Origin of the sequence: Flavobacterium hydrophilum (genome assembly GCF_003202405.1) — a bacterium.
Lineage (GTDB): Bacteria > Bacteroidota > Bacteroidia > Flavobacteriales > Flavobacteriaceae > Flavobacterium > Flavobacterium hydrophilum.
Window position 1 is genome coordinate 2,076,030 of the sequence record NZ_QJHL01000001.1, and the last position, 57,671, is coordinate 2,133,700.

General features: G+C 34.9%; 42 protein-coding genes (2 of these 42 cut by a window edge). 13 read left to right on the top strand and 29 right to left on the bottom strand.

Features of this window, described 5'->3' with window-relative positions:
• The 4 genes in view from DMB68_RS08020 to DMB68_RS08035 are tightly spaced (at most 7 nt apart) and all read left to right on the top strand, a layout consistent with a single transcriptional unit that may run on beyond the window.
• Positions 1 to 51 carry the 3' portion of a phosphatidate cytidylyltransferase gene (locus tag DMB68_RS08020; protein WP_110346083.1) on the top strand. Its footprint begins 840 nt before the window's first position, so the window shows 51 of its 891 coding nt (coding positions 841-891); the start codon falls outside the window, past its left edge; the stop codon is at positions 49 to 51.
• Positions 41 to 694 (top strand): phosphatidylserine decarboxylase family protein, encoded by a 654-nt coding sequence (locus tag DMB68_RS08025; protein ID WP_110346084.1) that lies wholly within the window; start codon positions 41 to 43, stop codon positions 692 to 694. The genes DMB68_RS08020 and DMB68_RS08025 overlap by 11 nt, the downstream gene beginning before the upstream one ends.
• Positions 694 to 963 (top strand): acyl-CoA-binding protein, encoded by a 270-nt coding sequence (locus DMB68_RS08030; protein ID WP_110346085.1) that lies wholly within the window; start codon positions 694 to 696, stop codon positions 961 to 963. The genes DMB68_RS08025 and DMB68_RS08030 overlap by 1 nt, the downstream gene beginning before the upstream one ends.
• A gap of 7 nt (positions 964 to 970) precedes the next feature.
• Positions 971 to 1,753, top strand: a complete 783-nt coding sequence (locus DMB68_RS08035) for a superoxide dismutase (protein ID WP_110346086.1) — start codon at positions 971 to 973, stop codon at positions 1,751 to 1,753.
• Between the two features lie 75 nt (positions 1,754 to 1,828).
• Here the strand turns inward: DMB68_RS08035 and glmM are convergent, their stop codons facing one another.
• On the bottom strand, positions 1,829 to 3,217 hold the full coding sequence (gene glmM, locus DMB68_RS08040; RefSeq protein ID WP_110346087.1) for a phosphoglucosamine mutase: 1,389 nt from the start codon (positions 3,215 to 3,217) through the stop codon (positions 1,829 to 1,831).
• A gap of 207 nt (positions 3,218 to 3,424) precedes the next feature.
• On the opposite strand from glmM, the gene DMB68_RS08045 reads away from it, so the two are divergent.
• The 5 genes from DMB68_RS08045 to DMB68_RS08065 all read left to right on the top strand — a co-directional run bounded on the left by DMB68_RS08045 (position 3,425) and on the right by DMB68_RS08065 (position 12,326).
• On the top strand, positions 3,425 to 4,009 hold the full coding sequence (locus tag DMB68_RS08045; RefSeq protein WP_110346394.1) for an acyl carrier protein phosphodiesterase: 585 nt from the start codon (positions 3,425 to 3,427) through the stop codon (positions 4,007 to 4,009).
• A gap of 18 nt (positions 4,010 to 4,027) precedes the next feature.
• On the top strand, positions 4,028 to 5,710 hold the full coding sequence (ggt, locus tag DMB68_RS08050) for a gamma-glutamyltransferase (RefSeq protein WP_110346088.1): 1,683 nt from the start codon (positions 4,028 to 4,030) through the stop codon (positions 5,708 to 5,710).
• 85 nt (positions 5,711 to 5,795) lie between these two features.
• Positions 5,796 to 7,580, top strand: coding sequence for a chloride channel protein (locus tag DMB68_RS08055; RefSeq protein ID WP_110346089.1), 1,785 nt, complete (start codon positions 5,796 to 5,798; stop codon positions 7,578 to 7,580).
• 128 nt (positions 7,581 to 7,708) lie between these two features.
• Entirely contained in the window at positions 7,709 to 10,540 is a 2,832-nt protein-coding gene (uvrA, locus tag DMB68_RS08060) for an excinuclease ABC subunit UvrA (RefSeq protein ID WP_110346090.1), read from the top strand.
• A 565-nt stretch (positions 10,541 to 11,105) separates the two neighbouring features.
• Positions 11,106 to 12,326 carry a tRNA modification GTPase gene (locus DMB68_RS08065; protein ID WP_110346091.1) on the top strand — a complete coding sequence of 407 codons (1,221 nt, stop codon included), beginning with the start codon at positions 11,106 to 11,108 and terminating at the stop codon, positions 12,324 to 12,326.
• 88 nt (positions 12,327 to 12,414) lie between these two features.
• Here DMB68_RS08065 and DMB68_RS08070 read toward each other — a convergent pair whose 3' ends face one another.
• Positions 12,415 to 12,720, bottom strand: a complete 306-nt coding sequence (locus tag DMB68_RS08070) for a hypothetical protein (protein ID WP_110346092.1) — start codon at positions 12,718 to 12,720, stop codon at positions 12,415 to 12,417.
• A 218-nt stretch (positions 12,721 to 12,938) separates the two neighbouring features.
• Between DMB68_RS08070 and DMB68_RS08075 the strand changes: the two genes are divergently transcribed.
• Entirely contained in the window at positions 12,939 to 13,577 is a 639-nt protein-coding gene (locus DMB68_RS08075) for a DNA-3-methyladenine glycosylase (RefSeq protein ID WP_110346093.1), read from the top strand.
• Here the strand turns inward: DMB68_RS08075 and DMB68_RS08080 are convergent.
• From DMB68_RS08080 to DMB68_RS08090, 3 genes are all read right to left on the bottom strand, one after another.
• Positions 13,567 to 13,962, bottom strand: coding sequence for a hypothetical protein (locus DMB68_RS08080; protein WP_124019405.1), 396 nt, complete (start codon positions 13,960 to 13,962; stop codon positions 13,567 to 13,569). The two genes, DMB68_RS08075 and DMB68_RS08080, sit on opposite strands and share 11 nt — an antisense overlap.
• A 274-nt stretch (positions 13,963 to 14,236) precedes the next feature.
• A complete protein-coding gene (locus DMB68_RS08085; RefSeq protein ID WP_110346095.1) occupies positions 14,237 to 15,625 on the bottom strand; it encodes a serine hydrolase in 1,389 nt (462 codons plus the stop codon).
• Between the two features lie 331 nt (positions 15,626 to 15,956).
• Complete coding sequence (locus tag DMB68_RS08090; RefSeq protein WP_110346096.1) at positions 15,957 to 16,592, bottom strand: hypothetical protein; 636 nt, start codon at positions 16,590 to 16,592, stop codon at positions 15,957 to 15,959.
• Positions 16,593 to 16,725: 133 nt separating this feature from the next.
• Here DMB68_RS08090 and DMB68_RS23625 point away from each other — a divergent pair, with 133 nt between their 5' ends.
• The gene (locus DMB68_RS23625) at positions 16,726 to 17,145 is read left to right on the top strand and encodes a transposase (protein ID WP_231131609.1); all 420 of its coding nucleotides are present in this window, start codon (positions 16,726 to 16,728) and stop codon (positions 17,143 to 17,145) included.
• A 104-nt stretch (positions 17,146 to 17,249) separates the two neighbouring features.
• Entirely contained in the window at positions 17,250 to 18,266 is a 1,017-nt protein-coding gene (locus DMB68_RS23630; protein ID WP_231131627.1) for a transposase, read from the top strand.
• 227 nt (positions 18,267 to 18,493) lie between these two features.
• Here DMB68_RS23630 and DMB68_RS08100 read toward each other — a convergent pair whose 3' ends face one another.
• The 23 genes from DMB68_RS08100 to DMB68_RS08210 all read right to left on the bottom strand — a co-directional run bounded on the left by DMB68_RS08100 (position 18,494) and on the right by DMB68_RS08210 (position 55,158).
• Entirely contained in the window at positions 18,494 to 19,174 is a 681-nt protein-coding gene (locus DMB68_RS08100; protein WP_110346097.1) for a hypothetical protein, read from the bottom strand.
• 178 nt (positions 19,175 to 19,352) lie between these two features.
• Positions 19,353 to 20,354 carry a YaaC family protein gene (locus DMB68_RS08105; RefSeq protein ID WP_110346098.1) on the bottom strand — a complete coding sequence of 334 codons (1,002 nt, stop codon included), beginning with the start codon at positions 20,352 to 20,354 and terminating at the stop codon, positions 19,353 to 19,355.
• A 174-nt stretch (positions 20,355 to 20,528) separates the two neighbouring features.
• Complete coding sequence (locus DMB68_RS08110; protein WP_110346099.1) at positions 20,529 to 21,608, bottom strand: hypothetical protein; 1,080 nt, start codon at positions 21,606 to 21,608, stop codon at positions 20,529 to 20,531.
• 300 nt (positions 21,609 to 21,908) lie between these two features.
• Positions 21,909 to 22,382, bottom strand: coding sequence for a hypothetical protein (locus DMB68_RS08115; protein ID WP_124019406.1), 474 nt, complete (start codon positions 22,380 to 22,382; stop codon positions 21,909 to 21,911).
• Between the two features lie 231 nt (positions 22,383 to 22,613).
• Positions 22,614 to 23,018: a barstar family protein gene (locus DMB68_RS08120; RefSeq protein ID WP_110346101.1), complete on the bottom strand. Its 405-nt coding sequence runs from the start codon at positions 23,016 to 23,018 to the stop codon at positions 22,614 to 22,616.
• Positions 23,019 to 23,167: 149 nt separating this feature from the next.
• Positions 23,168 to 23,710 carry an STM3941 family protein gene (locus DMB68_RS08125; protein ID WP_110346102.1) on the bottom strand — a complete coding sequence of 181 codons (543 nt, stop codon included), beginning with the start codon at positions 23,708 to 23,710 and terminating at the stop codon, positions 23,168 to 23,170.
• Positions 23,711 to 23,899: 189 nt separating this feature from the next.
• Positions 23,900 to 24,334: a leucine-rich repeat domain-containing protein gene (locus tag DMB68_RS08130; protein ID WP_110346103.1), complete on the bottom strand. Its 435-nt coding sequence runs from the start codon at positions 24,332 to 24,334 to the stop codon at positions 23,900 to 23,902.
• 497 nt (positions 24,335 to 24,831) lie between these two features.
• A complete protein-coding gene (locus tag DMB68_RS08140; RefSeq protein WP_110346105.1) occupies positions 24,832 to 25,236 on the bottom strand; it encodes a barstar family protein in 405 nt (134 codons plus the stop codon).
• 179 nt (positions 25,237 to 25,415) lie between these two features.
• Positions 25,416 to 25,970 (bottom strand): DUF6985 domain-containing protein, encoded by a 555-nt coding sequence (locus DMB68_RS08145; protein WP_110346106.1) that lies wholly within the window; start codon positions 25,968 to 25,970, stop codon positions 25,416 to 25,418.
• Positions 25,971 to 26,090: 120 nt separating this feature from the next.
• The gene (locus DMB68_RS23730) at positions 26,091 to 26,225 is read right to left on the bottom strand and encodes a hypothetical protein (RefSeq protein ID WP_262510113.1); all 135 of its coding nucleotides are present in this window, start codon (positions 26,223 to 26,225) and stop codon (positions 26,091 to 26,093) included.
• Positions 26,226 to 27,280: 1,055 nt separating this feature from the next.
• Positions 27,281 to 28,282, bottom strand: coding sequence for an IS110 family RNA-guided transposase (locus DMB68_RS08150; protein WP_110346107.1), 1,002 nt, complete (start codon positions 28,280 to 28,282; stop codon positions 27,281 to 27,283).
• Between the two features lie 383 nt (positions 28,283 to 28,665).
• A complete protein-coding gene (locus DMB68_RS08155; protein ID WP_110346108.1) occupies positions 28,666 to 30,597 on the bottom strand; it encodes a family 43 glycosylhydrolase in 1,932 nt (643 codons plus the stop codon).
• Between the two features lie 39 nt (positions 30,598 to 30,636).
• Positions 30,637 to 33,210 carry an alpha-L-arabinofuranosidase C-terminal domain-containing protein gene (locus tag DMB68_RS08160; RefSeq protein ID WP_110346109.1) on the bottom strand — a complete coding sequence of 858 codons (2,574 nt, stop codon included), beginning with the start codon at positions 33,208 to 33,210 and terminating at the stop codon, positions 30,637 to 30,639.
• 2 nt (positions 33,211 to 33,212) lie between these two features.
• Positions 33,213 to 34,580 carry a glycoside hydrolase family 27 protein gene (locus tag DMB68_RS08165; RefSeq protein WP_110346110.1) on the bottom strand — a complete coding sequence of 456 codons (1,368 nt, stop codon included), beginning with the start codon at positions 34,578 to 34,580 and terminating at the stop codon, positions 33,213 to 33,215.
• A 130-nt stretch (positions 34,581 to 34,710) separates the two neighbouring features.
• Positions 34,711 to 37,131, bottom strand: a complete 2,421-nt coding sequence (locus DMB68_RS08170; protein ID WP_110346111.1) for a sugar-binding domain-containing protein — start codon at positions 37,129 to 37,131, stop codon at positions 34,711 to 34,713.
• An 83-nt stretch (positions 37,132 to 37,214) separates the two neighbouring features.
• The gene (locus tag DMB68_RS08175) at positions 37,215 to 38,801 is read right to left on the bottom strand and encodes a glycoside hydrolase (protein ID WP_110346112.1); all 1,587 of its coding nucleotides are present in this window, start codon (positions 38,799 to 38,801) and stop codon (positions 37,215 to 37,217) included.
• Positions 38,802 to 38,999: 198 nt separating this feature from the next.
• The gene (locus DMB68_RS08180; protein ID WP_110346113.1) at positions 39,000 to 40,637 is read right to left on the bottom strand and encodes a glycoside hydrolase; all 1,638 of its coding nucleotides are present in this window, start codon (positions 40,635 to 40,637) and stop codon (positions 39,000 to 39,002) included.
• A gap of 1 nt (position 40,638) precedes the next feature.
• On the bottom strand, positions 40,639 to 42,240 hold the full coding sequence (locus DMB68_RS08185) for a RagB/SusD family nutrient uptake outer membrane protein (RefSeq protein ID WP_110346114.1): 1,602 nt from the start codon (positions 42,238 to 42,240) through the stop codon (positions 40,639 to 40,641).
• A 12-nt stretch (positions 42,241 to 42,252) separates the two neighbouring features.
• Positions 42,253 to 45,285 carry a SusC/RagA family TonB-linked outer membrane protein gene (locus DMB68_RS08190; RefSeq protein ID WP_110346115.1) on the bottom strand — a complete coding sequence of 1,011 codons (3,033 nt, stop codon included), beginning with the start codon at positions 45,283 to 45,285 and terminating at the stop codon, positions 42,253 to 42,255.
• Positions 45,286 to 45,330: 45 nt separating this feature from the next.
• Positions 45,331 to 46,728 (bottom strand): hypothetical protein, encoded by a 1,398-nt coding sequence (locus DMB68_RS08195; RefSeq protein ID WP_110346116.1) that lies wholly within the window; start codon positions 46,726 to 46,728, stop codon positions 45,331 to 45,333.
• Between the two features lie 655 nt (positions 46,729 to 47,383).
• Positions 47,384 to 50,176 (bottom strand): sugar-binding domain-containing protein, encoded by a 2,793-nt coding sequence (locus DMB68_RS08200; RefSeq protein WP_231131611.1) that lies wholly within the window; start codon positions 50,174 to 50,176, stop codon positions 47,384 to 47,386.
• A gap of 219 nt (positions 50,177 to 50,395) precedes the next feature.
• A complete protein-coding gene (locus DMB68_RS08205; protein ID WP_110346117.1) occupies positions 50,396 to 53,767 on the bottom strand; it encodes a DUF5107 domain-containing protein in 3,372 nt (1,123 codons plus the stop codon).
• 14 nt (positions 53,768 to 53,781) lie between these two features.
• Positions 53,782 to 55,158, bottom strand: a complete 1,377-nt coding sequence (locus DMB68_RS08210) for a sugar porter family MFS transporter (RefSeq protein ID WP_110346118.1) — start codon at positions 55,156 to 55,158, stop codon at positions 53,782 to 53,784.
• 344 nt (positions 55,159 to 55,502) lie between these two features.
• Between DMB68_RS08210 and DMB68_RS08215 the strand changes: the two genes are divergently transcribed.
• Positions 55,503 to 56,387, top strand: coding sequence for an AraC family transcriptional regulator (locus tag DMB68_RS08215; protein WP_110346119.1), 885 nt, complete (start codon positions 55,503 to 55,505; stop codon positions 56,385 to 56,387).
• 75 nt (positions 56,388 to 56,462) lie between these two features.
• Here DMB68_RS08215 and DMB68_RS08220 read toward each other — a convergent pair whose 3' ends face one another.
• A protein-coding gene (locus tag DMB68_RS08220) for a hybrid sensor histidine kinase/response regulator transcription factor (RefSeq protein ID WP_110346120.1) crosses the window boundary here: on the bottom strand, positions 56,463 to 57,671 show its 3' end. Its footprint extends 2,826 nt past the window's final position; the window shows 1,209 of its 4,035 coding nt (coding positions 2,827-4,035); its start codon lies beyond the right edge, outside the window — the gene reads right to left on this strand; the stop codon is at positions 56,463 to 56,465.

Genomic DNA, 57,671 nt, shown 5'->3' on the forward strand with positions numbered 1-57,671 from the left:
GTAGCACCAGTTATATTTTTATTTTATCAAATTTTATATTATGTTTCATAAAGAAGGAGGCCCATCGATTTTATTAGGTACTGTTTTTGCAGTTGCCGTACTTTTAATTGCTGATAAATTCATTGATATTACATGGCTAAGAATGCTTGTGCAGATTGCTGGTGTAATCGTTTTGATTATTATCTTACAGTTTTTCAGAAATCCTAAAAGAATTGCGATCAGAAACATTGATCATATTCTTGCTCCGGTAGACGGAAAAGTGGTAGTTATTGAAGAAGTGTATGAAGGTGAGTTTTTTAAAGATAAACGTTTACAGGTTTCTATTTTTATGTCGCCTATCAATGTACACGTAACACGTTATGCAATGGATGGTATTATAAAATTCAGTAAATATCACCCTGGTAAATTTTTAGTTGCATGGCATCCAAAAGCAAGTGAAGAAAATGAAAGAACAACTGTTGTAATTGAAAACGATACGTTTGGACAAATACTTTACAGACAAATTGCCGGCGCACTAGCACGCAGGATTGTAAATTATGCTAAAGAAGGAACACAGGTTGTTCAGGGAACTGATGCCGGTTTTATTAAATTTGGTTCAAGAGTAGATTTATTTTTACCTTTAGGTACTCCAATCGATGTGGTTTTAGGCCAAAAAGCAATTGGAGGCAAAACTATTATCGCGACAAAAGCTTAATGACTAAAAAAGATTTAGATATTCGTTTTTCTGAAGCTGTAGAAAAAGCTATGAAGATGACACAGGCTTCACTGCCACAAGATGTGCAGCTAAGGCTTTATGCCTATTACAAACAAGCTACGTTTGGAACAGCGGTATATAATCAATCCGAAAATTTTGGTTTACGTGATGCGTTCAAAACAAATGCATGGATGCAAATCAGCCATATATCTATTGAAGAAGCAAAAGAAAATTACATTGAAATAATCAATTTACTAACATCAAAATAATTAAATTATGAAAAGAAACATCATTGGTTTTACTTTCACAGCTTCATTACTGATGTTATTTTCCTGTAATGATAATAATAAATTAACCGAAGTTGTTGAAGTTCCTTTACCAACAAAGGAAGAAAAGATTACTATTGGAACTCCGGCTGATGTAAAAGCAGATGAAGGTTCTTTTGCTTTGACAAAACTGCCTTTTGGCTATGATGCCTTAGCTCCGGGTATAAGATCATTGACTTTAGAAACTCATTATTCGAAACATTATTTAACCTATACAAATAATTTAAATAAAGAAATTGCTTCAACTGAATTAGAAAATGCTTCCATTGAAGATATCCTGAAAAAATTGGACATGAACAATACCAAGCTTCGTCAAAATGCAGGTGGTTATTACAATCATACTCTTTATTTTGATATTTTAACCCCAAAAGAGCAAACTCCAAAAGATACTTTAGCGGGTTCTATCAATAAAGAATTTGGATCTTTTAACAATCTCACGACTCAATTTAAGAATGAGGCAACCAAACAATTCGGTTCAGGATGGGTTTGGTTAGTAGTAGACAGAGCAGGAAAATTACAAATTACAACTACCGAAAATCAGGATAATCCTTTAATGAGAAATGCTTTGATTCCCGGAACCCCAATTTTAGGAATTGATTTATGGGAACACGCTTATTATCTGGATTATCAAAACAGAAAAGGAAGCTATATAGATGCTTTTTACAAATTAATTAATTGGGAAAAGGTCAACGAAAATTACAAAACTGCCCTAACCAAGGTCAAAAAATATTAAAAAAATTCCAATTGTAAATAAAAAAGTTTGATGAAGAATATCATCAAACTTTTTTATTGAATTTATATTGCGAAATTAAATACCTGCAATAACTTTTATTTCATCAATTATTCGAAGTGCTAAAACATCTGCTTTTTCCTGAGAAGAAGCTTCAGTATAAATGCGAATAATAGGCTCTGTATTTGATTTTCTTAAATGAACCCATTCTGCAGCAAAATCAATTTTCACACCATCGATTGTTGTAATGTCTTCGTTTTTATATTTATCAGTCATGGCAACCAAAATAGCATCAACATCAATCTGTGGAGTCAATTCAATTTTATTTTTGCTCATATAGTATTCCGGATATGAAGCACGCAACGCAGAAACTGAAATCTTTTTGTTTGCCAAATGCGTTAAAAATAATGCTACTCCAACCAAACTATCTCTTCCGTAATGGGATTCAGGATAAATTATTCCACCGTTCCCTTCTCCTCCAATAATAGCATTGTTTTTCTTCATTAGCTCCACAACATTTACTTCTCCTACAGCACTTGCTTCGTAGCTTCCGTTATGTACATTGGTCACATCTCGTAATGCACGTGATGATGACATATTAGAAACTGTATTTCCGGGAGTTTTACTCAAAACATAATCTGCACAAGCTACTAAAGTATATTCTTCTCCAAACATTTCTCCGTCTTCAGAAATAAATGCTAAACGGTCAACATCGGGATCCACTACAATTCCTAAATCTGCTTTCTCTTTAACAACTAATTCTGAGATATCAGTTAGATGTTCTTTTAATGGCTCCGGATTATGAGGAAAATGTCCGTTTGGTTCACAGTATAACTTTACAACTTCAACGCCCATCTGTTCTAATAGTTTCGGAATAATGATTCCACCCGAAGAATTTACACCATCAACAACAACCTTAAATTTTGCAGATTTCACAGCTTCAGTATCTACCAATGCTAAATTCAAAACTTCATCAATATGAATATCCATATAGGCGTCATTTACTGTAACTTCTCCTAAATTATCTACATCAGAAAAATCGAAAGCTTCAGCATCTGCAATTTCAAGAATTTTTGCACCTTCAGCCCCGCTTAAAAACTCTCCTTTATCATTCAATAATTTTAGTGCATTCCATTGTTTTGGATTATGCGAAGCGGTCAGGATTATTCCGCCATCTGCTTTTTCCAATGGCACAGCAATTTCTACAGTTGGCGTTGTCGAAAGTCCGAGATCAATTACATTAATTCCTAAACCTATCAGCGTATTTACAACGAGATTATGGATCATTGGCCCTGAAATCCTTGCATCGCGACCAATTACCACGGTTAATTTTTCTTTTGAAATATTATTTTTTAGAAAGGTTCCGTATGCCGATGCAAATTTTACAGCATCAACAGGAGTCAGGTTATCTCCTACTTTTCCACCGATTGTTCCTCTTATTCCTGAAATCGATTTTATTAAAGTCATTTTTGTGAGTTATGGTTATTTGTTACAAATATAAAAAAGTTGCTGGCTTACTGAGACGTTAAGACACTAAGATTTTAAAATAATCGTTAAATATTATGATAAATGACTGATGATTTTTTTAACAAAAATGATTTAAAAAGTTTTTTATACATTTACCATAACCATCACGGTTACTTAATCACTCAGAATCTTAATACATCAAAAGCAATGAATTTCCTTGCCCACATATATCTTTCAGGCGAAAATGATTTAATTAAAATTGGCAATTTTATGGCTGATGGGATTCGTGGAAAGCAATTTGAACATTTTCCGAATGATGTGCAAAAAGGAATTATTTTACATCGCTTTATAGATACTTATACAGATTCACATGATATCTTCAGACAAAGTACCAGGCGGTTACACGAAAAATATCATCATTATGCCGGAGTGATTGTAGATATTGTTTACGATCATTTTTTAGCCAAAAACTGGACAAAATATTCAGATGAAAAATTAGAGGATTTTATCAATCGTTTTTATAATTCATTACATGAAAATTATGCTATTCTTACTGAAAAGACACAAGGCTTAATGCCTTATATGATTGAAAGAAACTGGCTTTTGAGTTACCAGACAGTGGAAGGAATCCATCAAATTCTAACTCAAATGGACCGAAGGTCAAAAAACATATCCAAAATGCAATTTGCCAGCGAAGAACTAAAAGAATTTTATACTGAATTTGAGAATGAATTCACAACTTTTTTTGAAGATATTCAAAAGCAATCCAAACAAAAATTACTTTCCTTATAAAGTCAAAAATTTCACATTATGAAAAAAATTACTTTTTTATCCTATTTTATTTTCTCATTTGGTTTTGCACAAGAAAACATAAATCCAACTGGATTGGTTGCTTCGAAAGCAATGGTAGTTTCAGCAAGAGAAGAAGCCTCTAAAATAGGTGTTGAAATTATGAGAAAAGGTGGAAATGCTTTTGATGCGATGGTTGGAACAGAATTGGCTCTGGCAGTTGCTTTTCCGTTTGCGGGAAATATTGGTGGCGGCGGTTTTATGATTTATAGAAGAGGAAATGGAGAAGTTGGATCTTTAGATTATCGTGAAAAAGCCCCACTTGCAGCTTCAAAAGATATGTTTTTGGATAAAGATGGAAATGTCATAAAAGGAAAAAGTACTGAAACAGCCCTTGCAATTGGTGTTCCGGGGACTGTAGCCGGAGTTTTTGCAGTACATAAAAAGTTTGGTTCGCTGCGAATTTCTGAAATTTTAAAACCTGTTATTGCTTTAGCTGAACGAGGAGTTGTAGTAACCCAGAAACAAGAAAAAAGTCTAAATGACTACCGGGATGCCATCATAAAAGTAAATGATTCAACAACACTATTCGCAACTCATTTTAAAGCAAATGATACGATTAAATATCCTGCACTTGCCAATACTTTAAAACGAATTGCAAAGCATGGAAGAAATGAATTTTATAAAGGTGAAACAGCCAAAATTTTAGTTGATTATCTTCAGAAAAAGGGCGGAATTATAACCCTTGAGGATTTGGCAAAATATGAGGCGAAATGGAGAAAACCGCTTCAGTTTACCTATAAAGATTTAAAAATCACATCCATGTCTCCTCCAAGCAGCGGAGGGATTTGCCTTGCACAAATTATGAAAATGATTGCTCCTTACGATTTAGCAAAAATGGGACATAATTCAGCAGAGGCTATTCAGGTAATCGTTGAAGCTGAAAGAAGAGCTTATGCCGACAGAAGTCAGTTTTTAGGTGACCCTGATTTTGTAAAAATTCCTGTAAAAGCATTACTTTCTGATGATTATTTAAAAGACAGAATGGCAACTTTTAATGTTGACAAAGCCAGTTTATCTTCCGAAATAAAAGAAGGAAATATAACTTATAACGAAAGTACCGAAACTACACATTATTCAATTGTTGACAAATTTGGAAATGCAATTGCAGCTACAACAACTTTAAATGATGGCTACGGATCAAAATATTACTGTGATGAGTTAGGTTTCTTTTTAAATAATGAAATGGACGATTTTAGTGCAAAACCGGGATCACCAAACATGTTTGGATTGGTTGGAAATGAAGCTAATAGTATTGCACCGCAAAAACGTATGTTGAGTTCAATGACACCAACGATTGTAGAGAAAGACGGAAAGCTTTTTATGGTTGTGGGAACTCCTGGCGGTTCAACCATTATAACCTCAGTTTTACAGACTATTTTAAATGTCTACGAATATAAATTCAGTATGCAGGATGCTGTAAATGCACCTCGTTTTCATCATCAATGGTTACCGGATCTTGTTACTTTCGAGCCGAATACCTTTGACAATACTACTATTGACAAGCTTAAAGCAAAAGGATATTTAATCAGTGAGAAGACAACTCCTGTAATAGGAAAAGTTGATGCCATTTTAGTCCTGCCAAACAAAAACCTTGAAGGAGGTGCCGATTTTCGTGGAGATGACACAGCAGTTGGCTTTTAATTTTTATAAAGATTTGTACTTTAATTTATACAAATTTGAATGCTAAGAGCTAAATTTGCAATATCCCTAACTTTTTACAAACAGAATGCTTAAAAAATATTTTAGAAAACTCGAAAGTATTATTGCTTTGGCTAAATCTTTAATGACACCAAAGCAGTTTATTTTTTTATCAAGCGTTCTGATTGGCATCTCATGCTCTTTGGCGGTAATCGTATTAAAAACGTTTGCCCATAGTGTTTTTTCTTTTGCTACATACATCAGCGGAATTTTAAAATGGAGTTTTATTTCCAGTATTCTGCCTGTTATTGGTATTGTACTAACCGTGTTTGTGGTAAACAGAATATTGAACGGAAGCATTGAAAAAGGAACCTCTCAAATATTGTATGCCGTTGCAAAAAAAGCCGGTATTATTCCGAAAAAGCAAATGTATGCGCAAATTATAACCAGTTCTTTAACTGTAGGTTTGGGAGGTTCTGCAGGTCTTGAGAGTCCAATTGTGATTACGGGAGCTGCATTTGGATCAAACTTCGCACAAAACTATAAATTAGCTTACAAAGACAGGACTTTACTAATTGGCTGTGGTGTAGCGGCCGGAATTGGAGCCGCCTTTAACGCCCCTATTGCCGGAGTTCTTTTTGCTATTGAAGTTTTATTGGTTGATGTGAGTATTTCTGCCTTTACTCCTATTATGATTTCTGCTGCAACTGGTGCCTTGGTTTCTGCTATCGTATTAGACGAAAGCATTCTCTTATCTTTTAAAAAGCAGGAAGCTTTTGATTACCATAACATTCCTTTTTATGTACTTTTAGGTATATTAACAGGATTTATGGCGGTCTATTATGCCCGAAATTTTCAGAGAGTCGAGCATTATTTTTCAAAATTAAAACTGAATCCTTACAAAAAGGCTTTATTTGGTTCAACGCTTCTGGCATTATTGATTTTTGTTTTTCCTACGCTTTTTGGAGAAGGCTATGAAAGTATCAGGACTTTATCTGAAACTGATCCTGGTAAACTATTAGACAACACCCTGTTTGAAGATTTTAGAAACAATCAATGGATTTTACTTCTTTTTGTAGGATGCACTATGATGCTAAAAGTGTTTGCTTCCGGATTAACAATTGGAAGTGGCGGAAATGGAGGGAATTTTGCCCCATCATTGTTCTTAGGATCTTATTTAGGTTACTTTTTTTCAAAATCTATCAGTCTGATTGGTTTGTCAAAACTTCCAATCACTAATTTCACAATGGTAGGAATGGCAGGTATTTTGAGCGGATTATTTCATGCTCCTTTGACAGCAATGTTTTTAATTGCTGAAATAACAGGAGGATATAGTCTAATGATCCCTCTAATGATTGTTTCATCAATTAGTTTTGCAATTTCAAAACGTTTTGAAAAATACTCACTTGATGTTAAAAATCTGGCTAAGAAAGGGCACGCTTTTACTAGTAATAAAGATTCAAACATACTATCAACTTTAGATATTGAAACCATTATTCAATGTGATTATCTAACTGTTAATCCTGATGAAAATCTGAGCAAATTAGTCGATCTTATTTCGCATTCAAATCAGGTTGTTTTTGCTGTTATAAACAATGAAAAAGAGCTTCTTGGTATTGTTCATTTTAATGATATCCGTGAAATTATTTTTAATATTTACCGGGTAAAATACACACAGATCAAAGACGTAATGAAAGCCCCTCCGGCAACCATTTATTCTTTTGACAGCATGGAAACTGTAATGAGCAAGTTCGAAAGATCGAAATCTGCATTTCTTCCTGTTATACGAAATGATAAATACTACGGATTTATATCCAAATCCATAGCGCTTGAAGCTTATAGAATGAAATTGCGTTCCATGACTATTGAATAAGTATAAATATCTAATCGAATGAACTTAATTCAGACCGACGTTTTTTGTTACAATTTTTAACATAAACTTCTGCACCGTAGCACAAAAAGAACAAATCAAAGTGGTAACTTTGCGTTTTGCTCAAATTTATGCTTGATAAAGACAATACTATTGAAGTTCTTGGCGCAAGAGTTCATAATCTAAAAAATATCGATATATCCATCCCACGTGAGAAACTGGTTGTCATTACCGGTTTATCAGGCTCGGGAAAATCCTCTTTGGCATTTGATACTATTTATGCTGAAGGACAGCGTCGTTATGTGGAAACTTTTTCGGCGTATGCCAGACAGTTTCTCGGAGGTCTCGAGCGACCTGATGTTGATAAAATCGACGGACTTTCACCCGTAATTGCAATCGAACAAAAAACAACCAGTAAAAGTCCGCGATCAACCGTTGGAACTATTACTGAAATATATGATTTCTTAAGGCTTCTTTACGCCCGTGGAGCTGATGCTTACAGTTATAACACTGGTGAAAAAATGGTTTCTTATTCTGATGAACAAATCAAAGACTTAATCATACAGGATTTTAACGGAAAGCGAATTAATATTTTAGCTCCGATTATTAGAGCCCGAAAAGGACATTATGCCGAATTATTTCAACAAATTACCAAACAGGGTTTCCTGAAAGTTCGCGTAAATGGTGAAGTGCAGGATTTGGTTTCCGGAATGAAATTAGACCGTTATAAAACTCATGATATCGAAATTGTTGTTGACAGGATGCTGATTGATGATACTGCTGACACTCAAAAAAGACTTGCAGAAAGCATTAATACTGCGATGCATCATGGTGAAGATGTTTTGATGATTTTAGATCAGGATTCGAATGAAGTACGTTATTTCAGTCGGAATTTAATGTGTCCTTCAACCGGAATATCCTATCAAAATCCGGAACCGAATTTATTTTCGTTTAACTCTCCAAAAGGTGCCTGTCCCCATTGTAACGGATTGGGAACTGTACACGAGATCAATGTAAAGAAAATTATTCCAAATCCAAAATTATCGATTAAAGCTGGTGGTTTTGCTCCACTTGGTGAATATAAATCTTCCTGGATCTTTAAACAATTAGAAACCATCGGAGAAAAATTCGGGTTTAAAATCACGGATCCAATTGAGAAAATTCCGGAAGAAGCCATGCAAATGATTCTCCATGGCGGGAAAGATAAATTTACGATTAGCTCTAAAGATCTTGGCGTAACTAGAGATTACAAAATTGATTTTGAAGGAATTTCTAATTTTATCAAAAATCAATATGACGAAAGTTCTTCTACAACTTTAAAGCGTTGGGCTAAAGATTTCATGGATGAAGTTAATTGTCCGGTTTGCGATGGTTCTCGTCTAAAAAAAGAAGCTCAGTTTTTTAGGGTAAATGGAAAAAACATCACCGAGTTGTGTGAAATGGATATTTCTGATCTGACAACATGGTTTCTGGATTTGAATAATCATTTATCAGATAAACAGCTTTTAATTGCATCTGAAGTTGTAAAAGAAATCAAAGATCGTCTTAACTTTTTAATGAATGTGGGACTGAATTATCTGGCTTTAAGCCGAAGTTCAAAATCACTTTCTGGCGGAGAAGCACAGCGTATTCGTCTGGCTACACAAATTGGTTCGCAGTTGGTTGGCGTTTTGTATATTCTGGATGAGCCAAGTATTGGTTTACACCAAAGAGATAATGAAAAACTGATTAAATCTCTGGAACAATTACGGGACATTGGAAACTCCGTTATTGTAGTTGAACACGATAAAGATATGATTGAAACGGCTGATTATGTTATTGATATTGGACCAAAAGCCGGAAAATACGGTGGCGAAATTATCAGTATTGGAACTCCTGCCGAAACTTTAAAATCGAATACTATTACCGCTCAATATCTGAACGGTAAAATGAAACTGGAGATTCCGAAAGAGAGAAGAAAAGGAAATGGCAAATTTCTAAAACTGACCGGAGCAACCGGAAACAATCTTAAAAATGTTTCAATTGAAATTCCGTTGGGCCAATTAATATGTGTAACCGGAGTTTCAGGAAGTGGAAAATCAACTTTGATCAATGAAACCCTCTACCCGATTCTGAATGCGTATTATTTTAACGGTGTAAAAAAACCACAGCCTTATAAGAAGATAGAAGGCCTGGAACATATTGACAAAGTAATTGATATTGATCAGAGTCCAATTGGGCGAACACCACGTTCGAATCCGGCGACTTATACCGAAGTTTTTACTGAAATTAGAAATCTTTTTACGATGACCTCTGAGAGTATGATTCGTGGCTACAAAGCAGGTCGTTTCAGTTTTAACGTAAAAGGCGGACGCTGCGAAACCTGTGAAGGTTCAGGAGTAAGAACAATCGAAATGAACTTTTTACCTGATGTTTATGTAGAATGTGAAACCTGTCAGGGAAAACGTTTTAACAGAGAAACTTTAGAAATCAGATACAAAGGAAAATCTATTTCAGATGTACTGAATATGACTGTTGATGAAGCAGTTCCGTTTTTTGAAAACATTCCGAAGATTTACAGAAAAGTAAAAACAATTCAGGATGTGGGTTTAGGTTATATTACCCTTGGTCAGCAAAGTACCACACTTTCGGGTGGCGAAGCGCAGCGTATCAAGCTGGCTGGGGAATTGTCTAAAAAAGATACCGGAAATACATTTTATATCTTAGATGAACCTACAACAGGTTTACATTTTGAAGACATCAGAGTTTTAATGGACGTCATTAATAAACTGGTTGATAAGGGAAATACAATTTTGGTCATCGAACACAACATGGATGTTATCAAGCTTGCCGATTACATCATCGATATTGGCCCTGAAGGTGGAAAAGGTGGCGGACAATTAGTTGCTAAAGGAACACCTGAAGAAGTAGCTCAAAATAAAAAAAGCTATACAGCTAAGTTTTTGAAAAAGGAATTGGTATAAAATCTGTAATAATAAAAAACCAGTAATAAAATCAATTTGTTACTGGTTTTTTATTATTCTTAAGTTAGAATCTAAAACTTTATCAGAATTCTGTTTTTAAAACATACTTATTCTGAAATCTGTTTGCAAACAACAAGCTATTTCTGATTTGTGGTTTCTACTCTGTTTCGTTTTAATATTTCTTCAATCGCAAAACTTGCAGAATCTTTTACATCTCTCTTTCTGTTCTTCAAATATTTTTTCAGATAGCAATTTATTTCAGTGAACCTATTTTCTAATTTTTTCAGCTTCAGATAAACAACTCAGTTTCAAAAGCCATACAAAAGGATACCTGTGGAATTGGGATTTAGCAAATTACGCTAAAGACATTATTAAAACTCTAAATTTTAAAAAAAAATCAACCGATTACAGTAATGATAAACTTCTGTCAATTGTTTCTTTAATATTTTATTGACATATACAATACTTTACTACATTTGGCGCCGATAAATAAGGTTTCTCCCATTCATTATTTGAATTCCTTTATTCTTATACAAGAAACTATTAACCAACACATTAAAACCAAATGAAAAAACTATTACTTTTTTTTTCAGTAATTCTAACTATTAATTCCTATTCTCAAATTTCATTTGAAAAAGGCTATTACATAGATAACTCACAACAAAAAACTGAATGCTACATCAGAAATAATGATTGGAGTAGTAATCCAACTAATTTTAAATACAAATTATCTGAAAATGACGAAATAAAAACAATTGGAATAGAATCAGTCAAAGAATTTGGAATCTACAATATAGCAAAATACACCAGAGCAATAGTCCAGATAGATATTTCAAGTGATAATATTAATGAATTGAGTCGTAATAAAAATCCCGAATTTAATAAAGTGCAATTTTTTTTAAAAGTATTGGTAGAAGGGAAAGCAAATTTGTATGAGGGCGGAAGCGATAAAAAATTTTTCTATAATGTTGACAATTCTACTATTGAACAGTTAATACACAAGAGCTATAAAAATACTGATGATCAAATTGATGTTAACAATGAGTTTCGCATACAATTATGGGGGAATTTAAAGTGTCCACACATAAGTATGGATGTTTTTTCAAAATTAGATTATCGAAAAAACAGTTTAATTAATTTATTCAGTGAATATAATAAATGCAGCAATTCTGACTTTCTTAATTATGAAGCAAAGCAAGAATCAAAGAGAAACGTATTTAATTTAAATCTAAGACCTCGAATAAACTCCGCTTCTTTAATCATAGAAAGTGAGAGACTAAATTATGAAAACACGGATTTTGGAAATAAAATGAGTTTTGGTTTCGGAATTGAAACGGAATTTATTTTACCCTTCAATAAAAACAAATGGGCTGTAATTGTAGAGCCAACCTATCAAAATTTTAAAGCAATAAAAGCAAAAGGGTATGATAGTACAATAAGCGGAGAGTTAATTGCAGAAGCTAAATATACATCCATAGAAATTCCTTTAGGAATCAGGCATTATTTTTTTCTTAATAAAAATTCTAAAATTTTTATTAATGCCTCTTTTATATATGAGTTAACGTTAAAGTCAAGAGTCGAATTTTCAATGGCTGATCGTTCAGGTATCTTTATTAAAGATTTTAATAGTAGTAATAATTTGGGATTTGGAATTGGTTACAAACTTTTTGACAAATATAGTATTGAAATGAGATATAACACTACCAGAAATGTTTTGGCAAATTACACTAAATGGAATTCCGAATACAAAACAACTTCAGTAATATTTGGTTATACAATATTCTAAACTGACTTGAGCTTATTAGACATAAAAGAAGAATCATAAAAAATTATGATTCTTCTTTTCCATTGAGCATTCTATAAGTCTAAATAATTTATTTTGTTTTTTCTGAAGGGCCTGAGTCTGTAGCGCCGTCTTTAGGACTTTCGCCAGGGCCACTTCCTGTTCCTGTACCTCCTTTGTCTGTTCCGGACGAGCCTTTTGGGCTTTTATTAGTTGTACTGAAACCGTCTATTTTTGTAGTATCAGATTCAGTTTTTAGAGTATCGTCTTCAGTCGCCTGAAGCGTTTCAATTTTATCGCTGTATCCATCTTGTTCATTGTTTTTACAAGAAAATAAAATTCCTGTTACCGTTAAGGCAAAAACAAATATTATTTTTGATTTAAATAGAGTCTTCATACTATTAGATTTTTTTATTCAATTAAATCAAATTTAAAATTATGTACAATAATTCTTGTTACATAATTATGTCTTTTTTTTATACATCTTTTTTATAAAAAATCTTTGATTAGCATCTACAAAGCTATTCAACACTTTTGCATAGACTTTGAAATAATTGTAAGTTTATAAAATAGTAAAATCCTATTAAAAAGAATCATTAAAATATCTTCTCAAATATGCCTATTTATAACCATAACAATCATACAAAATTACAACTTTCCTATTACCTAAATCCAGATGTTCTCTTTTTGGCCAAAGACCTTTTAGGGAAAGTTCTTTTTACACAAATAAATGGAGAAGTAACAGCAGGTGTTATTATAGAAACTGAAGCTTATTTTGGAGTAACGGATAAAGCCTCACATGCCTATGGTGGAAGACGCACTAACCGAACCGAAACGATGTATAGTGAAGGAGGTGTTTCATATGTTTATTTATGCTACGGCATTCATCATCTCTTTAATATTGTCAGTTCAGTAAAAGGTGAACCTCATGCCGTATTGATACGAGGTATTGAACCATTAATTGGAAAAGATATTATGGAAATCAGACGTAATATGTCTGCCGTTAAAGCTGCCATTTCATCAGGTCCGGGATCTGTAGCGAAAGCGATGGGGATTGACAAATCTTTTAATCAAAAAGATTTAACAGGAGAAGAAATCTGGATTGAGGATTATAATATTCGATATAATTCAGACGAAATTGTTTCAACTCCTCGTGTTGGTGTAGCATATGCGCAGGAGGATGCGTTTTTACCCTGGAGATTCTTTATTAAGGACAACAAGTATGTAAGCAAACCCAACAAAACTATTCCATAAACTCAAGTACTACTCCACAACTTTTAAAATCCAAATATCTTAATTGAATATGCTTTTTGAGGTAGGGCAATTTTCTGAAAAGAAATTTATCTTTTGTGAAAAGAACATTTTTAACTTCACTTTCACGTTCAAAATTTAGTATTAAGGTATCAGAATTAGTTACCCACGTGAAAATTTCCTTTTCTTTTACATCTTCATGTTCTAAATATCCTTTTTTGTCTTTAAAAAATGTAAAAGAAAAACCTTTCGGAACTTCTTCTCTTTCACTACAAAACATACCGCAAACTTTCCATTTTCCTAAGATAATATTTTCATCGCTTTTTTCTTTATTTTCGGTAAAGAATAGCATAAGAGAAATTGAAAGTGCTAAAATATACATTTTCATAAAAAGCTATTTTTATATATTCTATTTGTTTTGGACATCAAAAGCCACGCGAAAGAATTCACACGGAAGCGGGGAAAGTTGTGCCAAATCTATTATGTAATATTTAATTATGTTGATTTCCAGGGGCAAAATAACCGATAACATCCTGGTAATCAAGAAGGTTTTGAATTAAATTAAGCCCATTCTTCGGATTTGCTAAATCATTCAAATACAAAACCATTTTTCCATTAAGCCTATTGCCAAAATTTGTTGTAGCGTGTGTTGGTGGCAGTTTTTATTTCGTCCGTTTTGCTTCTATCTTATTTCCATTCTGTAATAAAAACAAATTTGAAATTTCTCCTTTTTCATTCTTTTCAAACTGAATTTGTGCATCTACTACTTTGTAGAAAAATAACATTTCACTTTCTACAAATATTGGGAACGCATTTTGTCCTGTCAATTGTGAAAAAAGTTGGTCTTTATCTAATGAAATTTTGATTTCAAAATCTTTTTTAACTTCATAAGTCCCAACAAACTTTTGAAGTTCTTCAGTTGTAATACTAATTTCTTTTCTGATTTTTTGCACAGGTAATGGTTTATTATATAGAATACTTCTAATTGATTTTGAAGGAATTGAAACGTTGTTGTGATTTTGAAGTATTATTATTGTTTTATCATTTGTAATATGTCTTTCGATAAAAGTTACATAACCTGGCCACCCCCCACTATGGTTTGCAATTTTTCCAAAATCAGCATTGTATTCAATTCCCCAGCCAAAACCATAATTCCTTTTAGCCCCGTCTTTCAAAATTGCTACTTCAAAAATTGCTTCCATTCCTTCTTTTGTGAGTAATTTATTGGCATATAATGCTCTATCCCAAATCAATAAATCTTTTACAGTTGAATTAACTGTTCCGTCTCCAACAATACCATCAAGCCAAATAACCATTTTAGTTTCTTTCAATTCGTCTGGTAAAACATATTTTTTCAAACTATCTGAGTAAACATAACCAAAAGCATAATTGTCAATTTTCTTTGGCGATAATCTACGAGTGTACACAAAGGTATTTTTCATTTTCAACGGTTGGAAAATAGCCTTGTTTAGATAGTCAGCGTATGTCAAACCCGATGCTTTCTCAATTATTGATGCCAATAATGCATAGCCCGTGTTGCTATATTCCCATTTAGTATTTGGCTCAAATACTATTTTTGGTTGATGGTTACTAAATATATTAATTATGTCTTTGTTAGTAGCAATTTTAGATTTGTCAAATAAACTATCCATAAGCTTCATATAGTCTGGTAGACCTCCAGTATGATTTAATAAGTTTCTTATAGTTACACCTTTATAAAAAGAAAGTTCGGGTAAGTATTTTTTGATGTCATCATCCAAATTCAACTTCCCTTTTTCTTTAAGTATCATTATCCCCATAGCTGTGAACTGCTTTGAACAAGATGCCAATTCAAAAATCGAATTTTCGTTCAATTTATCTTTTTTTGTTTCGTTTGCAAGTCCAAAACTATGGCTATAAATAACTTTCCCCTTTTCTGCAATTAGAAAATTTCCATTGATTTTCTCTTTTGAATAAAGAGAATTGAGTAAACTGTCAATTTTTTGAATTCTGTCTTGACCAAATGTAAGATGTCCAATTAAAAGAAGTCCGATTGTAATTGATAATTTCATTTTTTATTTCTTGTTAATTAATGTAGGTGAGATGTCCCGCAAAATTGCCATCAACCTCAGTCTGTGAAAAAACTAAAATCTGCCTCTTGAGAATCCCATATTTGAGATTTTACTCCGGTGGCTCTCCGAATACTTTCTAAATTTGAAAAAGTTTTTTCACAGCCTGATGTTCTTGCACTACAGCGGGCTTGGGACTAAATTAAGCCCATCCTTCGGGTTTGCCACCCCAGCGATAGCGAACAGGCGAAGCAAATCATCCCAAATACAAAACCAACTTTCCATTAAGCCTATTACCCAAATGCGTTGTAGTAGCAGTTGGCGGTTCGGTTTTTTATATTCTGATTTTCACTTTTTCAAATTCACCATTTTTATTTTCTTTCCATTGATTTTCGCCAATTAAATAAAAATGCTTTTTTTCTTTTATAATTCTGTTTTCAAAATCCTTATTTTCAGAAATAAATCCTTTAGTTCTTGCAATTTCTTCCCACTTTCCATTTTTAAACGTCCAGACATAAATGTTATTCCACCAACCTTCGCTTGTCCTAGAAAAAATAATCATTTCATTTCCTTTGTCATTATTCAAATTTTCAGTTTTCATTATAACAAGACCTAAACTCTGGTCAAAACTGATTTCAGGAATATTTTTCGAAAAAGTAATATTTATTACACAATTTTTTCCTCCGCATTCAATTTCGCCCGTTTCCAAGTTTCGTTTTAGAGATACAAAAGCCGTATCGTTTATTTTGTCATTATTTACGTCTCCAATAAAGAATTTTTTATTTTCAGTTTCAATTTTTGCATTGACACATTCTTTGGTTTTAACTGCTTTAGAAATATTTTTTTTACTTTCTTTTTTCTCAAAATGATAACTTTTATTGTCTTCATTAAAAACCTTCTTAATTGATAATCCAAGCAAGATTGACAACATAATTATTCCACCAAATATGAATTGAAGTTTTTTACTCATCTATTTATTTTATTGCCATTTTCTGTTCTGCTAAACTGACCACCAACGTCAGTCTGTGAAAAAACTTCAGTTTTGTTGTAAACAAATATAGGGAAGTATTATTTTTAAAACAGGATTTTTCGTATTTTTAGTAATGCAACATATTCTAGGAATTTCCCGCCAACAAATGCGTTTTTCAAGTTTAGAAGATGCAATATCTGCCGATAATCAAGTACGTTTTATAGATGCTTTTGTAACATTTTTAGATTTGGAAAAACTTGGTTTTGCAGTTACTTCTATTAAATCAGAAGGTCGACCGGGCTATAATATCAAAATGTTTTTAAAAATCTATTTATACGGTTATCTTAACGGATTAAGAAGAAGTCGCAAGCTGGAAAAAGAATGTTTGAGAAACATTGAAATGCAGTGGTTGTTAGAAGATATTCGACCGAACTACCACAGTATCTCTGACTTTAGAAAGAATAATCCCCTTGCATTAAAGAACCTGTTCAAGTTGTTTGTTAGCTTCCTTAAAGATACCGATTTAATAGGTTGTCAAACCATTGGCCATTGATGGAACTAAAAGTCGTGCTCACAACAGTAAAAAAGCTAATTTTAATCAAAAGAAAATAGATAAACATTTAGAATATATTGAAACCAAAACCCAGCAATACCTTGATGCTTTGGAAGAAAATGATGCAAAGCAGAACCCTGAAAAAATCAAAAAACATCCAGCAAAAAATTGAACGTTTAAAACAAAACAAAATCCGTTATGAATTACTGGAAGAAAAGCTAAAAGCTAGCGGCGAACCTCAAATAAGCACTACCGACAGCGATGCCAGAGCCTTATTAGTGCAAGGGCAAGTGGTTGAAATCTCATTTAATATGCAGGCTGCAGTCGATGCCAAACACAATCTTGTGGTAGCCACTCATACCATCAACAAGAACGACCGCAGTGCCTTGTCTGCCATTGCAATAGAAGCCAAAGAAAATTTAGGAATTGAGACTTATACAGCATTAGTGGACAAAGGCTACCATAATGGCAAACAAATAGAAGTCTGCACACAAGCCAATATTACTACCATTGTAGCACAGCCCGAACAAGGAAAAAATAACGAAAAAGGCACAACTAAGGATTACCTGGTCGCCCGGTTTCGATACGATAAAATGACCGATACTTATACTTGCCCACAAGTTGAAATACTAAAAACTACTGGTAGTTGGCATAAAAAAACTACGGATAAAGACAGCTATAATTTTAAAAAGTACCGAACCCCAAAATGCAAAGAATGCCCTGTAAAACATTTATGCACAAGCAGGTCAGCAGGCCGGGAAATAGACCGCAGCCAATATGCCGATGCAGTTGAAGAGAACAACAAACGCTATGCAGAAAATCCACAGCTCTACCGCAAGCGGCAGGAAATTAACGAGCATATCTTTGGTACGATCAAACGGCAATGGGGCTATAATCACACCAATTTAACGGGATTGGAAAAAGTAAATGGAGAACACAGCTTAATTATGCTGGTGTATAACATCAAACGCAGTATCAATATACTGGGCGTACCGGATCTGATCGCAAAACTCCAAAAATGGAATTCACCCTACAAGGCAAAAGTCTTGTTTTTAATAAAAAGGAGGTATTTAAAGCTTAATACAACGTATATTTTTTATCCAATGAAATTTGCAGCCTAAAAAAAGTGATTCAATATAAGGCTTATTTGAATTGTAGTGTCGTTAATTTTTAAGGGAATAATGAAAAAAACGAGGTTTTTTCACAGCCTGACGTTCTGGTACTACAGTGGGTTTGGGACTAAATTAAGCCCATTCTTCGGATTTGCCAAATCATCCCAAATACAAAACCATCTTTCCATTAAGCCAAATACCCAAATCCGTTGTAGTGGCTGTTATGCGATCGCTTTTTATTTTATTATTTTCTCTTCTTTTAATACTTCAATAAACTTTTCACACTCACTTTTTGTTTCACCATAAATATGAATATAAAAAGAATGTTCATGCAACCAAATTCCTATGTTTATTATCAAATTTTCAGTGGAAATCCATTTATTAAATTCATCATTTGATGAATTATGAATAAAATAATTTTTAGTTAATTCATCAAAATGATTATTTTCTATTAAGCTGAAATAACCGGGATATTCATATTTTTTATTTTGATTTATTAAGTCAATGAAAGCATAACTCTCAATGAATTTTTCAAAAGAAGAATAAATAATATTTACAGTTTCATCATTATTATCATAGGTGCATATTTCTCCGCTTTCACTTATTACAAACCAAAATTGAGCAGTTTCATGGTCACCACAAAAAAAATAATATTTATTGTTGACTATTAAATACTCAATTTCTTCATTTTTTGAAATATTTTCCTTAGAAATTAGAAACGCATTAAATTTTGAAGAGTTTTTATTTTTAATTGTCAGCTCTAGCCCTGAAAAATCTATTTGAAATTCAATTATTTTTTCAAACTCTGGGATATTATGTCTTTTAAAATAATCAACTAATTTTTCCCGACTAACAATAAATTCGTTGTTTCGTTTTAATTTTGCTAGATATTTTGAAGCCTTATTTGAAAATCTCATTTTTATTCAGTTTCGTTCAGTCAAAGTGTCGCATAACGTTCTGGTACTACAGCGGGTTTGGGATTAAATTAAGCTCATTCTTCGGATTTGCCAAATCATCCCAAATACAAAACCAATTTCAAATTAAGCCAAATGCCCAAATTGCTTGTAGCGTGTGTTAGCGGTAGTTATTTTATCTTCATTTTTCAAAGTCATATGGGGATTTAATAAAGTCCATAATTGTCTGAGGAAATTTCTCTTGAATAAAATCCATATAATTCATTGCAAAAGGTAAAACACTGTCGTTATTTATCCCTTTATTGATGTTATTCCAAGTTGAAGGATAATATCGTGATATTGTCCCTAGAATAAAAGAAGATGAGTACATTGTAGAAATATCATTCAAGTAAAAGCCATTTTTAAATGGTGGAACTACACAAGGGTCGCCAATAACTTGAAATGCAGTAACCCATTGTTGACATAAGTTTGGAGTTTGTTCAGAATTGAATTTCACAATGCAAGAAGCATTACCTTCTTCATTTATCTCAATGCCTTTGAAGTAAGTTTCAGGAAAAATTTGGTCAAATAAACCTTTGTCGTATTTGCCTTGTATTTTTAATTTATACTTGTCGCCTTCTACTTTAAATTCGTTCATAATTCGGGATGGTACTTCAATATCCATCCAAGCTTTTACAGATTGTCTAAGATCAGGAAAACAATAAGCAATTTCTTTAAAACTAAACTCAACTTCTGTTGGAGGAATGTCAAAACTAACTTGCCAATTTATTCCACTACTACCTGCCCTGAAATAAGATTTATTATTTGTGACTTTTATTAGTTCGTGGAATGTTCCATTTGACGATTTCAATAATATGTCCTCTATCTTACCTGACTTACTGATATCTGACCAGTTTTTAATTTTCAGCCCGTGAGAAGGTGTGATGTTGTTTTCTCTTGCGTCTTTGTCTAAAATCAATATTAGTCCACGACTTAAGGCAACCATACCATAATATTGAAGTAATGGTCTAACTGAGATATCTGCATTTTGGCTTGAAGAAAAATACTCTCTTCCTTGAATAAATGCAGAATTTATTTCAAGTGCTTTGCTTGAATTTAAGCTGTAATTGTATTTTTTAGCAATAAATCTCTTTACGATGTCTTTGCTTTCAAACTCTTTCAAGAAATGCCAAATATCATTCATTCTTTTAATTTGTTGTTTTGTGGCTATATAATTACCGCTGACGTTCTGGCACTACAGCGGGTTTGGGATTAAATCAAGCCCTATTTTCGGATTTGCCAAATCATCCAAATACAAAACCATTTTTCCATTAAGCCAAATGCCCAAATCCGTTGTAGTGGCTGTTAGCCGTAGTTATTAATTTAAACAGTTTTCATTATATTGTTTAGTTCCTTCAGTTTGTTCCAAATCATTTAACTTCTTCAAGCATTGGCACATGTTTGTTTTATCATTCATGAGCGAATAAATTGATGCAACATTATATAAAGCATCGATTTTTCGATTATCAATTTCGTATGATTTCATAAAAAATTCAATTGCTTTTTCGTATTTTTTATTTTGATATGCAATTATACCATTCTGAAAATTTTCTCCTGAAGATCTTAAATCCTCCATTTTTATTCCATAAATTTTCTCAACATCGTCTATGTTATCGATATAGTAAAATATTGGAGAACCTTTATAGCCACCTCCTTTATAATTATATGATTCGCTTTTAATGACGAAAGGAATGTATACTTTGTTAAAGGCTTTAAAATCAGTTAAACTCCAATTATTGTATGTTTTTTCAATTGTTGTTTTGATGTATTCTATGCTTTTAGCATTTTCGATAACATTTTTATCATCAGTATTACTTATTTCGATTTCTAACTTTCTATTTTTAGGAAAAAAAATAATGTTGCCTATTAAATTAAAATTAGGATAATTCTTTTTCTTCAAGAAATTTTTATGTATTTCTGTTATAAGATTTTTATTTAAGGTTGGTGTAAAATGTTCATTTGCAATTAATATAGAATCATTTTTGTATTTGCTAATATAATTGTTCTTGATAATTGCAGAATTAACAAACCATAGCTTTTTTAGTTTATCATTTTCAGTAATACCTTTAATTCTTTCAACCACAATTAAAGTGTCTGCAGTCAATTTTGTAATCTCGTAGCCAGATTCCAATGAAGTTCGAATAAAATTATTTTCTAATTTATAATCTATGCAACTTTCTTCGTATGAATTTACTGGATCAGAATCCATACAAAGTTTTTTGTTTGAAATTTTCCACTGGTAAAATTTTGATGATGAAAAGGATTCTGAAATATTCTTGCTTCCATCAATCATTCTATTTTTTACGTTTACCCATTCACCTGTTAAATAATGGCTATTTATTTGGGAATTTACAACACTAGTTAATAAGAGAAAAATTATTGAAAAATATTTATGCATATTGTTATTTTATAATTCTAATTAACTTTTTTTTATGTTTTGAAAAGCAATTATTTGTAATTATTTGATTTTTCACAATTCAACTAAAATTCTAAATTTCTTCCGTTAGCTGAATACGTCAATTTTAGCTGAAAATATGTGGAATTACGGCTAACGTTCTGGCGCTACACGAGGTTTGGGATTAAAGATGCGAGGTTTTTCGGTTAAACACAAATTTCCCAATTGCAAAACTATCTTTAAATTCAGCCAAATACCCAAATCTCGTGTAACGGCTGTTGGCAGATGTAGTTTTATTTATTCTTATGGGAATTTCATATTCATTTCATTTAACTCAATTTCAACTTTCTTCCAAGCCGTTTTGTTCATTTTGGTTGTGTCTATTTCTTTTACCCAATTTATTTTAGGTAGAATTTTTCTCTTTTCTATTATTCTGCGTTTAAAACCTAATCCTCCTAAATCTCTCATTTGAAATTCAATGGTTTTATTTTCATCTGCAATATTTATATATTCAATCGATTGTGTTCTCCAAAAACTCAAATATGTCACACTATATAAACCTACACAAAGAATTCCAACAATGATTATTAAAACTTTAGTGGTTTTTCTGTATTTTTCTTTCAGTATTTTATTTAGTAAAAGAAGAAATGTTGAATATGTTGAGAAAATTAATATCCAATAAATTAATGGACTACTAATACTTAAATTAGAAAATCTATTTAGTAAAATAAGACCTGTTGAAATAATAAAAATTGTAATAAGTAATTTTTGTTTCATTTTCTTAGGTTTCGGTTCTTCAACTATATCTGCCAACGTCTTGGTACTACAGCGGGTTTGGGACTAAATTAAGCCCATTCTTCGGATTTGCCAAATCTTCCAAATACAAAACCAATTTCAAATTAAGCCTAATACCCAAATTGCTTGTAGCGTGTGTTAGCGGTTCGGGCTTTTGTCATTTGGCTGTCCATTCAATTTTAAGTAATGATATTTTTATCCACTGCTTAGTGATTAGTATTGTAGTTCAAATTCAATATGCTTGTGTTCTGATATAATTTTAAGAATAATGTCAAAAAGAGTTTGTCCGTTATTTTCAATTAATTCTTTAAGTCCGTTTTCGAAATGTTGAAGATTCACTTCGTCATCTTTCCAAAAAATGATTCTTTCTTCATACCATTTTTTCGTTGCATCAAGTCCTAAGTCTGTTTTGCTTTTTAAAGTATTTTTCCAAATCAATTTAATTGGTTCTCTGTATTCATAAACTCCAAACCCACCACGAAGCAAATCATTAAATGCATCTAAATTATGTCCTGTTTGCCAATTAAGGTCTTTGGTCAATACTCGGTCAATTTCGTCATAGAAACTTTCCAAGTCAGCAAAATTGTTTCCGTTTATTATGATTTTCTGTTTGTTCATTGTCGTTTTTTTCTCAGCCTGACCGCTAACGTTCTCGCGCTACAAGCAGTTTGGGACTAAATCAGCGTTATCTTTCGGATTTGCCAAATCTGCCAAATACAAACCAATTTTTCCATTAAGCCAATTCCCCAAATTGCTTGTAGCGTGTGTTAGCGGTTCGGCTTTTTTTCAAGTTGTTCATTTAGACAATTCTTTAATAATCTTTCCAAATCGTCAAAATCATATTTTAAAGTATTGGAAGTTATAGACAAAGGAGTTCCGTACATTTTTTCATTTGCAAGCATTAGTTTACGTCGAATTGATCCAACTCTATCAAGGTATTTGTCTGTATTATTTGTAAAAATCAGTAAAAATTTTGTCGACATTATTTGTTCAGTTTTAATTTCTGTAATGTCTGTCCAATTTATTAAACCAACACTTGATGCGTTTGTATTATCAGTAATTCCATTTTCGTCGACTGTTAAGCCAATTGTATTGTCAAACAATTTTATAATTCCATAAATACCTGCTAGACCAAAGAATAAAATACTTGCGATACCTGAAATTCTTATAAATTCTGGGCTTCGCATTATCGGTGAAATAAATTTTTCAGGATTAATTACAAAAAGCGTCCCTAATACCACAAAAACTAATGCTCCAAGTACTAACAAAATTATTTTAGTCTTGCTTAATGGAATTTCAATTTTATTCATTTTAGTACTATTATTTTAGTTCTTTTTTAGTCTAGTTTCGTTGTAAGCTGACCGCTAACGTTCTGGCACTACAGCGGGTTTGGGATTAAATCAAGCCCTATTTTCGGATTTGCCAAATGTTCCAAATACAAGACTAACTTCCCATTAAGCCAAATGCCCAAATCCGTTGTAGTGGCTGTTGTGTGTAGTTTATTTAACTATTATTGTTGGTGCTTTTTTATATGACTTTAATTGGTTTTCATTTCCAATAATCTCAACGTTATCATCAATATATAAAATATGCATCTGAAGTTTTAGATTGTTAGTGATATCTATTTTTTTTAGATTATTGTTATTTGCAATTACTTGAATTAACTCAGGATTTTTTGAAATATCTAAAGAGCTTAATTTATTATTATCAATTGTCAGATATTTAAGTTTCGTGAATTTGGTAATATTTATTTCTTCGATGTTATTGCCATTTAAACTAAGCGATTCCAAATTGGTGAATTTCTCAAGTTTGAGATTTTTTAATTTATTAAAACCACACCATAATTTGTTTAATGATGGCAAATTTTTTAATTGTAAAGACTCTAATTCATTTCTTGCACAAAATAAATCTTCTAAAAAAAAGTAGATTTTCAACTTTTAGAATCTTAAGATTATTATTAGTTAGAGACAAAGTTTTTAAATTTTTAAAATATTTAATCTCGGTAATATCACTGATGTTTTTTTTCATCAAATTCAAATCAGTTACTTTTTCCGCCTCGTCAACCTGAATTATTCCATCATTGTTCAAATCAATTTTTATTTTATTCTCAAAAAGAGCATTTTTAAAATTAGAATCTTTAAAGTCAATGTTTTGAGCATTAAGTTTAATAAAAGTAAAAATTAGGAAAATAACTAAAATGATTTGTTTCATTATTTTGGTTTTAAATTACACACAACGTCCCCGCGCTACAAGCAGTTTGGGACTAAATTAAGCCCAATTTTCGGATTTGCCAAATCTTCCAAATACAAAACCAATTTCAAATTAAGCCTAATACCCAAATTGCTTGTAGCGTGTGTTAGCGGTTCGGGCTTTTGTCATTTGGCTGTCCATTCAATTTTAAGTAATGATATTTTTATCCACTGCTTAGTGATTAGTATTGTAGTTCAAATTCAATATGCTTGTGTTCTGATATAATTTCAAGAATAATGTCAAAAAGAGTTTGTCCGTTATTTTCAATTAATTCTTTAAGTCCGTTTTCGAAATGTTGAAGATTCACTTCGTCATCTTTCCAAAAAATGATTCTTTCTTCATACCATTTTTTCGTTGCATCAAGTCCTAAGTCTGTTTTGCTTTTTAAAGTATTTTTCCAAATCAATTTAATTGGTTCTCTGTATTCATAAACTCCAAACCCACCACGAAGCAAATCATTAAATGCATCTAAATTATGTCCTGTTTGCCAATTAAGGTCTTTGGTCAATACTCGGTCAATTTCGTCATAGAAACTTTCCAAGTCAGCAAAATTGTTTCCGTTTATTATGATTTTCTGTTTGTTCATTGTCGTTTTTTTCTCAGCCTGACCGCTAACGTTTTGGCGCTTGGCGAAGAAGCGGATTTCGAAGCACTAAACTGTCTGCCATCACTGAACTTACTACGAAGAAAAAAGCTTCTTTTAAGCACTGAACCCGCTTTTTTGCCAAACGCCTGTTAGCGGTTCGGCTTTCTTGTCTTTCGATGTTAAAACCTTGATAGTAATTCATCTTCTTCGTCTGGTTTGTCATAAGCATCAGCTTCTGTTAAATGTCCGTCTTGGTCGCTTATCCTTGTTAGTTTCTTACCTTGTCTAAATACTAATTGAAGTCCGTGTTCTTGTTCCCAGTCACATTCACAAGCTATGAAAACATAAATGTCTTGGTCTTTGTAAGGTCGTCTTGTAACATAAATTTCTGTCGGCTGTATGAAATTCCAAATTTCGTTTTTGTTTTTAATCTGTCTTAACGGTTCGTCTGCTTCATCATATTCAACAGCGTCCAAAAATTCCATACAGTTTTTATATGCTAATTCAGAAATTAAATTTCGGTCGTGCGAGTTTAGTTTCAAAAAATTTGTCAAAGCTTGGTCTGCCTCGTCAATATATGTCTTGTCGTGTTCGGGTTCAAAATCCATAAAGGTTATCGTCAACTTGTCGTTGTCGAAAAATGGAATTGCTACCTTTTCACTTTTCCACCAATCAGGAAAACTTTCTTCTTGTTTAAGTCGTCCGATAATTTTCGATATAATTTCTTTGTTCATTTTGTCCGTGTCGTTTTTTTAAGCTGACCGCTAACGTTCTCGCGCTACAGCGGGTTTGGGACTAAATAAAGCTCTATCTTCGGATTTGCCAAATCTACCAAATACAAAACCAGCTTTCCATTAAGCCAATTGCCCAAATCCGTTGTAGCGTGTGTTAGCGAATGTTGCGACACGCTTGTTGAGCACGAACGAATTGACATTCCAATTATCGATTCCAATTGCGAAAGTTTTTCCGCCTTTTGATTTCCGCTTCAATTAGTTTCTACTTTTTTTAAAATTCAAAGTTTAGAAACCGATAATTAAACCTCAAAAAAAATCGCCAAAAAAATTCCGCTTTCGGTTTTCCGTAAAGCGATTCACGTTTTGCTTTTCCGCAACAATTAAGCATCGAATTTCGGCTTTGATTTCGCTCAGCTCGGTTTCTGTTTCAATAAATTCTTATCGTGCTAAAATCCCTGATTAAAATCGGCTGTTCCTCGTTAACGGAGCAATGTTCGCTAACGTTCCTGCGCCTCTAGCTGTTTGCAACTTATGAAACAGAGTATTTTCGGCTAAACGAAAATAGGAATTAAAAACGATAATTCCACTAAAGTTGCAAATAGCTAGAGACGTATGTTATGGTGTGTAGCGACACGATTGTTAAGCACGAAAGATTTTACCATTCCAATTATCGATTCCAATTTCGGCAAGCTTTTCCGCCTTCCGATTTTCCGTTCCAAATAGTTTCCGCTTTGAACTTCAGTTAATGCTCAAAAAAGCGATAAAAAATTCCGCTTTCGGTTGTCCGAAAACCGGTTCAAGTTTGTTTGTCCGCAACAATTAAGCAGCAATTTTCAGTTTCGATTTCGGTCAGCTCAGTTTCAGCTTCATTATATTTTCCGAACTTAAACGCCAGATTAAAATCAGCTGATCCTCGTCGGCGGAGCTATACACCATAACTTACTTATACCAGTCATAAAATGGCTTCAATAAACTTATTTTGTGTTCGCTTTGTGCCATAAATTGGCTTTTTTTGTTTTAGCGAATATAGGAAAAACTTTGATAAATCTTAACAAATTTTATTATCCCAGGGAACTTGGATACCGTTCAGCCTAACAATTGTTTTCAATTTCAACAAACAGATTATTAACATTAAAAGTTCATATAAAACCTAAGGCCCTAGCCCTGATTACTATGACATAAACAAGTTAATAAATCTTTTTTTTTAAAATTCAAATTAGTTTTATTTTAAGACACAGCAAGTCTGCAAATAAGAGTTTCACAAAAGGTTTTATATCTTACTCGTTGATACTATTTATCCCTGATAGGATTTATGCTGATTTTCTAACCTCAAATGTTTTGTTATCTCTAATACATGCACATATACGATGTACTATTTTATTTCTGACATTGTTAATTACGAGCATTTTATTTTTTCCTTCTTGTACTTTTCTTTTAAAGTATTCTTTCATTTCTGGGTCGTGATTAACTGCCGACAAGGCGCACATATGTAATTGCTTTTTAAGCTTTTTGTTAGCCATATGATGAACTTTCGGCCTTAACCTTATGCTTTTGCCTGAAGTATGTTCAAAAGGCACGACTCCTGCGTAACAAGCCAATTGTCTTGGCATTGAATAGGTTGTGAATTCATTTGTAAAACAGATTAGATATAGAGTAGTTACTTTACCAACTCCAGGAACTGAAATGGCTTGTGAATAAATCTTGCTTAAGTTTTCATCTTCTTTTATAAATAAATCTAATTGTTTTTCTATTTGCTTTAAATCAGAAGTAATTCCTTTTATAGTTTGCTTTTGAAATTTATCAGAAAGTTCAGATACTTCCGGGTCTAACGATTTCATTTCTTTTGAATTGCGTATCAAAGAAGCTTTGGTAAGAATTAGTTTTTCCCTTAATGACATTAGATTTCTGATCTTTTCAACGGTTCGGCTGGGAGCTTGATAAATGATAGCTTCCTGCTGATTTTTCATTGCATAAATAGCAATTCTTTCTGCATCAATTTTATCATTTTTACCTCTTTGAAGTCCCATACTCCTTATGATTTTCAAAGACATTTCTACCCAAAGAGAATAATTAAAACCCATTAAATATTTAATGATTAATTTTCCATACATACCCGTATGTTCTAAGCAATCAAGAGTTTGCTGATTTGTAGCACCTTGTTTTTTAAGCCATTGATTTAATGTTTTTACTCCTTTGGAATCATTTGCAAATTGATTGTGAATTGGTTTTTCTTTTGCTCCATTCAGAATTAAAACTGCATCAAAATATTCCTTGGATACATCGATGCCTAGAAAATGTTTAAATTTGTTCATAAGAAAATGTTTTAAAAATTAGCAACCAACTTATTGAATACATTCATATCCTTGATAATAGGCATTAAATCCTTAATTACTATTCTGAATCTTATTCAATAAAACTGACAAAGTCCTAATCAGGGCATAAGTAGCAAACTTTGATAGAAGAGAAGGTTCACTTTGTCAGTTTGGTTGTTGATTAAAATTACTTTAAATCTTCCTAACAAATCTAAAGGATAGAAGCGACATCCTTTTGTGGCGTCCCGATAGCTATCGGGACGCCACAAAAGATACAGCGGATAGCAGGAAACAGCTTCTAATTCAAAAACTCAAAATTCATAAAACAAAAAAAGCTGCTCCGGGGCAAGGTAGAGCAGCTTTTTACAACTAAATAATTTGCATTACTTAATTGGTTGTATTCCTGTATGTGTTGGAGTTGCCTGTTTGATGGTACCGTCTGAATTGAATTCTAATTTATCGATGCAGACTTCGCGGTGAAAACCTCCGGCTCTTCCCATTTTTATTCCGGTTGGGTAGGAGAATCGGTGGTAGGTGATGTACCATTCGTCTTTGTTTGGAATTTGTAAAACCGAATTATGACCTGTTGCATAAATTCCCTGATCCGGGATTCCCTGAATTACGATGTTGTTTTCGGGAATTTCAATTGGCCCCAAAGGCGATTTTGAAGTTCCGTAACGCACTTTGTAATTCGGACTTCTGGTATCGTCTTCGCTCCACATGAAATAGTAGGTTCCTTTTCTGTAAATGATGTAAGTCCCCTCGCGGAATGTTTTGTCTACTTTAATCAGTTTTGTATCGCCTTTGAATGAAATCATATCGTCATTCAATTCGACTACAGCCATATAGCCGTTACCCCAGTACAAATAACTTTTGCCGGTTTTAGGATCTGTAAAAACATCAGGATCGATTTCCTGACCGCCTTTTGCACCTTCTGGTTTAGTAGCTACCAATGCTTTTCCGCTGTCTTTGAACGGTCCTGCCGGATTATCGGAAACGGCAACGCCAATTTTTTGCGCTGCGGTGAAATAATAGAAATACTTGTATTTGCCTTTTACCTTTTTCTCCACGATACAAGGCGCCCAGGCATTTCTGTTGGCCCAGCTTACGTCTTTTGGAAGATCTAAAATTACGCCTTCGTCTTTCCAGTCGATCAGATTATCTGAAGAGAAAGTCTTAAAATAATTTCCTGACCAGTCGTTAAAACCATCGCTGGTTGGGTAGATATAATATTTTTTGGTTTTGTTTGAATATAAAATGTCAGGATCGGCATAATAGCCTTCTAAAACCGGATTGTTGTTTATTTTTGGAAACTTGGCCGGCATTCCCCATTTGGCAACCAGTCTTTTCAATTCGGAACGCGTGATAGGCAAAATAGTTCCGTGACGCGGTTTGAAATCCATCGCAATTTCATCGTCAATGGCTTTGAAATTTTCTAAATCGGTACTTCTTGTAAACTGATATCTTCCTTTTTTGTACACATCATACATCAAAATATAATCATCGGAATTGTTGAGTTTAAAAACGCTTGAACCTTCAACAGATTCTTTGGTCTGCTGCAGGTAATTGTCGCTTTCTGTCCATTTTCCGGAAGTCAAATCAGTTGTTGTGGCTACTTTAATTCCTGCATTTTCTGTTTCGGTTTTATAGAAAAGATGGTAAACGCCGTCTTTTTCAATAATATCGCCGTCAATACAGGATTTTTCAGATTTTGGAACAAACAGTAATTTTGGCGTACTTTCTAAGCCTGTAAAATCCTTATTGGCGTAGGCATAATAAATTTTATCCGTACCGTCTCCATGTTTCATACTAAAGTAAATCAGATATTTTCCGGCTTTTGCATCGTAAATAGTCTGTGGTGCCCAAACACGTTTCAGGTTTTCATTTCCGGAAAATGCGGTTTGAATATTTACAATACTGCTTTTCCAGTTTACAAGATCGGTACTTTTTAGCAACACCATCGCACGGTTGCTGTCCCATCCTTTTGAAGAAGTCATATCGGTCAAAACCATATAGAATGTTTTGCCGTCATCGCCTCTCAAAATATGCGGGTCACGAACTCCTCCGGTAGAACTGATTACTTTGCTGTCGATAACAGCTTTATCGTTATTGAGGGCATGATAATGATAACCATCCGCACTAATGGCGTAATGAACCGCCTCATCTTCTACCCTGTTTCCTGTGAAATACACAAATAAATAAGCGGTCAAATCTTTACCGGCAATAACTGGCGGTGTTCCTGCTGGTGTATTCTGAGCCTGTAAAAGATTAAAAATCGCTAAAAATAATACAAGGCTAAATTGTGTTTTTTTCATTATTCTGTTGAGTTTAATTACACTGTTTTAAATCAAAATTTAAAATGTTTCATTTAAAAGTACTTTTTCGGTTGCTTTGACGCGGATTACGGCAAATGAATACGGAGGCAGCTCTTTTGAAAATGCTTCTTTAACATTCATCTTTTGAACCACCGGTCTGGCAGTTGTATTTTCGGGAGTTCCTGACAATACTGTATAACTGGCATTTTCTGCTGTTCCTAAATTCGTAACTGCTATTGAAGGCGTTAAGGCAACCGGAAGCACATTTACCAGTTTTATAATCAAATCGCCTGTAGCCTTATCCTGAACTGCAGAAACACCAATTCGTTTGTTGACTTCATTATTTGAATCAGATAATTTTACCGTGTTTTGAAGGTAGAAGTCACCCGGATTCTGTCCGTACAACTGCTGTACGAAATAGTTGACTGTTGGTTTTACTTCATGTCCATTGAAATAAATCAAGTCTGTATTCCATTGTACATGCTTTTCACGGGCCAATAATGGTGCGTAAGATGCCATAGCCACCACATCTCCATTTCTTTCAATACCCGTAAGATATAGTGCTTCTGCCAGGGCGTTGTAAAATTTGTTTCCCCACGAAGCATATTCTCCTAAATATACTTTTGATTTTGAACGGTCATAACCATCATAGAAATTCTGATTATTGATAAACCAACCCGGACTTTGGTAATAATGTTCGTCAACAATTGGCAGTTTCAGATCATTGGCTATTCTCCAGCCTTCGTTATAATCGGTTCCTTCATTGAACGGGCCAACAGTACCAATTACAATGATTTCAGGGTATTTTTGCTGAACGGCTTTTACAATCATTCGGTAACGCTCTTCGAAAACATCACTAATTAAGTCTTCATTCCCAATTCCGACATACTTTAAGTTGAATGGTTTTGGATGACCAGCTTCGGCACGTTTTTTACCCCAAACAGTTGTTGTATTTCCATTTGCATATTCAATGAGGTCCAGAACATCCTGAACATATTCGTCCATATCTTCCATCGGAATACCAAATTGCTGTCCGGCACCTCCGTCAGATGAATTCTGGCACGGAACTCCGGCAGCTAAAACCGGAACAGGCTCTGCTCCCAGATCTTCACAAAACTGAAAATATTCGAAATAACCTAATCCCATTGACTGGTGGTAATTCCAGATATTTCTTGACGGAATACGGCTTTCTAAAGGGCCAATTGTATTCTTCCATTTGTAAATATTATGAATCCCGTCTCCGTGCGCTACACATCCACCCGGAAAACGTACAAATTTCGGGTGCATATCCGCAATGGTTTCCGCCAAATCTGAACGAAGGCCATTTCTACGGTTTTTGAAAGTTTTCTGAGGAAAAAGGGAAACCATATCAACCGCAGTTTCACCATTTGTACTGATCTCTAAATGAGCATCGGTTACCGTTTTTGATGATTTTAGAACAGCATTCATTTTTTTCCAGGATGCATTCGGACTTATAGTGGCTTCTGCCAAAGTTTCTCCCCCGGAACTTTTTAGTTTTATAGTAAATTTGTTTCCTTTTGCGAAAACGCTAAAATCGTATTTTTCATTGGCTTTCAAAGCAATTCCGTCAAATCCGGTGTTGTTGATTGTACCTTTTGTAACTACAGCATAATTCGGATTATTTTGATGAATTGGATTTTCTTTCGAAATTTTGAAATCACCGCTCCATGCCATCGTTGCATTCCATTTGTCGTCCCTGCCTTTTTTATCGCTAACGGCATATTCGAAGTCACGGTTTTGGATCAATTCTGCATACAAACCGCCATCTGCAGCGTAATTGATGTCTTCGAAGAAAACACCGGTAAGCATGTTGCTGATTTTTTTTGACTGTTGTCCATTGATGGTAATTTGGGCTTTTACAGATTTTAAACCCGTAAATAACAAACTATCACTTTTGGGGGAAGTGCTGTTCTGTTTATCCTTAAATTTTACAGCTTCCATCGTTTTGGTCAGCATTTCGACCGTACTCCAGTCTACTTCAGTAATTGTTCCTTTTTGAATATCGCCTTGTAAATTAACTTCAGCCAATTTAGCGGATGTGCCAGTATATGCTTTTGTTTCTGTATAATTTTTAAAATCTTTGGTCGTACTATAATATGTTTTATTATTTACAATCCAATGAATACTGTATTGACCGTCTTTTTTAGCTACAGTTATATTTTGAATAACCGGTTTTTCATCGCCGCTTTTAGTTATATTTTTCATAACCGGAATATAACGCTGGCTTTTCCAGTTGATCAGGTCTTTGCTTGAAGCATGGGCAATAACATCATCTTTTACGCTCCATAAACAATGAAAAATTCCGTTGTCATCTTTTATCAAAAAAGTTTCAGACATACTTTTACCAGTTGGTCCCCAGCTTCCGTAATCTGATTTTAAGAAACTATGCTCAGGACCAATGCCAAACCAGTTTTTATGATCAGTGCTCCACGCAAAATGAAGTCCGTTTTTACCATTGTTTTTTACTGTCGAATACCCAAAAAGATATACTTTTTCAGGTTTTTCAGCTTTGGATTTAAAACCTGAAAATAAAAAGACTATGAGAAAAAGTACAGAAAAACTTAAAATATGATGCTGTAAAGACTTCTTCATTATTATTTGGTTTTTAATTTATAAAGCACAGAACTGTGAGGTTTTAATGTTGCAGAAATTTCTTTAGAAGAAATTTTCAGATTTTCACCTGTCCACATATTTATACCTCCATTAAATCCCGGAATATTAAGATCAGAAAGATTTACCGATACCTTTTCTTCTGCCGAATCTGAAATATTGAATAAAGCCAGATACACGCTTCCGTCTTTAGGATTTTCTGAAGTCACGGCAATTTTTCCGTCTTTATGAAAAAGCTGTTTTACATTCGTGCTTTCGTTGTGCATTTTTACTACTTCTTTATTCGTTAATAATGATAAAGTAAAGGCATCATTACTTGGTAAATCCCCGCCAAAGAATAAAGGCGATTTAAAAATATTAAAGAATGTAATCAGTGTATATTGTTCGTCTTTTGTCAAACGCGTCATTCTGTCTTCTCCACGTTCTCCTCGAACCGAAATACGTCCTAACGGAATCATATCGCAGTCCGGCCATGTTCCCGGAGCAATATGCGGGTACCATTTTTGAGCCACATCCATTAAATGCGTAATATGAGGCCATGTATCCCAAACGTCATCGACCATTCTCCACATATTGGCATGTTCTTTTACGTGCGCAGCAGCCGAAATTGGTGTTTCTCCAGGTGAAGTACTCAACACAATTTTACGTCCGCATTTATCGATTGCATTTCTGATTAAGTTGATTTCTCCTTCATGATACGGTCTTGACAAATCGTCAATTTTAATGAAGTCTACACCCCATTGTGCATACAATTCAAAAATAGAATCATAATATTCCTGTGCTCCCGATTTGTCTGCCAGAATTGTATAGTTATCTTTTAACCATTCGCACTGTAAGGCTGTAGTATAAATCTGATTAGCAGTAACACCGTTTGCGCCTTTAATTGGCATTTTTTCTTCAACCGCTTTTTTAGGAATTCCACGCATGATATGGATTCCAAATTTCAATCCTTTTTTGTGAATATAATCTGCTAAAAGTTTAAAGCCCTGTCCGTCTTTTGCAGAAGGAAAACGGTTTACAGCCGGAAGATAACGTCCGTATTGGTCAATTACGTAACGTGGATCTTTTTGGTTGTACCCTCCTGCCTTATCATTTTCTACAAACCATCTGATATCAACTACAACATATTCCCATCCAAATTTCTTCAGGTTTTTTGCCATGTAATCAGCATTGGCTTTTACTTCATGTTCTTCTACGGTTGGCCCGTAACAATCCCAGCTGTTCCAACCCATTGGAGGCGTTTTCGCCCATTGCTTGAATTCACCTTCTTTAAAAACTGCTTTTTGAGCATTTGAAAAAAATGATGTTAAAAAAATCCCTAAACCGAATATAATTATGCTTTTAATTTTCATATCAGTAAAAAAAATAAGTGTTAATAGTACACTTCAAATATAATAAACTTTTTATCATTACAAAAAATAACCTGCTTACTTAACAAAAAGCAAGCAGGTTTATGGGGAAATTTAAAAAATAACTTACTAATTATTTTACATTCACCGTTACTTCAACCGGTTTTAACCACTGGCTTGTAAAAGTAACTTTAATAGGCTGTGTTTCTCCTTTTGCTTCGATGTATGCAGCAATGTGTCCGTGATAAACTCGCTGAACATTATCTGTATAATCTGTCATGTCGCTGTTGTTTCCGGCTTCAAGGCCTAATAAAACTCCCGGACCGGTTATGGTACAAGTCACTTCATTATCAGAAAGCATCACAGGCAATCCGTTTTGATCTTTTACCTGAACCATAATTTTGGCAACGCCTTTGTCTTTGCTAATCGTGATATCTTTTTCAGCAATTGTCAACTCTACTGGCTGTTGTGTTGATGTAACAGCATAACGACTCACTTCCTTATCATTTTTATCTAAACCAATCGCTTCTAATTTTCCTGAAGCAAAAGGAATATCCCAATACATAATTCCGGTTTTTTCGTCGTATAATTTGGTTTCTCCTACTACTTTTCCATTTAACTCCAAACGTGCTTTTGCAGCATTGGTATAACAAACCACACGGATTTTTTGACCTGCTTCGTAATTCCAGATTGCCCAGGCATCTTTCGAAATATCTTTTTCATTTTTCAACGGATATGTTCCTAAATACGCCATTGGTTTATCTGACCATAATGACTGACGGAAATACCCTCTTGGTTTGATAACACCTGCAAAATCAACCAATCCGGAGTAAAATCCTCTTGAAGGCCATCTTCCTGATTCACCTAAATAATCGATTCCTGTCCATAAAAACTGCCCGAAAATGTGTTTGTTGTTTTTTACGGCTAACCAAGGTTCCATATCGTGCACATTCTCACTTCCGAAAATCACTCTGTTTGGATATTTTTCGTGATCCGATTGGTATTTACTTTCGGTATAATTGTATCCGGTAATATCTAAAGCTCCCGGATATTCTGTTTCATTAGACATTGCAACTCCTGCTAATCCAGCAGTTGTAGGACGAGATTTATCGTATTTTTTAACGGCAGCTACCAGACGTTTTGCAATCGCTCCCAAGCGCATGGCATCCGGAGCATCTTTTTTGTAACCTCCGTAATTTGCTTGTCCAAAACCATCTTTTCCTTTATCCAAAACCGGATGCGAATACGGATCGTTTGGATAATCAACTTCGTTACCAATACTCCAGCCGAATACAGAAAGGTGATTTCTGTCACGGCGTACGAAATCTTCTAAGTCTTTTTCTGCCCAGTCCGCGAAAATATCAAATGTACCTTCGAATCCCGGAGTTCCATAATTCCAGCCTTCCAGCCATTTACGTTTTGGAAATTCCCATTCGTCATACGCTTCATTCAATACCAATAATCCTAATTCGTCGCAAAGCTCATAAAAATCAGGAGCTTGTGGATTATGGCTCGTACGAATTGCATTTACACCAATTTCCTTCAGCGTTTGCAATCTGGTTTTCCAAACTTCTCGAGGAACAGCTGAACCCAGCACTCCCGCATCATGATGCAGACAAACCCCTTTCATTTTCATCCATTTATCATTTAATGCAAAACCATTATTTGGATCGAAAGTAAATTTTCTAAAACCTGTTTTGGTAACCGTTTCATCGATTTGTTTTCCGTCTTTTAAGACGGTTGTTTTAAGCTGATATAAATTGGGATTCTCCAAATCCCATAATTGTGGATTTTTGATATTTAATTTAGTCGAAATTTTTCCGTTCTGATTTGCTGCCACATCAACTTTAGAAGAAGATTTAGCAACAGATTTTCCGTCTTTCGAAATCAATTCATTAATTACAGTAAGACTCGATTTTGCCTTAGAACCGTTTTCAACCTCAACCTCAACATTCAAAGTTCCGTTTCCTTTATTCATTTCCGGATAAGCGTACACCCCCCACTGTGCGATGTGAACCGGATTTGCATATACTACCCAGACATTTCTGTAAATCCCCGAACCGGTGTACCATCTTGAATCGGCACTCTGACTGTGGTCTACACGAACCGAAATGGTGTTTTCTCCTCCGTATTTTACAAACTGAGTAGCATCATAAGCAAAAGAAATATAACCGTTTGGACGTTTCCCTAAAGAATGACCGTTGATAAAAACTTCACTTCGGTTGTAAACCCCTTCAAAATACAAATACACTTTTTCACCCGATTTGCTTTGCGGAATATTGATTGACTTTCTGTACCAGGCAATTCCGCCCGGCAAATAACCGGTACAGCTTGCCAGTGTTGGACTCAGCTGCCCTTTTACACTCCAGTCGTGAGGTACATTTATCTTTTGCCATTTACTGTCGTCAAAAATGGTGTTTTTTGCATCCGGAGTTTCCTGTAAATTGAACTTCCAGTTGTCATTAATTTTTTTAGAATCTCCAAACGAAATCTGGCTGGTCGCTGACAGACACGAGAAGAGTAAAACAGGTAATAAGATCTTTTTTGTAAACATGTTCTTAATTGATTTTTATTTCAGGTTTCAAGTTTCAAGTTTTGGCTCAAACGTGAAACCTGAAACTTTAAACTTATTTTTTTTTAATATTGTAATTCTCCAACAAACGTTACTACTGATTTTGCCGGAATTTCCAGATTATCAGCTTTCTGAACCGTTCCTCTTTTTAAATCAGAAGTTTCAGAAGTTGTGTAAGGCGTAAATTCATTATTTTTCACAGTTCCTTTTGACAAATCGAACTTGTATTGCTGAGCTGATTTTCCGCAATTTACAGCTACTACAATCAGCTTTTTGTTCTGAACGTCTTTGTAAGCTGTCAGCATAACATCATTTGCCGCATCCAGTTCATTTTGGTTTGGAACATCAATTCTATACATTCCCGGTCGTACAAAAAGTGAATAATTCCCTAAAGCCCAAAGCAGTTTTGAATCACGGAACTCTCCATCGTTTCGAACATAATCCGGTTCAGTTGATCCATTACTTTTTCCATCATCCAGATAAATCAGACCGTCTTTGTAATCAGCACGTGTGATAGACGTCCACCATTGCCATGAAGCTGCATTTGCAACCGCAATATCATTATGAATTAATCTCGCTACGAACAAAGCCGTCTGCATTCCCAAATCTCTTCCTCCACCTGAACCGCCCGGAATTTCAGCTTCTCCCGGATTTTCCAAAATACAGTACTCAGACTGCCAATATTTTAATCCCGGTTTCTGTTTTACTTCTGCAGCAATTAATTTTCTGCTTAAAACCTGTTTCTCAACAGGCCAGGTTGTAAAATAACTGTGGCCTAAAATAACATTTTTAACATTTGAAAGTTTAGAAATGTTTGTTTTTGTTTTTCCGAAGAAATAATCGATTTGGTTGTCCCGGTTTTCGCCATTGACGTTTTCATACAAATAATTGATTTGTGCGGCTTCGGCAACTACAATTTCTGTACTCATTTTTTTAGCTTTGAGCTTCTCAGAAAGTGTTTTGGTGACCTCATAAATTTCCTGATTCGTTGCCGGAGTTCCTTCCTGACTGTTTTTGTCGCCATTATTAGCCATCCATTCCCATTGCGGTTCGTTTAATGGACTCACATAATCGAATTTAATTCCTTCTTTTTTCTCCAGTCCCTGAATACTTTGAACTAAAAAATCGGCAAATTTTGGAATTGCACCATCTTTTAGATTCAGTTTATTCTTTTGTGAAGAAAAAGATAATCCGTTATTCGTCATGTGAACCGGCGGACTGTTGGTGAAAATCAGAAATTTCTCGACACCTCTTTTTTTGGCTGCCTGCAAAAACCATCTCTGCCCTTCCTGTTTCGAAAAATCATAGGTTCCATCAGCATTCAAAAAACATTCGCTTCTTCTCCATTCGTCAGAAACCTTACTGTTTTCGCCTTGTTCTGTACTTCCTGCTCCGAGATTAAAGCGCCAGATTGAAAGTCCGATTCCTTTTGGATTTCCCTGTCCATCAATTTCTTTGCTAAATAAAAGATCTGCAATGGCATTTTTTTTCTGGTCAGACCAGTTTTTACCCACAAATTGTGTTCTCCATGCATCCGATCCTCCAAAACCGTCCATCGTCTGGACTACATTATCTGTGCTAATGGTTATGGTTCGCTGCCCATGCGACAGCGAACTCATTACCAATAAAAGCGAGATATAAACTTTTCTCATTTATTCTTTGTTTTCTAATTGACGTAATTTTTGTTATCGTCTGGTTTGTCATTCCGAGGAACGAGGAATCTTCGCAAGTAACTCCGTATTACAAGTCCAATCTTTGTGGAGCTACTTGCGAAGATCCCTCCTCCGTCGGGATGACAAGATTCTGTTGAAAACCTTAACAACTTAGCATCTCAGAACCTTAGAATCTCTTTACTTATAAGTCCCTACATAAGTCACAACGGATCTTGCAGAAATTTCTAAATTCGTAGCATCAACAGCTGTTCCTTTTTTCAAACTTAATGTTTCAGAAGTTGTGTAAGGTGTCAATTTATTATCAACCAAAGCACCTCCTGTAAGGTTAAATTTGTATGTTTTTGCCGCTTTGCTAATGTTAACTGCAACAATTACCAGTTTTTTAGATGCAACATCTTTGTAAGCGGTTACCATAACATCGTTTACGGCTTTTGCACTATCAACACTCGGAACCTGAACTCTTACCATTCCTGGTTTTACGAAGAAAGAAAAGTTTCCTAAAGCCCAAAGTGTTTTGGAATCCCTGATAAATCCGTCATTCTTGCAATAGTTTGCATCTCCTGCACCATTACTTGAACCGTTGTCTACGTGAATTAGTCCGTCTTTGTAATCACCACGGCTAATCGCTGTCCACCATTGCCATGAAGTCACACCTCCAACTGCGATATCGGTACTGATGATACGGGCTGTCCAAAGAGCCAAAGAAATTCCTAAATCTCTTCCAGGACCTGCACCACCCGGAAGTTCTGCTGTTCCAGGGCTTTCCAAAACGCAATATTCTGTAGACCAAAGACTCAACCCTCCAATAGATTGTGCTCTTGCAGCAGCCAATTCTCTTGAATTTACAAGTTCTCTTAAAGGCCAAGCCTGCCAGTAACTGTGTGCCGAAATAGTTTTCTTAACGTTGCTTAAACCTGCAATATTTTTAGATGAATTGGAAGCAAAGAAATAATCGATCTGGTTCGATCTGTTTTCTTTTCCAGAAATAGTTTTATACAAAGGTTCATACGATCCTCCTTCTCCTACTACAATCTGAGAATTCAATCCTTTTGATTGCAATTTTGGCGATAAAACATTCACAAAACTGTAAATATTGGCGTTTGTAGCCGGAGAACCTTCCTGACCGGAACCGTCCCATTCGTATTGCGGTTCGTTAAACGGACTCACATAATCGATTGTCAATCCATGTACTGATTTTAATTTATCTAAAGAGGTTACCCAGAAATCAGCCAGTTCCGGCATTTTTCCTTCTTTCAGGTTGTAATATTCCTTGATACTTGCGTGCGCTTTTCCGTTTTGCGTTAAATAAACCGGGGCACTGTTTGAAAACGCTAACAATTTATCTACTCCACGTTCTCTTGCTGCTTTCATGAACCAAACCTGACCCGCTTGTTTGGTCATATCATAATTAATTCCGTCTGTAGTAAAACATTCCGAACGTCTCCACTCGTCACCAATATCGCTGGCATCGCCCTGTTCCGCACTTCCTGCACCCAGATTAAAACGCCATAATGACAAACCGATACCTTTTGGATTTCCTTCAGCATCAAATTCTTTACTGAAAAGCAAATCGGCCATTTTATTTTTTTTATCCGAAGGCCAGTTTTTTCCAATAAAATTACACTGCCATGCATCTGAAGCACCAAAGCTTTCCATAGTCTGAAGATTGGCATCCAGATTCACTTTTAATTCTGCAACAGCAGAATCAGAATCAGAATTTTCGTTTTTATCAGAATCACAGCTTACTAAAAAAGAGCTGGCGAAAAGTAAGCCTGCACACAGCAGACTTACTTTATTATTTTTATATAATGTCATCTTAATAATTAGGGTTTTGAGTAATTACACCTCCACTTAAATCTCTTTCTATTTGTGGTATTGGCCAAAGCAAGTGTTTAGCAGGATCAAAATTGATTCCTTTATCCTGAGCTTCTCTTGTGTTTGTTGTTTCGTAAGGATCAGTTGAACTTAAGTTGTACTTAACAAAAGTTCCGTTTGGTCCCATCAACGTTTCAATGACACGTTTACCTGTAGTCGGATCTTTTTCACGACGGATATCGAATAAACGTAATCCTTCAAAAGCCAGTTCTAAACGACGCTCTTTATAAATTTGTTTTAAAAGTGTTGGGCCGGAAATTCCTGTTTTAGGATCTAAATCAACACGATCCCTGATGATATTGATATCTGCCAAAGCATCTCCGCTTGTGTGATAGCTTGCTTCTGCTCTTGTCAGGTACATTTCGGCCAGACGAATCAACGGAACATTCAATGGCAAGTGTCCGTCTTTTTTATCCAAAGCACGACGTGTAGCTATCGGAATATAATATTTACGACAGATGCGTCCTGATTTATTATCATTTAAACTGAATTTATGCGTTGGATTTAAAACCTCATCACCATAAGCAGCTTCTCCCCATTTCGTAATGGTACTTCTGCGACGGATAACATCATTTTCAGAAAGATAAGCATTTTCCAAATCGCTGGTTGGCATACACCATCCCCATCCGTCAATAACATCCTGGGCATCATTACTTGGGAAGTTTTTCTTGTCTTCACCTCTCGCTCCTGAAAAAGTTGCCAGCATAGATCCCAAATCCCTATTCTGAACTGATGAAGTTTGTGCTTCTAAAATAGACTCTTTACCGTTATGATTGTTTACATTCCAAATATTCAGAAAATCCTCTTCCAGTGAATAAGGTCCTTCTGTAATTACCTTGTTAGAATACAATTTTGCATCTGCCCATTTTTCCTGAAATAAAGATACTCGTGCCAATAGAGCATAAGCAGCCCATTTGTTGACTCTTCCGCTTCTGTTTACCGGAATGGTTTCCAATTTTGCAGCAGCATCTTTAAGATCGGTTTCAATTTGTGCATATACCTCTGCCACAGGACTGCGCTGTAGTTTTAAATCACCGGTTCCAAGCGATTTGGTATATAACGGAACATCTCCAAAAAGATTAACCAATTCGTAATAACAATACGCACGAACAAACAATGATTCTCCCATGTATTGATTTTTTTGGGAATCGCTGATAGGCGACAGCACCATTCTTTCTAAACCAATGTTTGCTGATTGAATGGTAAAATAATGAGCTGTGTAAATGCTATTCATAGCCCCCATATTATCCGGAGTAATTATATATTGTGCAGCAGGTCTGAAAGCACCATTGTCCTGACCGGTATTTCCCATCCAGGCATCGTCTGTTGAGGCTTCATTTACTAATCTTGGAGCCAATAAAGTGTACCAGTCGTTAGGAATCAGCAATCTTCTTGTCAATTCGTTTACATAGTTCTCACATTCCTGAGCTGTTTGAAAGTAGTTCTCTAAGGTTTGAGTTCCTCTTTCTTCTTTTTCAATAAAATCCTCACAGGAAACTGCAAACATTGAAAAAGCTAGTATCGATAAAATTATTTTTTTCATGTCTTTCTATTATTAAAATGCTACATTAAGCCCCATCAAAATTGTTGGCTGAACCGGATAGTTCCATCCTCCAAAACCTGATCCTTTAACTCTGTCATCTTTCTCAGGGTCTCCTCCTGCAACTTCAGGATCAACACCTGTATAATTTGTCCATGTCCATAGATTTTGACCTGATAATGATATTCTTAACTTATCTAATCCAAATTTATTCTGGAATGTAAATCCGAGCTGAATGTTCTTCATACGTACAAACGAACCGTCTTCTACTAAAAAAGAAGAAAATTTGGTAAAGTTTTCATTATTATCGTCTTTAGACAAACGAGGAACATAATTAGAAGTTCCTTCTCCGTGCCATGCCATTTGATCTAATCCGCTTACTTTGTTTGTTAAGCTTGTACCATTGTATAAATCTTTAATGTTTTCGTTTACGATATCATTTCCAATGCTTGAATAAAAATTAGCTACCAAATCAAATTGTTTGTAGGCGAAATTTAAATTCAAACCCACATTGTAATCAGCCCAAGGAGAACCAATTTTTGTTCTGTCTTTATCGTCTAATTTCCCGTCTCCGTTTATGTCTTTGAAACGAATATCACCTTCTTTTGCATACGGCTGTAATTTAGTTCCGTGTTCGTCTGTATGAGCATTCAGTTCTGTTTGGTTTTGAAACAAACCATCCGCTACATATCCGTAAAAGTATCCCGGTACATCCCCTTTAACGGTTAACGTTCTGTTTCCTGCTCCGTAAAGTCTTTCTCCTTCTGATGATAACGAAAGCATTTCAACATTTACTGTAGTAAAAGTTAGATCTGCACCATAAGAGAAATCTCCTTTTTTATCTTTATATGAAATTAATAAATCGATACCGCTGGATTTCATTGAACCTACATTGGTCCAGATTGTTGAATATCCCGGAAAACCACTGTATGTTGGGAACTGTTTTTTGAACAGCATATCTTCTGTTTTCTTTTGATAATATTCTAACGAACCTGAAAGTTTGTTTTTCCATAAGCCAAAATCAAGTCCAAAACTGATATCTTCAACAGTTTCCCATTTAATATCTTTATTTGCCATTGTTGAAGGAAAAGTTGTGTCGACAACATCATTTCCGATTGGATAAAAACCTTGTCCAATATTAGACTGATAAACTGAAGCCGGTAATCCCTGATTACCTACTTTACCCCAACCGGCTCTAAATCTAAGATCGCTTAACAGCTCTTTTGTAGATTCCATAAATCCTTCGTTTAAAATTCTCCATGAAACAGAGGCTGATGGGAAATTTGCCCATTTGTTGTTCGCCATAAACTTAGAGGAACCATCACGTCTGAAAGTACCTGTAAAATAATATTTCCCATCATAATTATAAGAAAAACGAGAAATATAGGACATCAAAGAATTGGACCAACTATTACCATCACTGTCAAAATTTTTGGTAGCTGCTTTTAACTCTCTCATAGAATCTGAGTTATTAGGCACACCTTCTCCATATCCCCAAAGATCTTTACCATTGTATTCTTCCATAGTACTACCAATCATCAGGGAAGCATTGTGTTTTTCTGCAAATGTTCGGGAGTAGGTTGCAGTAGTCTGCCATGTCCAATCTACATTGGTAGTATTCCATCTTTCAACCTTATTAATCTCCTCTTTTTCGTGTGCTGCATCGATTATGAAATCCGGTCTAAATCTGCTTCTCACCTTATCACCAACTTCTACAGATCCCTGTGTGCGGATTACCAAACCTTTGATTGGTGCGTATTGCAAATAACCATTTGTATTTAAGTTATACTGATCTGTATAATCATCATATCTTTTTACAGTAGCAATCGGATTCCAAACATACGAAGGAGAACGTGCATAAATGCTATATTCATTTTCTAATCCTGTTAATTGATCCGCCGGTTTGTAAATTGGCGTAATAGGATCAATTTTGTCAAAATCTGCCCAGTTTCCTGGCCCGCCCCAACTTTCGTAACGTGGATTTAAAGTAACTCCTGCTGAGAATTTATCTGAGAATTTAAAATCATTCGCAATTCTCATTGTGATTCTTTCCCAGCCTCCAACTTCGTAAATAGATTCTGCATCATAATAATTCAGACTAATAGCATAAGTATGTTTATCAGAACCTCCGCTAACTCCTAAAGAAGCATTGGTTACAGGAGATGCTTTTTTAATTCCGGCACCCCACCAATCGGTAGTTTTTCCTCTGTATTGAGATGGATTTGGCAAATAATCCGAGTAACCCGAATTATTATAAGCCGTATTCATAATCGTGGCATAACTTTCGGCATTAGCCATATTGTAAGGATTATCCATCATTTGGTACCCTGTACTTAAATCAAAATTGAATCTCGTTTTTCCAACTTTACCTTTTTTAGTAGTAATAAGGATAACTCCATTTGACGCACGTGAACCGTAAATAGCACTCGCAGAAGCATCTTTTAAAACTTCCATCGATTCAATTTCGTTGTTGCTCAAAAAGTTAATACTGGTTCCCATCGGGATACCGTCAACAACATAAAGCGGATCTGTATTCAGGTTTATCGTAGAAATACCACGGATCAAAACCCTTGGCTGTGCACCCGGACCACCCTGACCCGTAACCTGAACCCCGGAAACTTTTCCCTGCAAAGACTCAGTAACGTTACCAACGGTCATGGTTTGAAGTTCTTTTCCTTTTACTGAAGAAATAGAACTGGTTACATCACTCTTTTTAACAGAAGCATAACCAACCACTACAATCTCATCCAAAACCTGACTGGATTCCTCCATGATTACATCGATTGTTGTTTTATCTCCAACCGCAACTAATTTAGTTGTGAAACCAATGAAAGAAAATTCAATCTGAGCATTTGCATTCGGTACAGAAATCGAAAACTTTCCGTCAAAATCAGATGCTGTTGAGTTAGAAGTTCCTTTAACAATTATGTTAACTCCCGGAATCGGCACATTGGCTTTATCCTTTACAGTCCCTTTGATTGTTATTTGCGCAAACGATGCTGTACTGCATAATAAGGCAATAAAAAACCATATATATTTAAATTTCATATTTAGCTATTTTATTTATTAATGTTATACAAAGACTATAACAAACTATTTTTTTGTTATAAAAGCTCTTTCTAACTCGGTATCAACTATTACTTTATAAACTCCCGGTGCAGCCGGATATTTAGCATTCCCATTTTCACCAGGTGACATTGTTGCAATACCGTTTTTGATCAGTCTCCATGATGGACTCCACCATTGACCTGTAAAAGTCGCTTCCATGGTTCCTGTCAAGGTATATTCTCCCACTAATTGATAAGGATTGTTTGGATTATTTGCCAAATGTAATCCTGTTTGAACCCATGCAGTCCAGGTATCCCAATCAGCTCCCTGAATTCCTCCTCCGCATACGCTCACAAAAGGTTTTCTTAATGCTGCGTCATCATGCCATAATCCGTTGGCAACATCTGCCCAGACTTTGCTTGATGGTGTATATTTTGCAGCGGTGTATTTTAATGTATTTGGATTTACTTTTATAACATAATACCCTTTTGTAGGTAAAATAATTGGTGTTGAAGCAACGTCATCTGCTAATTCTCCAGAAGCATTTAATCCAAAACAGTGTGGGGCAAAGTCAGATTCCTGTCCTAAGAAATAAATTTCTTTATTGTCTTTATCTGCATAATATTTGAATTCAAAATCCTGTCCGCTTTTTTCGTGAAAATACATCGGTACACCAACAGCGTCGGTGGTAAGATTAGTTCCTTTTGGCTGATCACATAAATAAAGGGCCGGATACTCATTTGTAGCCACAACATTTATTTTTAACGATCCGGTATTTGGAATAGCAAATTTATCTTTCGCTGTAATAGTTAAAACATAATCAGCAGCAGTTACCGGCAAAGTATAGGTTTTGTTGAAAGTATATGTTTGCGGGGCACCTGTTAACTCAACTTTATCATCGATACCAAGAGCAGCACACTGAACCTGAACATAATCAATTCCCGAGTCATCATTAACCACAAAGTTAACAGGCATCAAATTACTGGTAGACAATAAAATAACAGCTCCTTCTTTTGGGGTAATCATACTTATTGCAGGAGCAGCAAATTCTCCATCGAGACGCAGGTTGATTTCTTTATCAATGGAATTACCGGAAACGTCTGTTATAGTTAGTTTTATTTTAAAAGATTCTGAGGTTCCTCTATCCGCAGGCACTTCGAAAAAATAACTTAAGTCATACGTTTCAAGCAAAGGATCTGTTGCAAACGTTATTACTTTATCAAGTGATAATTCAGGAATTTGGATCTCTACACTTTTTAATCCTAAATCATCTGCCAAAGCGGCTTTGATTTCAAATTTACGTGTTGGTGCACCATAGATTTCCGCTGTCGCAACCACAATAGTTGGGTCGTCTGAGCTAGGAAAATCAGCTTCATTATTTTGACATCCTGTAAACAGAAGGGCAAAAAAAGCGAGAAAAAATAAAAATACATTTTTTTTCATTTCTTTAATTTTAAGGTTAGGTTAGTTGTTTTTTTTATTCTTAAAGGTATTTGTTTATTGATGCAGGTTATTTTCGTCTCTGTTTTGGGGCAACAGAAATGTAACTTACTAATGGATTATTCTCATATTATTTGGTTTGGTTATTGGTTAATAGTTAGCTATTCTTTTTATTTTATAAGACCCTGTACAGGTATCAACTTTTGTTTTAAAACCCGCAGTTTTTTTTTCTGCGGGTAGATAAGTACATTAGGATAAAAACCACTCTTACCATCGTATTTAAAGAAGGCTCAATTCTTTAAACAGACAAAACTTATCTTAAAAACTAACACTTATAACATACACAGTAACACAACTTAAAATGCTACTATACCTGCAAAGGAATAGGTAATTCAGACTTTTGATAAGGGGTAAAATGGAAAAAAAAGGAGGTCAAATTCGCAATAACAGCTTATTTAGACGTAAAAATTATAAAGTACAAAAAAATAGAATCTTTTTTTTACACATAACACAATTACAAGTACTTTTTACTGAGTTACTCACGCAATTCAATTTAATAATGATGAATTAATGCTTTTTAGCAATTTGATCAATCTGAAAACAAATCAAACTCAAAAACAAGTGTTTGAAATAGTCTGATTTGTCTTTTACTTTTTTATTAATAGATGCTTGTCGCTCCTTCTTTACTCTTTTCTTTTTGGCTTGCAAGAATAGCTTTCAAAATTTCAGGATTCTTTATTGCTTCAGGATTAAAGGAGTCGTTGTTCATATACTTTAATATAGAAACCAGCATTTGTTTTGCGACTGGACGTTTTTCTAAATCTGTTGCTAAATCAAAAGATGCAATGATTAGTTTTCCGGATTTTATACTTCCTTCAAAAAGGGAGGCTAATCGGCGGTTGTTTGCAAAATTGTCAACCATTTCTACAATCGGATTTCCGCCTTCTATTCCATCCATGATAAGCGTTGTGGAGTTTACATTTAAATCCCACCATTGCCAGTTCGTATGCATATCTGTCGGGAAATCAGCTAAAGCTTTATGCGATGGATTACAAAGCACTCCCATCGTTCCAGCCTGTTTAGGAAAATGAACCGGGCTCCAGAATACAGGTACAAATTTACCTTCGATACCCCTGATCTTTTTCCATTCTGGATTTAATAATACTTTTTTGCCAACATTAAGCAATCTATATGCTTCATCCAGGTTTCTTGTATAAACAACCTGCCCATAATCAATGGTTTGTTTTTGCGGATACACCCAGATATGCCATTGGTTTTTATAATTCGTTCCTTTCAGATTTACTTTTACTGTCAATTGAGTTGCCTTTGTGATTTTCTGAAGGCTTTCATTTATATCGAAAATTTTATGATTGTATCCAATTGATACTGCTGTCTTCGTACTTCCCGAAGTTATTACCGTTTTTCCGTCGTTAATACTCCATACAATTTCCTGATCTTTTAAAGCTGCATCCGAAAAATTACTGATATCCAAAGAAGCCGTGAAAGATTCATCGTTTGTATAAGTCGCTTTAGGAAAACGCAGAAGCGGTACAACCGGAGCTGAAAACTGCCTAAATTCTTCAGCCGTAATCAACCCTTTACTATCCCAGAAAGCATCCAAAAGTCCAACTAAAGCCGTTCCCTGTCCCGGAAAATCATGTAAATCCAATAATTGAAAACCACTAATTCCAGCTGTTTTTAACGCTCTTTCAATTTCTTCTTTATAAAGGATTACAGCCAGTTTACCTGAAGCTTTTGTATAATCAGCTGCTTTGTTTATTAATCCTTTGTGTTCCAGATCTTCTTTAACCGATTTAAAATTGATAGGTTCTAAAACTCCTGTATATTTCGAAATTTCATCAATTTTTGGATAAACGGCATACTGGCCAATTTCGTGCGTCACCAAAGGAACCGTCATTCCTTCAACCGAAGCAACATAATCTTTGTTGAAAGTTGGAGATTCACTGTTAAATACCCCTTGTCCGCGAACCCAGCCTTTCTTTGTCCATTGTGTGATAAAGAAATCATCTTCAGGTTCCGGCCAGTCACCATGCCCTTTTTCGAAAGTGAACGAAGTTGTCGTATAGAGATGTCTGTCATCTTTGGCTCTTAAGCTGTTCATCAATTTTGTCAAAATAGTCATATCACCCTGCAGTTCATTCCCCATCGACCACATACAGAAAGACGGATGATTTCCATATTCATCAATCATGCGTTGTGCTTCGGCATATAAAAAATCAGTTGTTTTTTGATCCTGACCAATTTTTAAAACCCAAACCGGCAATTCAACCTGAACGTAAAAGCCCATTTCGTCAGCGACTTCAAACGCTGCCTGAGGCGGACACCAGGAGTGAAAACGAAGGTGATTTAATCCCCATTCTCTTGCTGTTCCGAAAACTTTTCTCCACCCTTCTTTATCCATTGGCGGATGCCCGGTAAGCGGAAAGATATTGCACTCTAAAGTTCCTCTTAAAAATACGGGCTGGTCATTAATCGTGAGTACAGAACCTTTTTTGGAAAAACTCCGCATTCCAAAATCAACGGAAGCATTCGAATTGTTTTTCCCGGTTTTTAATTCGGCTTTCAATTCATATAACTCAGGAGAAAATTCACTCCACAGCTTTATATCTTTGCCCAGATTATAATCTGCCTCAACAATTGATTCTCCAAATTTTATCTGAATTTCCTTTTGAAGCGTTTCTGCCGAAATCTTAGTCTTTTTATTTACTGCCGTTATACTTAAAATTCCTTTTGAGTTTTTTGTACTGTTTTTAAGAACCACTTTTACTTTTGCAATTCCAGTATTTATCTCCGGTTTTACCTGAAGATTCACAATTCGGACAGCATCAAACGCTTCGATTTCCATTTTGCCAATAATACCGTTCCACATAATCTGAGTTTGATTGGTATAAGCATGCGCCATATTATCAACACTGATATCAAACAGTTTGCGGTTGTCTACACGAATCGTTATACGATGTGTTTTGCCGGCAGTAAGATATTTTGTAAGGTCAAAATAATGCGGAGCAATCAGGCTGCTTTGTTCGCCAAGAACTTCTTTACCGTCAATCCATACATTGGTTTTCCAGATTACGCGTTCCAGTTTTAGTATAAATTCTTTCTTCTTCCAGTTTTTTGGCACTGAGATTCCACGCGTGTACCAGGCTGCTCCCAAATAACTGCTTTTACGGGTTAAATGACTCATCTGGAGTTTTTCTAAACCCGGTTTTAGCTTGTTCGGAATTCCAAGGCCGGCATCATCTGTAGTTCCGGGCAATTTTATCAGCTGTTTAAAACTCATATTCTGCCAGCCATTTTTTTGTCCAACATCGGTGCTGTCGAGCTGTACTGTCCATTCTCCGGCAATATCCATAACTGTTTTTTCTCTCGAATCCCATGAAGACAGAAAAAGCAGAAGCAGAACAGACGTTATGATATGTTTGATTTTCATCTCTTAAATTTTACTAATTAAATAATTTGTCGATTTTAACACACTTCGACTCCTCTCAGTGCAGGCTGGAATCATAGATTTGGAAACTTAAAAAAGGCGTTTCACTCATTCAAAAACATATAGCTATGTGTTGAGAAATGAGTTTCTCTTTATATTTTTTTCGAAAGATAGAAATCTATGTTTCTATGTGTTAATTATTAAACAATGTTAAAACTCATCTTATTTACGAAAGGTCTGTTTGTTGATATCTAATTGTTTTACTTTCTGATAATATTTTTCAGATTCGGTTTCATTACCTAATCCGCTGTGACCTAATGCCATCACATAATAACAATGCACCTGATTTCTAACATTCAGATCATCATCCCAAATTGCTAAATCCGGAAGCGAAACTGCGAAATAATCGATTCTTGATTTTTCGAATAAATATTTCTCTCCATGAGCCAGCAGTTTGTTGAAACGGCTTCGGGCTTTATCTTCATCACCTAATTCTCGCCATGCTAATCCCTGATAAAAAATCTTGTCCGGCTGCTGATCGTTATAGAAAAATGCCTGAACAGGCTCTGAGGATCCAAGTGTTGCCTCAACAAAATTTGCTGTTGCATTTTCTAAATCTCCAAGACCTTTATACGCTAATCCTTTATAATAAAAAACTTCATTTTCCTCTGCATTTTTCAGTTTGCCTTCACCTAAATCGTGCGGATAAACTTCGGTTTCTTTCAGCAATTTTACTGCTTCTTCAAATCTTTTTTCTGCTATTGCAATTTTTGCCAATTCCACTCTGCATAAAGTATACTGACCTGTTACTTTTCCTTCACCACCTTCCCAGGGATGGAATTTTCGCTGTGTAATCAATTCTTTTGCAACAGCATATTTTCCTGTCTGATTGTAAAGTGTGATTCTTTCTATACACAAATCATCTCTTTCTTCAACAAGATTTGGATACTGATTTAAAACTTCTAATCTGTATTCAGGTGATTTTCCAATTTTCTTGTACAGCTGATCCAATTCCATAAAAATCCTTGAATCGGTTGGATCCAATGCAAATGCTTTTTCCAGCATTTCCTTGGCTTTAGTTTTCTCATTGGTCTTGTTGAAATAAGCCAGTGCCAGGTTTCGCAATAAAGTCGGAAAGGTATCGTCTATACTGTATGACAACTCCCAACATTTTACAGCTTCATCATATTGACGGAAAGCATACCAGAAATTCCCTAAATAATACGACGCTTTTGCATCCTTCGGATTTAAACGAATAGCATCCTGCAGAATATTAACTTCTTCAATACGGTTAGGAAAACACTTTTCTGGTGACTCTAAAGCAGCTTTTTTGTACCATTCTAAAGCTTCGTCTTTATCTTCAGCCATAGAAGCAAAATAACCCAAAGCATAATACACCATTGGATAAACTTCTTCAGTATCCTTAATCGATTCCTTTAATAATTGAGAAGCTTCCGTATATAATCCTGCTCCTGCAAAATCCAATGCATATTCGATATAACCATGTGACCATTGACGCATGATAGTATTCATTTCGTCCAATACAGTCTGGTCTTTTGTCAGCAGATATTTCTCAAAACGACAGCCCATATTGAAACGGTCAATTTTGAGTGATTCTTCGATCCATGCCAAAGCTTCCTGATTTCTGTTTAACTTTATTAAAATAGACGCTTTCAATTGACGTGCCTTGTGATTGTGCCAGTTGCGGATCAATGATGATTCGACTCTTTCCAACGCTTCTGACCATTCTCCTTTTATACTGTCAATTTGTGCTAAAGCGTAAAAACCGGCGTCCTGCCACGCTGCATTCCAGGTCGATTTGAAAAGGGAATTATAAGCTTCATCATTTTTTCCCTGCAGTTTTAAGCAAAAACCTAAATTATAAAGCGGTTCCCCGTCAATCGGATTTGGATTGCGCTCTGTTAAAACTTCAACCGCAGTTCTGAAATAGGTTTCGGCTTTTTCAAACTGACCTCTTCGCAGCATCAAAAGGCCGACAGCATTATTACATCTCACATCTCTTGAATCTCTGCTTAAAGCTTCAAAATAATAATCAAGCGGATTGTAAGTAGCATGTCTGTATTGTTCCAAATGCAGTCCTGTCAAATACAATTGTTCCATTGAAGCGATATCTTTTGGATCAAGAGCCGCTTTTGCAGGATCCGGAACAGGTTTTATTTCTGCTTTTTCTTCCTGATACTGAACTAGAATTTTACCATTCGAAGTATAAACTGTAAAAATTAAATCCTCTGAAGCTGTTTCACCAATTGAAACTCGTTTTTTATACGGATTTACAGGCGAAATCGTAATTTCATCCTGAAATAATACCCCGTTTTGCTTGTTTTTTAATTCAATTTTTAAATTCTCATACAAACCTGTGGTATATAAAATCAAATCTGCTTCTTTTCCTTCAACTTCGATGTTTATGATGGCATCTTTTGTTGCATTTTTTACATAACCCACTTCGGCATACGACATAAAATACTGTACCCAAGACTTTTCTTCATAAGCCTGAAGCCATGAAAAATCGGGTTGATTGTCTGTAAAAACACCCGTCATCAATTCGATATACGGACCGTCTTTGTCAGTTAGATTTCTGTCCCAGGCCAAACCGAAATCTCCGTTCCCCCATGTCCATTGTTTTTTCCCCGGAGATACATGATGGTTCGCAACATGCAGTAATCCAGCCTGTACATCATCTTCATAGCCACCCACAAAATTATATTTCGATTGCACCGCCATATAAGAAGTGGGAACGGGAATATTTTTATATTTTGAAATATCAACTCCGGCAGAATAGTCCTGTTTGTAATATTCGCCTGTTGCAATCGGAAATTTAGAAACATCTCTTTTTCCGTGGTCAAATACGGCATTCACATCCGGAGGAAAAACCGATTTATAACCGTCATTCACCACCACAGCAGGATTTGCCCACCAAAGGAACGTTTGCGGAAAAGCGGTACGGTTGTAGATTTTTACTTTAATTTCGATGTAAGCTTTATCAGGATGCAGCGTGAATCCCTGCATTCCTTTGGTTCTGAACATTCTTTCTACTTCATTGCACCAGATTGTTTTGCTTCCGTCTTCATTTTCTTCAATATCGAAATCCGTAGGCAAAAAAGTACTCGGACGGTGGTGCTGCGGCCAGTTGAACTCAATTCCACCGGAAATCCACGGTCCTGTAAGTCCTACAAGGGCTGGTTTTATAACCTGATTATAATATACGAAATGACGCTGTTTAACTTTGTCATATGCCATGTGAACGCGTCCTCCCAATTCAGGAAGAATCATGATTTTGATGTATTTATTTTCTAAAAATACAGCATGATATGATTTATCGAATTTTTCATCAGATAATTTTTCGACAACAGGATAAGGATAAACAGCTCCTGAACTTCCCTGATATACTCGTTTTTCAAGAAAAATCGGGTTCTTTTCCTCTTCTCCAATTTGGTAGGTAGGTAGTAAAATATCTTCTTCCCAAACGCGAACTACTCCATCTTCATTAACGGTTGACTGAATTAAATAAGCTGTTATTTTTTCGTCCTGACCTGATTGTTTGGTATGCAAGTTATCTGCAATTGTATTTTCCATTTTATGATATGCTATTATTTTGTCAATTCATTTTCTATTTCCTCTAAAGACTTTCCTTTGGTTTCCGGCAGGGAAACACGAAGGAAAAAGTATCCTGCTAAACAAATAACCCCATAAAGCCAGAATGTTCCGTAAGAGCCAAGACTGCTGTTTAGTATTGGAAAAGTGTACGTTAGCACGAAACAGGCTGTCCAAAGGGCGAAAGTAGAAACCGCCATTGCCATGGCACGTATTTTTGTCGGGAATATTTCAGACAAAACAACCCAGGTGATTGGTGCCAATGTCATCGCATAGCAGGAAATGGCAGCGATAACCAGTGCTAAAACAGCAATTCCGGTGATTTCAAAATAATAGCAGGCGCCTAATATGGCATAGATGAAGAACAACCCAATTGAACCAATCAACATCAAGGTTCTGCGTCCCCAACGATCAACAAAATACATACCTACAAATGTGAAGATTACATTCGTTACACCTGTAATTACGATATTGAACAAGATATCCGAAACACCATAACCGGCTGCTGAAAATATTTCCTGAGCATAATTAAAAATCACGTTGATACCGCACCATTGCTGAAAAGCTGCAATCACTATTCCCAATACCAGAATTTTTGGCATTTTACCTTCAAAAAGCATTCTATAATTGACTTTTTCTTTAATGTCTCCGGTTCTTGATTTCAGTTCTTCAATTTGTTCTTTTGCAAAAGCAAGACCTCCAATTTTAGTAAAAACTGATTCTGCTTTATCATATTTACGTTGACTTGCAAGCCATCTCGGACTTTCTGGTATAATGAGTATAAAAATAAAAAAGGCAACTGACGGTACGGCTCCTGCCCAAAACATGTATCTCCAGCCCCATTGACCATTCCAGGAGTTCAAAATATCCTCTCCTTCTATAATAGGATCTGCAATTAACCAGTTTACAATTTGGGCTGCCAGAATTCCTATTACAACCGTTAACTGGTTTATCGAAACAAACTTTCCTCTGGATTCACTTGGCGCAATTTCGGCTATGTACATCGGCGAAAGATTAGATGCGATTCCAATCCCTATTCCTCCAACAACTCTCCAGATGATAAACCATTCAATTGTATCCACTATTCCGGTACCAACTGCTGCCAGCGTAAAAAATATTGAAGCTACAATCATCAACGGTTTTCTACCGTATTTATCAGATAAACTTCCGGAAATCATTACCCCCAGCAAACAGCCCAGAATAGCACTTCCCATAACCCAGCCCTGCATAGAAGGCGAATTGGTAATATTAAAAAAAACTTCATAAAAAGGCTTTGCACCTCCAATTACAACCCAGTCGTAACCAAATAATAAACCACCCATGGCTGAAACCAGTGCAATAAAAAGCAGGTAGGAAGAATTATACTTACTCATATGTATTTAATTTTTTAATTTATTTATCATTACAAATATCGTTACATGCCACACTTCCAAAAATGTAATATTTATATAAAACATGTATAAAACATCGATTTTTACATCAAAATTACCATACTCAAAACAATAAAACACATTTTTTACAATAACTGTATTTATTCGAATAAAATTCTGATGATTTCATACTTAATAACCGATATAATATCTTACTAAAAATATTTCGCAGTAACCTTTTCTCCATTTTTTAATACTAATATTCCAGAATATGTAAATTACCATTATTTTATAAACTTATATTTGTCATTGAATATTTTTATTTAAATATACTCATAACATTAATTATGGATCAGATAGCAGATGGTTTTAAAGGAGAAAGAGCAATCGTTGTTCCTTACAGCGTACGCATCTTTCAGTCTGAAAATGAACTAACAAAAAATGCTTTCATTACACATATGGGCTACTATCCCAACGCAAAATATCACTTCCGGAAAAGATCCAAAGGCGCACTTGAAAACATTCTTATTTATTGTGAAAGCGGAAAAGGTTTTATAACTCTTGAAAATGAACAGTTCTCACTTACTAAAGATCAGGCTTTTATCATTCCGGCTCACAAAGCACATAGTTATGAGGCCGAAATTTCTAAACCCTGGAGCATTTACTGGCTGCACTTTAAAGGAACAGCAAACTCTCTGCATGCTGCGGTTTCCGGAAAAATTTTAAATCTCAACGACAGCAGGTCATCTGACAGACTGAATTTGTTTGAAGAAATTTACCAGAATCTGGAAATGGGTTTTAATCCTGATAATCTTGAGTATTCGAGTATTTGTTTACAGCATTTTTTAGCCAGCATTAAATACACGGGGCAATTTTTAAAAATAAAAACAGCCGATACAGAAGTATTAGATGTGATTCCGATGAGTATTATTTTCATGAAAAACAATCTGACAAACAAAATCACCCTTCACGATATTGCACAGTATACTGGATATTCGAGTTCTTATTTTGGCGCTTTGTTTTTAGAAAAAACTTCATTTACACCAATTGAGTATTACAATCAGTTAAAAATTCAGAAATCGTGTTCGCTTTTGCAGTTCAGCAACCTGAAAATAAAAGAAATCGCTTATGAACTGGGCTATTATGATCCGTTTCATTTTTCAAAGTCGTTCAGACTTGTCATGGAAATATCACCGAGGGAGTATCGGCTTAGATACAAAGCCCCTGTTTAATTTCTATTTGAATCATCAAAAAGGGCTTCGACTCCGCTCAGCCTGACAAATGTTTTGAATTACATCCAGCAAGTTCTATTTAATAACATTCAAATCCGAATTAAAAGAACTTTTATACTTTTTAATGTATTCTGAAGGTGTCATTCCAAATAATTTCACGAACTGCTGTCTGAAGTATTTAGGATCTTCAAAACCAACCTCAGCACTCGCCTGTGCAATATTAATATCTTCAGTAAGCATTAACATCGCAGCTCTTCGGATTCGCAGGGAACGGATAAAAGCATTTAAAGTCTGTCCTGAAATGATTTTTATTTTGGTATAAAGCGTTCTGTGGCTCATACCCATTTCAAGCGCAAAGGTTTTGATCGTGAAATCTCTTTTATGAATATTGGCTTCTACAATGTCAATACATTTTTTCAAAATTTCCTGATACTCCACCGGAACTTTTTGTGTATTCTCTTTTAAAGTGATGCTGTCTAAGAAATAGGTTCGTAAATTGCTTCGATTACGCAATAACGATTCAACCCGTGCCACCAAAATATCATCATCAAATGGTTTTGTAATATAATCATCGGCACCTTCATTGATTCCCTGCAGGTGAGTTTCGGGGTTTTTAGTCGCTGTTAATAAAATTACCGGAATATGAGACAACTCGTTGCTTTCCTTTATTTTTCGGCACAGTTCAAGACCATCCATTTCTTCCATCGTAATATCACTGATTACCAGATCCGGCATGTGTTTTTTGGTCAGTTTTAAACCCTCTTCACCATTTTCGGCATTGTAAACGATATAATTTTCAGCAAACAATTTGATTAAATACCCCCTGATTTCAGCATTGTCATCAACAATTAAAACGGTTCGTTTTTCTGTAAGCATCACTTTTTGCAAGTCAGTTTCAGAAAGTGTATTTTCAGTATCATTTTCTTCGGAGTCATCAATAATTAATTCGTCAAAGAGCTGGCTTCTTTTTTGAACGTCGTTAGTAATTTCAGCATTTTCAAAATGACTGTCCCCTTTCAGAAAAGTCAGCTTAAATGTACTCCCCTTACCCGGTTCACTGCTACAGCTTACCATTCCTTTATGTTTGTCTGTAAAATATTTTACAATGTAAAGCCCGATTCCAAAGCCGGTTCCGATTGAAACTTTAGAATTGATTTGTTTGAATTTTTCGAAAATTACCTCAATATCTTTTTTCTCAATTCCGTCGCCGTTATCCTTAATTTCAAGTTGAACTTCATTATCTGTCTCAGTAAGTTTAAGATCAATCTGCCCGTTAATTGCTGT

Excerpts from the sequence above, each read along its gene's own strand:
- uvrA (WP_110346090.1), top strand. The coding sequence starts at position 7,709 with ATGCTTGATAAAGACAATACTATTGAAGTTCTTGGCGCAAGAGTTCAT.
- DMB68_RS08055 (WP_110346089.1), top strand. The coding sequence starts at position 5,796 with ATGCTTAAAAAATATTTTAGAAAACTCGAAAGTATTATTGCTTTGGCT.
- DMB68_RS08190 (WP_110346115.1), bottom strand. The coding sequence starts at position 45,285 with ATGAAATTTAAATATATATGGTTTTTTATTGCCTTATTATGCAGTACA.
- DMB68_RS23630 (WP_231131627.1), top strand. The coding sequence starts at position 17,250 with ATGCTTTGGAAGAAAATGATGCAAAGCAGAACCCTGAAAAAATCAAAA.
- DMB68_RS08080 (WP_124019405.1), bottom strand. The coding sequence starts at position 13,962 with ATGAAAATGTATATTTTAGCACTTTCAATTTCTCTTATGCTATTCTTT.
- DMB68_RS08205 (WP_110346117.1), bottom strand. The coding sequence starts at position 53,767 with ATGGAAAATACAATTGCAGATAACTTGCATACCAAACAATCAGGTCAG.
- glmM (WP_110346087.1), bottom strand. The coding sequence starts at position 3,217 with ATGACTTTAATAAAATCGATTTCAGGAATAAGAGGAACAATCGGTGGA.
- DMB68_RS08165 (WP_110346110.1), bottom strand. The coding sequence starts at position 34,580 with ATGAAAATTAAAAGCATAATTATATTCGGTTTAGGGATTTTTTTAACA.
- DMB68_RS08115 (WP_124019406.1), bottom strand. The coding sequence starts at position 22,382 with ATGAAACAAAAATTACTTATTACAATTTTTATTATTTCAACAGGTCTT.
- DMB68_RS08175 (WP_110346112.1), bottom strand. The coding sequence starts at position 38,801 with ATGAGAAAAGTTTATATCTCGCTTTTATTGGTAATGAGTTCGCTGTCG.
- DMB68_RS08070 (WP_110346092.1), bottom strand. The coding sequence starts at position 12,720 with ATGAAGACTCTATTTAAATCAAAAATAATATTTGTTTTTGCCTTAACG.
- DMB68_RS08145 (WP_110346106.1), bottom strand. The coding sequence starts at position 25,970 with ATGAACAAAGAAATTATATCGAAAATTATCGGACGACTTAAACAAGAA.
- DMB68_RS08215 (WP_110346119.1), top strand. The coding sequence starts at position 55,503 with ATGGATCAGATAGCAGATGGTTTTAAAGGAGAAAGAGCAATCGTTGTT.
- DMB68_RS08085 (WP_110346095.1), bottom strand. The coding sequence starts at position 15,625 with ATGAAATTATCAATTACAATCGGACTTCTTTTAATTGGACATCTTACA.
- DMB68_RS08025 (WP_110346084.1), top strand. The coding sequence starts at position 41 with ATGTTTCATAAAGAAGGAGGCCCATCGATTTTATTAGGTACTGTTTTT.
- DMB68_RS08090 (WP_110346096.1), bottom strand. The coding sequence starts at position 16,592 with ATGAGTAAAAAACTTCAATTCATATTTGGTGGAATAATTATGTTGTCA.
- DMB68_RS08075 (WP_110346093.1), top strand. The coding sequence starts at position 12,939 with ATGCCTATTTATAACCATAACAATCATACAAAATTACAACTTTCCTAT.
- DMB68_RS08030 (WP_110346085.1), top strand. The coding sequence starts at position 694 with ATGACTAAAAAAGATTTAGATATTCGTTTTTCTGAAGCTGTAGAAAAA.
- DMB68_RS08200 (WP_231131611.1), bottom strand. The coding sequence starts at position 50,176 with ATGAAAATCAAACATATCATAACGTCTGTTCTGCTTCTGCTTTTTCTG.
- ggt (WP_110346088.1), top strand. The coding sequence starts at position 4,028 with ATGAAAAAAATTACTTTTTTATCCTATTTTATTTTCTCATTTGGTTTT.
- DMB68_RS08210 (WP_110346118.1), bottom strand. The coding sequence starts at position 55,158 with ATGAGTAAGTATAATTCTTCCTACCTGCTTTTTATTGCACTGGTTTCA.
- DMB68_RS08125 (WP_110346102.1), bottom strand. The coding sequence starts at position 23,710 with ATGAATAAAATTGAAATTCCATTAAGCAAGACTAAAATAATTTTGTTA.
- DMB68_RS08140 (WP_110346105.1), bottom strand. The coding sequence starts at position 25,236 with ATGAACAAACAGAAAATCATAATAAACGGAAACAATTTTGCTGACTTG.
- DMB68_RS08100 (WP_110346097.1), bottom strand. The coding sequence starts at position 19,174 with ATGAGATTTTCAAATAAGGCTTCAAAATATCTAGCAAAATTAAAACGA.
- DMB68_RS08170 (WP_110346111.1), bottom strand. The coding sequence starts at position 37,131 with ATGTTTACAAAAAAGATCTTATTACCTGTTTTACTCTTCTCGTGTCTG.
- DMB68_RS23625 (WP_231131609.1), top strand. The coding sequence starts at position 16,726 with ATGCAACATATTCTAGGAATTTCCCGCCAACAAATGCGTTTTTCAAGT.
- DMB68_RS08150 (WP_110346107.1), bottom strand. The coding sequence starts at position 28,282 with ATGAACAAATTTAAACATTTTCTAGGCATCGATGTATCCAAGGAATAT.
- DMB68_RS08035 (WP_110346086.1), top strand. The coding sequence starts at position 971 with ATGAAAAGAAACATCATTGGTTTTACTTTCACAGCTTCATTACTGATG.
- DMB68_RS08195 (WP_110346116.1), bottom strand. The coding sequence starts at position 46,728 with ATGAAAAAAAATGTATTTTTATTTTTTCTCGCTTTTTTTGCCCTTCTG.
- DMB68_RS08120 (WP_110346101.1), bottom strand. The coding sequence starts at position 23,018 with ATGAACAAACAGAAAATCATAATAAACGGAAACAATTTTGCTGACTTG.
- DMB68_RS08185 (WP_110346114.1), bottom strand. The coding sequence starts at position 42,240 with ATGAAAAAAATAATTTTATCGATACTAGCTTTTTCAATGTTTGCAGTT.
- DMB68_RS08180 (WP_110346113.1), bottom strand. The coding sequence starts at position 40,637 with ATGACATTATATAAAAATAATAAAGTAAGTCTGCTGTGTGCAGGCTTA.
- DMB68_RS08045 (WP_110346394.1), top strand. The coding sequence starts at position 3,425 with ATGAATTTCCTTGCCCACATATATCTTTCAGGCGAAAATGATTTAATT.
- DMB68_RS08110 (WP_110346099.1), bottom strand. The coding sequence starts at position 21,608 with ATGCATAAATATTTTTCAATAATTTTTCTCTTATTAACTAGTGTTGTA.
- DMB68_RS08065 (WP_110346091.1), top strand. The coding sequence starts at position 11,106 with ATGAAAAAACTATTACTTTTTTTTTCAGTAATTCTAACTATTAATTCC.
- DMB68_RS08155 (WP_110346108.1), bottom strand. The coding sequence starts at position 30,597 with ATGAAAAAAACACAATTTAGCCTTGTATTATTTTTAGCGATTTTTAAT.
- DMB68_RS08160 (WP_110346109.1), bottom strand. The coding sequence starts at position 33,210 with ATGAAGAAGTCTTTACAGCATCATATTTTAAGTTTTTCTGTACTTTTT.
- DMB68_RS08105 (WP_110346098.1), bottom strand. The coding sequence starts at position 20,354 with ATGAATGATATTTGGCATTTCTTGAAAGAGTTTGAAAGCAAAGACATC.